The following is a 57,013-nucleotide window of genomic DNA, read 5'->3' as shown; positions in this document are numbered from 1 at the left end:
TCCGATCGCCATCCACCGTGCGGATTCCCTGGATTTCGATGCCCGGTGAATCCAGTGGCACCAGAAACATTGTCAGGCTCTTGTGCTTTGGCGAGTCCGGGGCGGTGTTGGTGATCAGGAAGACGTACTGACAGTTGTGGGCACCGGTCGTGAACATCTTGGAGCCGTTGATGACCCAGCTCGATCCATCCGACTCGCGCACGGCGCGGGTCTTACAGGTGGCGATATCGGAGCCGCCCTCGGGCTCGGTGTAGCCGAGGCACAACCGGACCTCGCCGCTGAAGACTTTCGGTAACACCTCGTCGCGCAGTTGTGGCGACCCGAATTTGTTCACCGAACGGGCCACCATGGCGGTCGTCCCCCAGGTCACCCAGGGCACGTGTGCACGCCGCTTCTCCAGGTCCCAGGTGCGCCGCCGCACCCGGGTGAAACCTCCTTCGGATTCCGGTTTCCACTCGGCTTCCAGATAGCCTGCCGCGCCGAACTTCAGGTGCAGACCCTCGTCGAAATTGTCGCCCGTTTCGCGGTCCCGGCGCCTGATTTCCTCGGTCATATGCGTATCCAGGAAATTGCGCGCTTCGTCGCGGAATGCCTTGTCCTCGTCCGACAGCTCGACGCGGGAGAAATCCATGATGTCGCCCCTTCCTAGGCCGGCTGCGCCGCGCCCTCGCGGGCGGTCACGATCTCGGCGACCCGTTGCGCCGTGACGCCCGGATCACCACCGGCCAGTGGCCATCCCCGGGCGCGCACCAGATACGCCGTCGCGGCGGCTTCGGACGAAACCCCGAGTCCGCCCTGGATGTGAACCGCCATGGTCGCCGCCTTGGCGGCCTCCTCGGCCATGAAGACGAAAGCGGAGGGCGCCAATTCGGGCCGCTCGTCGGGTTCGTTGTCCAAGAACCAGGCGGCGCGTCGAGCCAGGTTCCGTCCACCCTGGACGGTGATAGCCATGTTCGCGAGGGGGTGCGAGATCGCTTGCAGCGTGGAGATGGGCACGCCCAGCGTGTAGCGGGTCTTGGCGAACTCGGCCGCGATCGTCATGGTCTCCTCCACCAGCCCGACGAGCGCCGCCGCGGTGAGCAGCCGCCATTCGTCCAGCGCCAGCCGATACGTCGCCAGCGCATCGGGTCCTTCGGCGACGACCGTACGGGTGTCGGCCGCGGCCGGGTCCACCCATGCCATCGGCAGCCGGCCGATGTTGTCGACCTTCGCGGGGCGGGTGGCGAAGGTCAGCCGCACGACTTCGTCGCCGTCGCGGACGATGATGTGGTCGGCGATCGAGCCAGAGGGAATCAAGCGCGGACCGCGTCCGGCGTCGAGGCGCGGGTCGAGCGCGGCCAGCTGTTCGCCATCGGCCACGCCGGCGGCGCCGGCACCTAGCGCGCCGAGCCGCCCCAGCAGCCGAGCGGTGCACACGTGGTCGATCCACGGAACCGGTGCCAGGGACCGGCCGAGCTCTTCGGCCACCAAGGTGAGATCGACCAAGGTGGCGCCGTCGCCGCCGCACGACTCCGGCAATGCCATCGTGGTCGCGCCCATCCCGCACAACCTCTCCCAGAGGTTCTTGTCGAAGCCGGACGGCTCTGCGGCCCGGACGGTTTCGATCGAGCAGTGGGTCTTGAAGAACTGCTTGTAGGCTTCCCGCAGGGCCACATGATCGTCGGACAGGCTGTAGTCCAGCCGGCGGAGTTCGAAGCGGTCCATCGTTACTCGTCCTTCCCGAAGAAGAAGTCTCGCGCGTTGTTGTAAAGGTAGTTGTCCAGCACCTCGGCGGGCAGGTCAAGGGCACGGGCCTCGGGTATGACCCGGCGCATGGGCAACACCGGCCAGTCCGATGCGTAGATCACCTTGTTGGGCCCGCGCGTGCGCATGTAGTGCAGCAGGCTCTCGGGCAGCCGCTTGGGCGACCACGCCGAGGTCATGATGCGCAGGTTGGCGTACTTCAACAGCAACCGGATCGCGACATCCCACCACGGGTCGGCGCCGTGAATCATGCACAGCCGCAGCTCGGGAAATCGCACGCACACCCGGTCCAGATGCATCGGGTGCTGAACCTCCCCGGGGATCGGTGGTCCCGGGATACCGGTGTTGATGCAGAGCGGAAGGTCCAGTTCCGCGCACTTGGCGTAGAGCGGGTAGTACACGGCGTCGCTGGGCGGATACTGACCGTCGCCCCAAAAGCTCGGCCCGACTACGGCATACGCGACGGGCAACTCGCCTGAGATGGCGGTCAGTTCGCGCAGCGACCGCACCGGCCGCAGCAAGTTGACCCCGCCCATCGCCAGCGCGAACCGGTCCGGCCTGGCTTCGACGAATTTACGCGCGGTCGTGGACGGGTTGGCAAGCGAGTCCATCAGGATCGCCTTCTGCACGCCCTGTTCGTCCATCTCGGCGAGCAATTCGGAGAGGTCGACCGGGGCGAACATCGACTTGGGGCCCTTGAAGTAATCGTCCCTGACCTTGAGCATCCACGTCGGCTGAGATTCGGCTTCCCCGAAGTGGACGTTCACCAGGCAGTCAATCGCTTTGGTGTTCATGACTTCCTTCGGGGTCGGACGGGACCAGCGCGATCACCGGAACGTGTTGAGTGGCTTGCTCTCTGGCCCAGCGGTAATTGGGCTTGCCGTTCCCGAGGCGTTCGATCTGCTCAACGAAGATGAAGGCCTTGGGCGCCTTGAAATGCGCCAGCTGCGCGGTGCACGCGCCGTAGAGCGCGTCCTGGGTGAGGTGGGCATCGGCGTGCGTCGCGACGAGCGCGACGACCTCCTGTCCCCACCGCTCGCTCGGACGCCCTACGACAAGGGCATCGACGACGCCCGGCTGGGCTCGCAGCACCTCCTCGACTTCTTCGACGAATACCTTTTCGCCACCGGTGTTCACGACCAGCGAATCGCGGCCCAGCAGGCGAATGGTGCCGTCGGGTTCGAGGGATGCCCGGTCGCCGGGGATCACCACCCGCTGTCCCGCGATCTCTGGAAAGGTTCGTTGGGTGGCCTCGGCGTCGCCGAAGTAGCCGAGCGGAATCCGGCCCGTCCGGGCGGCCCAGCCGACCTCCTGCTCACCGGGCCGCAGGAACCGGCTCCGGTCGGCCGACACCACGGTCGCCCCCTCCCTGGGCTGGAAGGTTTCGCTGGCGTTCCCTTCCCGGCTGTGCCCGAACGCCATGTTGCCGCTCTCGGACGATCCGTAGCCCTCGATGATGGTGATGTGCGGCAGGCATTCCATCAGTGCGCGTTTGTGTTTCGCGTTCGTCGCGGCGCCTCCAGTACCGATCGCGTTCAGCGAAGACAGGTCGTAGGAGCGCGCGCGCAGCTCGGCGATCAGCGGCCCGGCGTAGGCGTCGCCCACCATGGTCATCATGCCCACCTTCTCGCGCTCGGCGGTTTCCCACACCGACCGTACGTCCAGCTTGTTGCGGTCGTCGTAGAGGACCACGGGCAGGCCGGCGCAGAGCGCGGCGAAGGCGGTCCACATGCCGGCGGCGTGCATGAGCGGAGAAACGGCGAACCACGGCTGCCCTCCCCCGGCGACCTTGGCGTGGATCTCGGTGACGCTGGCGTGGTCGGCGCCCACCATTGACGACACGTACATGTCGCTCTGCCGCCACAGCACACCCTTCGGTCGTCCCGTCGTCCCGCCGGTGCACATCATGATGAGGTCATCCGGTGACCCCGCGTCTTCGCGCTCGGCGCCGGCGACGGCCAGGGCATCGTCGAGCGAGATGGCTTTCGGTAGTTGGGGAACCGTGCTGCCGTCGTCGATGGAGATCAGCAACTCGGTGCCGGTCGGGGGCAGCACGTCGGCGAACCGGGCGCCGAGTGAGCGATGGTAGATGATGGCCCGCGGGCGGATGTAGTCGAGCAGGTCGCGGATTTCCCGGGGCGAGTAGTGGTGGTTCACGTTGACCGGGACGGTGCGCGCCTTGAGGCATCCGATCACCATGTCGGGGTACAGGTCGTTGTACATGATCAGTGCGATGCGGTCCTGGCCGCACTCCCAGCGCTGCAGTTCGTCACGCGCCGCGTAGACGCCGAAACCCTTGCCCTCGAGGTAGTTTGCCAATCGGTTGGTGCGGCGCGCGGATTCGGCGAACGTGCTCTTGCGGTCCCCGCACACCGTCATCAGGCGGTCGGGCACCACGTCGGCGATGGCGTCGAGAACCGCGCCCAAAGTCCATTCAGTCATTGTGCGAGTGGCTAGACGGCCGCGGCGACCGGAACGCCGAGCAGATCGAGGGCGTTGTCGCGCATCACTTTTCGGATGTCGGATTCGCTGAAGCCGTTAAGCTCCTCGGCGAACGACAACGGCGATTCGAGGCCTTCGCCGTGCGGCCAGTCGGAACCGAACAGGATCTTGTCGATGCCGATGACGTCGGCCAGTTCGGGCAGATCGTCCTCGTAGTACGGAGCGATCCACACGTTGTTGCGCAATTGCTCCACCGGATCCTCGGGGAAGTCGCGGGGCTGGGTGTTGGCCGCCTTCTTCAACCGCTTGATCAGCCGATGGACGAAGTACGAGCCGTTCTCGATGCTGACCGCCTTGAGCTTCGGATGACGGGTGAACACGCCGTGCACGATCATCGAGGCCATCGTGTCGTGGATGGCGCGGTCGTCGAGGAGCACATTGTCCAGCGGATCCTTCGCGCCGAACCCCTCGAACGTCGCCTTGCCGCCCCACGCCGCCGCGATGTGCAGATAACCGCTATCGCTGAGGTGGAATCCGACCGGAACTCCCGCCTCGGCCAGCCGGGCCCACACCGGGTCATGGCTGGGATCACCCAACGAGCGCGGCTTGACCAGGCCGGGCACCGGCGCCGGGCGCACCAGCACCAGCTTGGCGCCGCGTCCCAACACGAACTCCACCTCGTCGAGCGCCTTGGCCGGATCAGCCAGCGAGATGATCGGCGCGGCTACGATCCGGCGATCGGGCCGGTCGAAGCCCCAGTCCTCGTCGAGCCACAGGTTGAATGCGTGCAGCGACGCCATGGTCGCTTCGATGTCGTGCTTGAGCGCCTCCTCGACCCCGCATGCGAAAGTCGGCAGCATGAAGGCCGTTTCGATTTTCTGGGTGTCCATCACCGCGACACGGGCTTCGCGGTTCTGGTACTCCTGGTGCTCGGCGAGCCGCTCGACCTTCATCAGCGACGCCGGATCGACGCCTTCGGGAATCTCACCGCGAAACAACAGATCCAGGCAGCCCGGCACGATGATCGGGTCGAAGGTGGGGTTGGGAACGAAATGGTTGACCCGGCCCCCGATCACGGCCAAAGTGCGCTTACCCTGAGTGACCATCTGGACGCCGCGGCTCTTGAACGCCTTGTCGAGGTGGCGGGTGAAGGCGTCCAGAGGCTCGTAGTAGTGGTTATCGACGTCAATCGCCTTGTAATCCAAGTTGGCCATGATCTTCCTTTCGGCATTACCGGCGAGCGCTAAGCGTCGGTCGAGTTGAGCGAGGGGAACTGCGGCGGCCGCTTCTCGAGGAAGCTGGTGATGCCTTCGACGACGTCCGGCCGCGGCATCGCCTCGTACAGCAACACCTCGGCGCGCGACGTGGCGTCGACGACGTCGCGAGTGGCGTCGCCGTACACCTGCCGTTTGATCACTTCCATGGAAGCCGGCGAGCAGTTACGGGCGATGTCCTCCGCGTAGTCCAGCGCACGCTTCATCAAATTTTCGGGCGGGACCACTTCCTTGACCAGGCCGAGTTCGGCCGCCTCTTCGGCGAGGAAGGTGCGGCCACTCAGCAGCAGATCCAATGCGACGCCCCACGTGGTGAGGCGCGGGAGTATCCAGGAGATGCCGAACTCGGCGATCAGTCCGCGCCGCGCGAAGACCGCGGCGAACTTGGCACCGGCGGCCGCGAACCGGACGTCGCACATCAGCGCCTGGGTCAGGCCGATGCCGACGCAGGCACCGTTGATCGCCGCGATGACGGGCTTGCGCAGCGTGGTCACGAAATGCGGTGGCCGTTCGCCAACCAAGTCGGCGAGGTTGGTCTGGCTCGCCTTCTCCATCGTGTCGCCGTAGGTGGGCGCGGAACTCGGCGCGCCCAGATACGCGCCGGCGCAGAAACCCTTGCCCCGCCCCGTCACCACAATCACCCGGATGGCCGGGTCCTGTTCGGCGCGGTCGATCGCGGAGTAGAACCCGGCGGCGATATCCGGTCCCCATGCGTTGAGACGGTCAGGACGGTTGAAGGTCAGAATGGCGACGCCGCTGTCGGTGGCCTCGTAGAGCACTGCGTCCTCGGAAGCGCCGTCGCTGCGGGACATCTACCCCCATACCTCCTCACGATCGGCTACGAATTCCGCGACATTTGTACGCATACTGTATACCTATCGGTACCGTTTTCCACAACAGCCCCCACCCCCCCGGGAACCCCGGCCGAACAGCGTGTTTCTGCTTACTGGACCGAGCCGTCGACCGCGGGATACGGATCCGCGGATCGCGGCCGTATCCGGCAGTGTGGCGAGCACCACGTCCCCATCACGTTTTCTTCGACCGCCAATTCGGGAAAGCGAACAAAGATACCCACTAACAGGGAGGGGAAACGCCATGGTGGACATCAAGAGCGGCCCGATCGAGGCGGTCCAGGGCATCGTCGAGGCGATCTTCGGCAAGGCCAAGGAGATCATCGGCACGATCATCGGCCGCAACGATCTGGTCAACGAGGGCCAGGCCCAGCAGGACAAGGCCGACGCTCAGCGCAGCGCGGCGAAGAAGGAAGCCGCGGCCGAGAAGGCCCGGGGCAAGGCCAAGACCGCAGAGGCGCGGCAGAAGGCCGAACAGTAATCGGGTGATAGACGGCCCGGTCACCTTCGCGGTGGCCGGGCCGTCGCCTACGAGTTATCTTGCGGTGCAGGCATTTCGTGGAGGCTACGTTCCGATCAGCCCGAGCCGGCGGTAGGCCTCTTCGATCTGCGCCTTGGCCTCGGGAGGCAGCTCCGCTTGCGGTGGCCGCGAATGCGGATACTCGCCTATCGGCAAGCCCAGTAGCGAGGCGGCGTACTTGAACGCGCCACTCCAATGAGTGAAGTAATCCGGCCGCCCCGGATAACAGGTCCACCAGGATCCGACGTCGAGGTCGAACTGGTCCAGTCCCGACTCACGACCGAAATCCATCGCTTCGATCAGCTTGTCGCTTTGCACCAAATCCCAGTAATGGGAGAACAATCGCCGCTGCGGTGTCTCGAACAGGTAGCCCGCGGTGCCCAGTTGCGCCGGACAGACGATCCCGTCGCGCAGCCATCCCGCGCGATAGACCGTTTTGTCGCATTCCCACAGGACCAGGCCGGGCGCCATTTGGTGCAGCATCCGGCTGTTCGCCGGCCGGAAGGCGCCCTCCTTCGTGGCGCACACCGCGGGCACCTCGTCGTAGATCCGTGCGCTCTCGGCTGCGGTCAGCACGTAACCGGACGACGGTGAGTTGAACATGCCCAGAGCGATGTCGGTGCGGGCAGCCACGTATTTGAAGAATCGCAGCACACCCTCGCCCCCGTGCGCCTCCATCATCGGCGTTTGGATGTAGGCGATGTCGGCGCCGGCCTCTTGGGCGTGCAGCGTCAAGTCCAGACAGTCCTTCGCCGCCATGGCCGCCGTGCAAGCTTGCACTACGACATCGGGGTTGACGGCGCGGGCTTCTTCGATCGCCACCTCCAGCAAGCGTTTTCGCTCGTCGAGAGTCAGGGACCAGAATTCGGCGAGGCCACTGGTGCACCACAACATCGGGTGTCCGAGATCGCCGACGCAATACCGCACCAGCGTCCGGTATGCCTCCCAGTCGATGTCGTCACCGTCCGGGCCGCAGAACGGGGTATACAGAGAGTCGCCGATTCCCCGCAACGCCCCGCGCGCCCAGGCGCGCGCCTCACTTGCCGTCGCCACAATCGACTCCTTCTCGTCGGCCGAACTTTTCCCTCCGGGCGGTTAGGTGAAGTCCGAACCACCGTCGACGTTGATGTTCGCCCCGGTCATGTACGAGTTGCGCCGCGACGCAAGGAAGGCGACCACCGGCCCGATCTCCTCCGGCAGTCCCGCCCGGGGCATGTGCGCCGGATGGCCAAAGTGCTTGGCAATGGCGTCCATTAGCGCGTAGGGGTCCTCCCCGTCGACGCCCACTGACTGCGCCCAACCAACCAGCGACTCGGACGCGATGGTGCCGGGCGACACCACGTTGACCAAGATTTCGTCCTTGGCCAACAGCAACGACAAATTCTTGGAGACACTTGTCAGCATCGACTTGGCCGCCGTGTAGGCGGGCAGCATGATGCTCTGCCGCTGGGTCGAGTGCGCCGAGAAGTTGACTATCCGCGCCCATTGCGCCTTGCGTAGCAGCGGAAGTGCCGCGCGGACGCAGCGCACCATTCCCATCACGCCGTCTTCGACGGCTTGGCGCCAGTGCTCGTCGGTCAAATCGTCGAAAGTGCCCGCCGCGCCCGGCCCGACCGTGTTGACAAGCACATTGAGTTCGCCGTCCCATCGCCGCGCGAGGTCGGCGAATGCTTCGTCGACCTGCCCCCCGTCGCCGATGTCCGCGACGAGCCCAAGGGCATCCGCGCTTCCACGTGCGGTCAGATCTGCGACCGCGGAGTCGAGTGCGTCACGGCTGCGGCCGACCACTGCCACCCGGGCGCCCTCGTCAGCGAGGCATCGGGCCGCCGCCAAACCCATCCCGCGGCTACCGCCGACCACCACCGTTGCGGCATGCGCCAGACCTAAATCCATGGCAATTCCCGTGGCTCAGCGGGGGACTCGATCAATGGCCTGTGCCCGGTCATCTTCGCCCGTCCAGCCTTCGTTACCAAAAAGCCTACGATAGGTATTACAGTAGCAGATGGAAAAGCGCAGAAAAGCCGGGTCGACGGTCATCGCCGAGCGGCGAAACGCCAGCGTATGCGCAGGTGAGCTCGCACAGCTCTCCGACCGTATGCACAGGATACATCGTGATGGAGGTGCCCGTAGTGGCAAAGCAGGCTACCGCCGATAAGCGTCAACGACGCGAACGCGGATCCATCAATCCCGATGACATCATCAGTGGCGCATTCGAACTCGCCGAGCAAGTATCGATCGACAACTTGAGCATGCCGCTGCTCGGCAAACATCTCGGCGTCGGGGTGACCAGCATCTACTGGTACTTCCGCAAGAAGGACGACTTGCTCAACGCGATGACAGATCGCGCGTTGAGCAAGTATGTGTTCGCCACCCCCTACGTCGAGGCCAGCGACTGGCGCGAGACGCTGCGCAACCACGCCCGCCTGATGCGTAAGACGTTCATGGGCAACCCAATTCTGTGCGACCTGATTCTGATTCGGGCCGCGCTCAGCCCGAAGGCGGCGCGGTTGGGCGCCGAGGAGATGGAGAAGGCGATCGCCAATCTGGTTGAGGCCGGCCTGACGCCGGAGGATGCCTTCGATACGTACTCGGCGGTTTCGGTGCACGTCCGCGGATCGGTGGTGCTGCAGCGGCTGTACGAAAAGAACCAATCCTCCGACGAGGGTGCGCGCGCCATCGAGGACGCCGTCGCCATCGATCCCGAGAAAACCCCCCTCCTCGCGCAAGTAAGCCGGATCGGTCACCGCATCGGCGCACCCGACGAAACCAATTTCGAATATGGCCTCGGTTGCATCCTCGATCACGCCAGCCGGTTGATCGAGGAGGGCAAGGGATCGAAAGCCGGCAAGCCGGCGCCGTCACGGCAACGCAAGGCGGCCAAGTCGCCTGGGCCGCGGGCACGTACCAAAGCCCCGGCAGCGCGCTAGCCAACCACGAATCGGGTTATTACACTTCGGGTTTCGGCACCTCGAAGTATTCATCGCGGAGCCGGAACGCTTCCTTTGTTCCGTACTGTGCGCGGGTCTTGACGAAGTTGAACTCGTCCGGCCCGAATTGCAGGTTGGTGCCGAAGGCGTGGAAGAGATAGCTGGCGACTTCCTCACCCTGGTACGCCTGGCTCTGTTCGACGAGACGGAACGCTTCCTTGGCGATCACCACTCCGTCGGCGGGCATCTTCGCCGCCTTCTCGGCCCAGTACCGCGCACGCGCCGGGACGGCGGCTGAATCGCATGTGTCGGTGAAAATTCCGAGATGCTCGAGCTCGCCGGCCTCGATGACGTCGCCGGTGAGCAGTAGGCGCCGGGCCAGCACCGGCCCCAGCCGGTGGAAGAACATGTGCAAGCTGCCGAGCGCCGGGCCGAGGAAGCGGGTCGCCGGCATGCCGATCTTGGTGTCACGCGCTATCACGGAGATGTCGGTCATCAGTGCCATCTCGAACCCGCCGCCGAGCGCATACCCGGCGATCTCACCCACCGTGACCTTGGGAAAGCCCATGAAGTTGTGGTAGAAGCCAAAAGACTTGCGGTCCACGGCGAGTCGCCGGCGCTGGCTGGGTCGGCGCTTGCCCGACGCGTCGTCGCCCGCCTGGCTCTGCTTGCCGTACCAGCCGTACGCGTTGTTCATGTCGGCCCCGGTGGAGAAGACGCCACCGGCTCCACGCAACAGCACCACCGAGAGGTCGTCGTCCTCGGCCACCCGATCCAAACAGCGGGCGACGGCCTCGCGCATGGCGGCGTCGTAGGAGTTGTGTTGCGCGGGATTGTTCAGCGTGATCGTCGCGATGCGGCGGTCGCGGTCAACCTCGAACAGCACACGATCGTCCTGGGCACCCGGGGCAGTCATGTGTCGGACTCCTTTCGCCGCCTGCCGAATTGAAACCCGGCCAGCTTTTCCGGTCGTGACGCCAACGTGCTCACCTCGCCGGTGCACAGCACTTCGCCGCCGAGCAGCAGCCGCGCCGTCGATGCGACACCGCGCTCGTTCTGCGAGCGAGCGATGTCGAACCGCAGCTCGGTCAACGCGGGCGTCGGACGGCGGAACGTCACCACCAATGACCGCGTCTTGCCCGAAAGGCCTGCGACGCAATTGTGGTGTTGGATGACGCAGTCGAAGAAGACGCCCAGAAAGCCGCCGTGCACCAATCCCGGCGGGCCCTCGTAGACCAGCGGGAAGTTGACCCGCCCGGTCGCCTGCTCGGAATCGAGGTGATCGAACAGATACTCCGGAAAGCACGGGTTGTAGGCGCCAATGTCTGTCGCGTGGTTGAGATAGACGCGCCGGGGGTCGTCGGGGAGGTCGCCGATCCGGGGTGCGTTGTCCACCGGAGCTGCGGCCGCGAGCTCGCGCTCCCACTGCGCGAACTTCTCCACCATGGTGTCGACCGTCGGGTGCGGATGTTCGAGTGACAGCAGCAGCGAACTCAGGCGCCGCATGGCACCGGCGGCGGCCACGGTCTGGGCGAGGGGCCGCTCGCCGAATTTGGCGTCGCCGGTTCCCGGCGACTCTGGTGCGGCCCGCCCCTCAGCTCGCCCCTCCTGCACGGCCATGCTTGTCTCTTTTCGCTCGGGTTCCGGCCCGGCTATTTCCGGCGGCAGCGTACCCTGCTAACTTATACAGCGTATCAATCGTATTGCCTACTGTATGGGTAACCGTATCGCCAGAAAGGCCGGATTCGACGGTGAGTCAGGAGGCCGACACGGCCGGTGCCGACGGTGCGGTGACAGTGCGCCGGGACGGCGCCGCGTTGCGGCTGACGCTGGATCGCCCATCCCGGCGTAACTCGTTGAGCAGGGCAATGATTGGGTCAATGGTCGAGGCATTGACCGATGCCGCCGCCGACGATTCGTTGCGCGCGGTTCACATCCGGGGCGGCGATGACTTCTGCGCCGGGGTGGACTGGGTCGCGGCCAACGACCGGGAGCGCCCCCGCGCCGGCGATCTCGTGCGGCGGATCCCCCATGCCGCTCATCGCGTGATCGAGCTGGTGGCGAGCATCCAGCTGCCGGTGCTCTGTAGCGTGCGAGGATGGGCCGCGGGGTTCGGCTGCAATCTCGCGCTGGCAGCCGACTTCACCGTCGCCGCCACCGATGCGGTGTTCTGGGAGCCCTTCGTGGACCGGGGCTTCAGCCCCGACTCGGGCGCCACTTGGCTGCTGCCCCGCCTGGTCGGCCTGGCGCGGGCCAGGCGAATGCTGCTGCTCGGCGAGAAGGTCAGCGCGAAGGATGCGGCCGACTGGGGATTGATCCACCAAGCGGTAGACCCCGCCGAGCTCGATGGTGCCGCCGAGGAATTGCTCGAGCGGCTGGTTCGCGGTCCGACCGCGGCGATCGGGCTGACCAAGCAGGCCCTGAGCTTCGGCCAGCAGGCCACGCTGAGCCAAGCCATGACCCAGGAGCTGTTCAATCTCGAACTATCCTGCCGGACAGCAGATTTCAAGGAAGGGCTGGAAGCCTTCCGGCAGCGACGGGCGCCGAAATTTCAGGGCCGATGAGGGAGCAGGATGCCTACTGACTCGTTCGACACCATCAACTACGACGTCGACCGGCATACCGCCACTATCACGCTGAACCGTCCGGACGCCCTCAACGCCCTCAGCCCGCACATGATCACCGAGCTGCGGGCCGCCTACGACGAGGCCGAGAACGACGACAAGGTCTGGTTGACCATCGTGACCGGCACCGGCCGCGCGTTCTGCACGGGCGCCGACGTCAAGGCCATTCCCGAAGACGGCAAGGTGATCTACGAGCGCCCGTACCTGGCGAGCTACGACCAATGGGAGGCACCGCAGGAGGGCACTCCCCCATTTCGCACGGCCGCCAAGCCGGTGCTCGCCGCGGTCAACGGGTTGTGCTGCGGCGCCGGCATGGACTGGGTCACCACATCGGACATCGTGATCGCCTCGGAGCAAGCAACTTTCTTCGATCCGCACGTGAGCATCGGGTTGGTGGCCGGACGCGAGATGGTGCGGGTATCGCGCGTGCTGCCCCGCTCCATTGCCTTGCGAATGGCGTTGATGGGCAAGCACGAGCGGATGAGCGCACAACGCGCCTACGAACTCGGTCTGATCAGCGAAATCGTCGAGCACGACCGGCTTCTGGAGCGGGCGCATGAGATCGCCGGCATCGTCAACTCCAATGCGCCGCTGGCGGTTCGGGGAACTCGTCTGGCCATCCTCAAGGGTCTCAATGTGCCGCTGCACGAAGCCGAGATCATGGCCGAAACGTTCCGAGAGCGCGTGTTGCGCACCGAGGACGCGGCCGAAGGGCCCAAGGCCTTCGTCGAGAAACGCAAGCCCGATTGGCAGTGTCGATGACGTTCGAGACCATCCTGCTCGAGGTCGACGAGACCGACCGCGTCGCGACCATCACGCTGAACCGGCCCGCGCAGCTGAACGCGTTCAACCGCACCATGTGTGAGGAGATGGCCCGCGCCTGGCAACTGGTCAAACTCGACGACTCGGTCAACGCGGTGGTGCTGCGGGCCGCCGGTGATCGGGCGTTCAGCGCAGGGCTGGACATCAAAACCCCCTACGGGCAGCCCGAAAACATCTGGAACCACGAGGATCCCGGCGAGGCCCTCAGCCCCAAGTGGCAGAAGATGTGGAAGCCGGTCGTGTGCGCAGTTCAGGGCATGTGCACCGGGGGCGCGTTCTACTTCATCAACGAATCCGACGTGGTCATCTGCTCGCAGGACGCCACGTTTTTCGACTCGCACGTTTCCGCCGGCCTGGTCTGCGCGCTGGAGCCGATCGGTCTGATGAGGCGCATCGGCCTCGGCGAGACGCTACGCATCGCGCTGATGGGCAACGACGAGCGGATCAGCGCCGGCACCGCGCTACGGATCGGACTTGTGTCGGAAGTCGTCCCCGCCGAGCAGCTCTGGGGCCGCGCGCACGAGATTGCCGCGACGATCGCCGCGAAGCCGCCGACCGCGACTCAGGGCACGGTGAAGGCGATTTGGGAGTCGCTCGACAAGCCGTATCGCGCGGCCATGGAGCAGGGGCTGATCTATACCCGATTGGGCAACCCGCTCGGGGCGGCGGAACTTGCCGCCCAGCGGAATTCCGGCGACGAAGGCGCCGTCCGCACCCCGAAAATCCGCTGATGCCTCCGCACCCGCTCAGTCAGCGCATCGCCGACGTCCTCGACCTGGAGCCGGACGCGCACGCGATCGAGTTTGACGGCCAATGGATTTCATGGGCCGAGGTTCGCGCCATTGCACAGCGCATCGCCGCCCTCACCGTCGGTGGCGAAGTCGGTATGCTGCTGCGCAACCGCCCGGGTCAGGTGGCGGCCTTTCTCGGGGTGCTGCTCGGCGGCGGCACCGTCGTCGTCATCAACCCGTCCCGCGGGGACGAGCGCACACGGGCCGACATCGCCGGGCTGCGGCTGCCGCTGATCATCGGGGAACACGACGACCTGACGACACTGGTGCCCCCGACGACCGATGCGAGCACCGTGGCGATCTCGGGCCGATTAGACGATCCCCAGGCCGCCCGCGTAAAGGTTCCGCCGGCGAACGAGAGCGACCCGCACCCCGGCATCGCGGTGCGCATGTTGACCAGCGGTACGACGGGTCCGCCCAAACGAATCGACCTCGGCTACGACACGCTGGCCCGCAGCGTGATGGGCGCTGAGGCCGGCCGCGCCCCGGCACCCACCGAGCTGCGGCGCAGCGTCGCGATCGTCAACTCGCCGCTGGTGCACATCGGCGGTGTTTTCCGCGTGCTGCAATGCATCGCCGAGGGGAGACCATTCGCGCTGCTCGAGCGATTCGAGCTGACTGCGTGGGCAGAGGCCGTGCGCAGGCACCGGCCGCGCACCGTATCGCTGGTACCCGCGGCCCTGCGGACGGTGTTGCACTCCGACGTGCCGAGGGCCGACCTGGAGAGCATCCGCGCCGTCACCTGCGGCACGGCCCCGCTGACGGCCGACGACGCCGATGCCTTCACCGACAAGTACGGCATCCCGGTGTTGACCTCTTACGCCGCAACCGAGTTCGGCGGCGGCGTGGCCGGCTGGACGCTGCCCGATTACCAGCGATATTGGCCCACCAAACGGGGTAGCGTCGGCCGCGCCAACCCCGGCGCGCAGCTCCGGGTGGTCGCCGACGACGGCACGCCGCTCGACCCTGACCAGGTCGGCCTGCTCGAAGTCAAGCCGGGACAACTGGGGCCGTCCGCTCAGTGGATGCGGACCACGGACATGGCGCGCATCGACGCGGACGGCTTCGTCTGGATCGTCGGCCGGGCCGACCAGGCAATCATCCGCGGCGGGTTCAAGGTGATGCCCGACGACGTGCGCACCGCCCTGGAGAGCCACCCCGCGGTGGCCGCAGCGGCGGTCGTCGGGCGGCCCGACCAGCGCCTCGGCGCGACGCCGGCCGCGATGGTGGAACTGCGCGAGCCCGCCTGCGTCGAATGCGACGCACTGGTGGACTATCTGCGAACGCGGCTGGCGCGGTACGAGATTCCCACCGAGATCGCGATCGTCGACGCCATTCCGCGGACACCGTCGGGCAAAGCCGATCTGGGTGAGGTCCAGCGATTTTTCGGCGCACCCGCCCACAGCGACCATGCGCGGTGACACCACGACGGTCGCCGAGGTCCTGACCCACCAGTCCCGCTCGCGTGCTGACCATCCGCTACTCGTCTGCGACGGTGAGCGCATCGGTTACCGGGAAGCCGAGGTTCGCTCGGCAAAGCTCGCCCGCGGGCTGCTCGCCATCGGGGCCGGCAAGGGCTCGCATGTGGGCCTGCTCTACCCCAACGGGCCCGAGTTCGTCGTCGCAATGCTGGCGGCGGCGCGGATCGGTGCCGTGGTGGTGCCCTTCTCCACGTTCGTCACCGTTCGCGAGATGCGCGAGCAGCTCCTGGATAGCGACGTCGAAATCCTCCTGATTGCAGCGGCTTTCCGTACCCACGACTATGTCCAACGGCTCGAACAGGTGCTGTCGGACCCTGAGTTCGAATCCGACCGTCGCTTGTTCTCCCCAACCGCGCCCCAACTGCGGCAGGTCGGCATCGGCTACCGCCCGGGCGCGGCGCGCCGCGTCCGCGACATCGAACGGTTCTACCGGCTGGCCGGCACCGTGGCCCCCGAGCTGCTCGCGGCGACGCAAGACGATGTCCACGGTTGCGATCCCCTTGCCATCGTCTACACGTCGGGCTCCACCAGTGCCCCCAAGGGGGTCGTGCACACGCACGCGGCGCTGCTCGGACACCAGCGGAATCTCAACAGGATCCGCGGTTTGACGTCCGAGGACAAGCTGTTCTGCAATTCGCCCTTCTTCTGGATCGGCGGTTTCGCGTTCGGGCTACTCGCCGCCCTGGTCGCCGGGTCGACGCTGGTGTGCTCCAATGCCACCGATCCCGCTGAGACGCTCGACTTGCTCGAAGCCGAAAGACCCAGCATGACCAATGGTTTCAGCGCCGGCATCGCACACCTGGCCGATCATCCGAGCTTCCCGCGACGGGAATTGTCATCGCTGCGGCGAGGCAACCTGTACCCCATCATGGCGCCCGACGTCCGACCGGCCGACCCGGAACTACGGCACAACATGCTGGGCATGACCGAAGCCGGCAGCGTCGTGCTGATCAGCGACGACGAAACCGATCAACCCGAGAACCGGCGCGGATCGTTCGGCAAGCCGGCACCCGGCTTCGACACCAGAATCATCGACACCGAAACCGGCCTTCAGGTCGGCGTCGGCGAGGCCGGAGAACTGTGCATCCGCGGACCGTACGTGATGCAGGGCTACTACCGACGCAGTCGCGAGGAGTGCTTCGACGCCGACGGCTGGTTCCATACCGGCGATTTGGTGCGCGCCGACGCCGACGGATTCTTCTACTATCTCGGCCGGCTCAGCACGATGATTAAAACGGCGGGCGCCAACGTCTCCGCGGACGAGGTGGAGCGGGCCATCGGCAGGGTCACCGGCGGATTGACGGCCCACGTCGTGGGTGTCCCCGATGCCCAACGCGGACAGCTGGTCGCGGCGGCCGTGGTGGTCCCGGACGGCGCCGCGTTGGACGAGGCGGCGCTGCGCGATGGGCTGAAGGCGGAATTGTCGGCGTACAAGATCCCGCGGCGACTTCTCGCCGTGTCGCGCTCCCAACTGCCGTTGCTCTCCAGCGGCAAGGTCGACACACGGGGACTGCGAGAGCTCTTCGATGCCTGACACCATCGACGGACTGGTACGGTTCCGCTCCCACCACGACGGCGACACACCGATGGTCGTCGACCCTACGTCGCGGATCAGCTATCGCGAACTCGACCTCACCACAGGCGAATTGGCCGCGGTGTTCGTCGAAGCCGGTGTGGGCAAAGGCACTCGGGTGGGCCTGATCATGCCCAATAGCACTCGCTGGGTGCAGGTCGCTGTCGCGCTGACCCGCATCGGCGCCGTGCTGGTACCGCTGAGCACGCTGCTGCAGGCAGTAGAGCTCGCCGCGCAGTTGCGTGTCGCGGCCGTGCAGTTCCTGGTCAGCGTCGACGAATTTCGCGGTCATCGCTATCTCGATGAGCTTCAGGACCTGCAGCCCGAACTTCCTGCCTTGCATCAGGTCTGGACGACCGACCGGCTCGCCGACGCCACCGCCAGCGAGCCGGTCCGCCGAATCGTCGATGCCATGGCTGAGACGGTCACGGCCGCCGACCCGTTGGTCATCATGTTCACCTCCGGCAGCAGTGGGGCCCCCAAGGGGGTCCTGCATTCTCACGGCAGTGCGCTGGGGGCCGTACGGTCGGGCCTGGCCGCGCGCTGCATCACCGCCGACACCCGGCTGTATCTACCCATGCCGTTCTTCTGGGTGGGCGGCTTCGGCAGCGGAATCCTGTCCACGCTGTTGGCCGGCGCCACCCTGGTGACGGAGGAGATCCCGCGGCCGGAGACCACGCTGCGCCTGCTGGAAGCCGAGCGGGTGACGCTGTTTCGCGGCTGGCCAGACCAAGCGGAGACGTTGGCCAGGCACGCCGCCACGGTCGGCGCCGATCTGGCGGCCCTGCGGCCGGGGAGCCTGCAGGCCATCCTCCCGCCCGAACAGCGGGCCCAACCCGGCGCTCGGGCCACGTTGTTCGGCATGACCGAGGCGTTCGGTCCGTACTGCGGCTATTCCGCCGACACCGACATGCCCGAGACGGCGTGGGGCAGTTGCGGAAAGCCGTTCCCGGGCATGGAGGTTCGCGTCGTGGATCCCGACAGCTGCGAGCCCGTGCCGACCGGCGGCGTGGGCATGATCCAGATTCGGGGACCGCACACGCTGCGCGGCATCTGCGGTCGCAGCCGAGAAGAACTGTTCACCGCCGACGGCTTCTACCCCACCGGCGACCTGGGCCACCTCGATGAAGAGGGATTCCTGTTCTACCGCGGACGTTCCGACGACATGTTCAAGGTCAGCGGCGCCACCGTCTACCCCAGCGAGGTCGAACGCGCGCTGCGCACCATCGGCGGGGTCCATGGCGTCTTTGTCACCAGCGTGCCCGGAACGGCGGGCGACCGGGTGGGCGCGGTCGTGGTCTGCGGCGGCGAGGCAACCGCCGATCGACTTGCCCGGGCCGCGCGAAAGCTGCTGAGCGCTTTCAAGGTACCGACGGTCTGGCTACTGCTGGAATCCGCGGACGACGTCCCGCGCGGCGGCACCGGCAAAGTCGATACCGGCCGGCTGCGTGAGATGTTGATCGACGCGAATCCGCCTTAGGAAACCCGTGTCCAGGGTTGGCAATTCTGCGACTCGAAGGCCTTGACCGACGTGTTGATATTCGCGTACATCGGACCGATCGAGGTATTCGTCTGGAGTACGTGGTCCTTGTTCGCATCGGGTGTGCTGTAGGTGAACCATGAGCACATGGAGTCCTGGGTCGGCACGTTGTTTATCCACACTCCGAAGGCGGACCCCGAGCCGCCCGTGTGGTAAAGGCCGGGTGCGATGTCAGGCCCTACGACGAAAACGCCGTTGCCGGGGATCGGATCGAGCGGGTCGGCGTTCGCCGGCGCCGCCAGGGCGATAACCGTCACCGTTGCAACGAAGACGGCGGATGCGCGAAGCGTTTGGGACATATTTCCTCGCTTTGCCTAATCGCCCCCCGCAAACGCAGCGTAGGCCGGGGCCTATCCGCGCGACAAGAGCCAGGCGAGTTCAGTGAGACGCGGGACGATCAGCGTCCATGACCACCCCGCGGGCGGTGAGGTGATCGATCAGCGGAACCGCGCCGGCGGCGAGATGTTGCGACATCGCCGCGCGGGCGAGCTGGTCGTCACGTTTTTTCAAGGCGGACAGAATGCGCCGATGGTCCCGCATTGACTGCTCGGGCCAACCTTGGATGGCGGGGAACACCGATTCCGGTGCATAGCGGGTGATCTGCGACATCAGCTGGGCGAGCTTCGGCGAGTCCGCGGCAACGTTGATGGCGCGGTGGAATTGGTGGTTGAGACCCACCGTCCGCTCGTCATCATCGCCGGCGTACGCGTCTTCGAGTTCCGCCTGGATCTGTTTGAGTTCGCGCAGTTGGTCATCGGTGATGTTGATCGCGGCCCGCGCCGCGAGTTCGCCACCGACGTGAGCCTGCAGGTTCGCGACGTCGGTGACGTCTCGGCCCGTCACCGGCAGCACCATGAAGCCCCGTCGGGGCTGTTGCGCGATCAGGCCTTCCGCGCGCAGGGCGAAGAGCGCCTCCCGCACCGGTGTGACGCTGATTCCCAATTCGGCGGCCAATTGGTCCAGGCGGACGTAGGACCCCGCAACGTAGGTGCCATCGAAGATTCTCCGACGGATGAAGCGCGCGACATCGTCCGAAAGTTGCGGTCGCGCGGCGAAATCCGGGATCGTCATCGCTACACCTGATATTCGGCGAGTAGTCGCTTGCTGATGATGTTCTTCTGGATTTCGCTGGTTCCCTCGCCGATCAGCAGGAACGGAGCGTCACGCATCAGCCGCTCGATCTCGTATTCCTTGGAATAGCCGTAACCGCCGTGGATCCGGAAACTCTGCTGGGTGACCTCGGTGCAATACTCGCTGCACAGATATTTGGCCATCCCGGCGGCGACGTCGTTGCGCTCACCCGAGTCTTTCAGCCGGGCCGCGTTGACCATCATCAGGTGTGCCGCTTCGATCTTGGTGGCCATCTCGGCGAGCTGGAATGCGATGGACTGGTGCTCGGCGATGGGCTTGCCGAAGGTGTGGCGCTGCTGGGCGTATCGGACCGCGAGCTCGAAGGCTCGGATGCCGACACCGCACGCCCGGGCCGACACGTTGACCCTGCCGACTTCGATGCCGTCCATCATCTGGAAGAAGCCCTGGCCGGGGCTACCGCCGAGAATGTCGTCGGCGCTTGCCTGGTAGCCGTCGAAGATGAGTTCGGTGGTGTCGATTCCCTTGTATCCCAGCTTGTCGATCTTGCCGGGTATGACCAGGCCGGGCACGACTTCGCCGAAACCCGTTGGCTTCTCGACCAAGAAGGTGGTCAGGTTCCGGTGCGGCTTGTCGGCCCCTTCGTCGGTGCGAACGAGCACCGCGATCAGCGTCGAGCTCCCGCCGTTGGTCAGCCACATCTTTTGGCCGTTGATGGTGTAGTCGCCGTCCGGATTGCGCACCGCCCGAGTCCGGATGGCGGCGACGTCGGAGCCCAGTTCCGGCTCTGACATCGAGAAGGACCCCCGCGTCTCGCCGGTCGCCATGCGCGGCAGGAACCGTTGCTTCTGCGCATCAGTGCCGTGCTGGCGCAGCATGTAGGCCACGATGAAGTGCGTGTTGAGTACTCCGGACACGCTCATCCAACCGCGCGCCAGCTCTTCGACGCACAGCGCGTACGTCAGCAGCGACTCTCCCAAACCCCCGTACTCCTCCGGAATCATCAGCCCGAATAGGCCCATGTCGCGCATCCGGTCGACGATGTCCTGTGGGTAGGTGTCCCCGCGGTCGAGTTCCGCGGCGTTGGGGATGACTTCCTTGTCGACGAATTGCCTTACGGTGGCGATTATTTCGTTCTGGAATTCGGTCAACCCGAGGGTCTGGGCGAGTTTGGTCATGCGTTGTCTTTCCGTATCGGCTTGCTCAGCAAGCGATTGTCTTGGCGTCTGTCAGGCGTTCGATGTCGGCCCTCGTCAATCCCAAGCGCCGCTCGAGGACGTCGGCGGTGTCTTGCCCCAAGGCCGGGGCGCACGTGCCGGCGGGGTGGGCGCCGTCGAACGCGACCGGCAGGCCGGGGGCGAAATAGTCGCCCAGGCCCTCCTGGTGCAAGAGGGAAAACACTGGGTTGGCAGTCACTTTCGGGCTCGCCGCGACCTCCGCGAAGGTGCGGTACCGCTCGTAGAGCACCGTGGTGCCCGACAGCGTGTCGGTGATCTCCTCGGCGGTGTGGTCGGCGAACCAGATGCCGAAGAGGCCGGACAGCACGTCGCGGTATCGGTAACGGTCACCCTCGGAGCCGAAGTCGACACCCAGCGCCTCAGCGAGCGCCGCTATCGCGGTACCGGTGCCCGTCACGTCGACCAGGTCGCGAAAGTGCCGGCGGGTCAGGGTGACAATCATGAACCGGGCGCCGTCGCGGCTGGTGAAGTCCTGTCCGTACTGTCCGTAGATGGCGTTGCCCAGGCGCTGCCGTTGCGTGCCGGTTACTTGCGGCTCGGTCAGCAGTCCCAGGTTTCCGGCGGTGGCCAGCGCGACGTCCTCGAGCGCCACGCTGATCCGCGCGCCCGCACCGGTTTCGTCCCGGCGGCGGACGGCGGTGACGACGGCCAGCGCAGCGTACAGGCCGCAGCACACGTCCCACGCCGGCAGCACGTGGTTGATCGGGCCGGCGTGATCGGCGGGGCCGGTGACAAGCGGGAATCCGATGCCGGCGTTGACCGTGTAATCCACTCCGGTGGAACCATCGCCGCGTCCGAGCAGCTGCACGTGGATGACGTCGGGCCGCTTGTTCGTCAATACGTCGTGGCTGAGCCAGGACAGGCCGGCGGCGTTGGTCACCACCAGGCCGTCCCCCTCGACGATGAGCCGCTGGACCAGCTCTTGCCCGTCGGGAGACCGCAAGTCGATGGTGGCCGAGCGCTTTCCCTTGTTCAGCCCGGTCCAGTAGATCGATGTGCCGTCCGCCGCCAGCGGCCACCGGTGGACGTCGGACGCGCCACCGATCGGATCGATGCGGATCACCTCAGCGCCAAGCTGATTGAGCGTCATGCCGCACAGCGGGGCGGCGACGAAGCTGGACACCTCCACGACGGTGAGGCCGCTCAAGGGCCCGGTCACGTCGGGGCGACCCGCTCGAACACCGCGGCCAGTCCCTGGCCGCCACCGATGCACATGGTCTCCAGCCCGTAGCGCGCCTCACGGCGGTTGAGCTCGCGCGCCAGGCTGGCCAGCATCCGCCCACCCGTCGCACCGACCGGGTGGCCCAGGGAGATGCCGGAGCCATGCACATTGGTGCGCTCGTGGTCGGCGGCCCCGAAATCCCATTCCCGCATGACTGCGAGCGCTTGCGCGGCGAAGGCTTCGTTGAGTTCGATGAGGTCGATGTCGGACAGCCGCAGGCCGGCCTTTTCCAGCGCCACCTCCGTCGCCGGTACCGGCCCGATCCCCATGATGTTGGGCGCGACCCCCGCCACCGCCCACGACACCAGGCGCACCAACGGCTTCAGACCGTGCTCGGCGGCCTTCTCGGGCGTGGTCACCACGCACATCGACGCCGCGTCGTTCTGCCCGCTGGCGTTGCCGGCGGTGACGGTGGCCTCCGAATCCTCGTTCAGCAGGACGGGTTTCAGCTTGCTCAACGACTCGACCGATGTGTCGGCGCGCGGATGTTCGTCGATGTCGATCAGTTCCTCGCCGTGGCGGCCAGGCACCGCAACGGGAATGATCTCCTCGGACAGGATGCCGTCCTTCTGCGCGGCCACCGCGCGCTGGTGCGACCGCACCGCCAGCTCGTCCTGCTCCTGGCGTGAGATGTCGTACTGGCGGCGCAGATTCTCGGCGGTTTCCAGCATGCCGCCCGGCACCGGGTAGTGCCGGCCACCGGCGGTGGTGCGCCCACGGGCCAGGCCGTCATGCACCCGGACGCCGCTACGGGCGCCGCCCCAGCGCATGTCGGTGGAGTAGAAGGCGACGTTGCTCATGCTTTCGCAGCCGCCGGCGATGACGAGATCGTTATTGCCGCTACCCACTTGCAGACACGCCTGAATGACCGCCTGCAGGCCCGAGCCGCAACGCCGGTCGACCTGCATGCCGGGAACCGTCACCGGCAGGCCCGAATCCAGCGCCACGACACGCCCGATCGCCGGCGCCTCACTACTGGGATAACAGTGACCCAGGACGACGTCTTGCACCGCCTCGGGCGCCAGCTCGGTCCGCTCCAATAACCCCTTCAGCGCGGCGACGCCGAGGTCGACCGCGTTCAGCGCCTTGAACATTCCGCCGTAGCGCCCGATCGGCGTCCTGACGGGTTCACAGACAACGGATTCACGGACCGCACTCATAGGTGTCGGCCGCCGGTGATTTCCATGACGGTGCCAGTCATGTACGACGACAGGTCGGACGCCAGGAACAGCGCCACGCTGGCGACTTCGCTGGGCTCACCGGCCCGGCCCATCGGCACCTCGGCAACCTTTGAATCCCAAATACGCTGCGGCATAGCCTCCGTCATGGCGGAGCGGATCAAACCGGGGGCGATCGCGTTCACCCGGACGCCCAGGTAGGCCAGCTCTTTGGCCGCGGCTTTGGTCATGCCGACGATGCCCGCCTTGGCCGCCGAGTAGTTGGTCTGCCCGACCATGCCGACCTTGCCCGACACCGAGGACATGTTGATGATCGCGCCACGCTTGTTTTCGCGCATGACCGCCGCCGCGAGCCGAGTGCCGTTCCAGGTCCCCTTCAAATGCACGGCGATGACCTGATCGAACTGCTCCTCGGTCATCTTGCGCATGGTCGCATCGCGCGTGATGCCGGCGTTGTTGACCATGATGTCCAGGGTGCCGAAGCGCTCAACCGCAGTTTGGATCAGGGTTTCGACGTCGGACGCCTGCGTGACATCGCAGCGGACCGCGACCGCTACGTCGTCACCGCCCAATTCCTTGGCCACGACCTGGGTTTCCTCGAGATTGACGTCGCCGAGCACAACCCGGGCGCCCTCGGCGACAAAGCGCTCCGCGATGGCAAGCCCCAGTCCTTGCGCTCCGCCCGTGATTACCGCGGCCTGACCTGCCAACAACGACACCTGGTCACATCCTTCACTGTCGTCTCCACCATCGGACACCCTCAAGGCAAATATCATATTTGATATAGGATCCTGCTCTGAACCGGGGTGACCCGGGCCAGGAGAGGAGCGTGGAGCCGATGGCCACCGCCGAAGTCGCCGAAGTCTCGGACGATGATTTCCGAGAGATCCTCGCTCAGACAAGGCAATTCGTTCGTAGCGCCGTCGTACCCCGCGAGCAGGAGATCCTCGAGCAGGACCGCGTTCCGGACGACCTCCGCGACGAGGCCAAGAAGATGGGCCTGTTCGGCTACGCGATTCCGCAGGAGTGGGGCGGCCTGGGCCTCAACCTCGTGCAAGACGTCGAGCTTGCGATGGAGTTGGGCTACACGTCCCTGGCACTGCGTTCGATGTTCGGCACCAACAACGGCATCGCCGGGCAAGTCCTGGTGGGCTTCGGTACCGATGAGCAGAAATCCCGCTGGCTGGAATCGATTGCGACCGGCGACGTCGTCGCCTCCTTCGCGCTGACCGAACCGGGCGCCGGATCCAACCCGGCCGGTCTGCGCACCAAAGCCGTTCGCGACGAAGGCGATTGGGTGATCTCCGGGCAGAAGCGTTTCATCACGAACGCGCCCGTCGCCAATCTGTTCGTCGTGTTCGCACGCACCCGGCCGGCCGACGACCAGGGCCCGGGAATCGCCGTCTTCCTGGTGCCCGCGGACGCCGCGGGCGTCGAGGTGGGGGCCAAGGACGCCAAGATGGGGCAGGAAGGTGCCTGGACGGCCGACGTCAGCTTCGACGACGTCCGCGTCGGATCCGACGCGCTGATCGGCGGCAGCGAAGACATCGGATATCGAGCGGCGATGACCTCGCTGGCCCGGGGACGGGTACACATCGCCGCCCTGGCGGTGGGCGCCGCTCAACGCGCGCTCGACGAATCGGTCTCCTACGCCGCCACCGCAACCCAGGGCGGAACGCCGATCGGAAACTTCCAGTTGGTGCAAGCGATGCTCGCCGATCAGCAGACCGCGGTGATGGCCGGCCGGGCGCTGGTGCGCGATGCCGCCCGGCAGTGGGTCGCAGGCGAGGATCGCAGAATCGCCCCGTCGGCGGCCAAAGTCTTCTGCACCGAAATGGCCGGCAATGTCGCGGATCTCGCGGTTCAAATCCACGGCGGCAGCGGTTATATGCGTGGCGTCGCCGTCGAGCGCATCTACCGCGACGTACGCCTGCTGCGACTGTACGAGGGCACCAGCGAGATTCAGCGTTTGATCATCGGATCGAACCTCGTCAAGGCGGCTCAGCGATAAGAGCGGCCGTACCAGTAGGGGAGCAAACTATGAGCGGGAAGCTTGCAGGCAGAGTGGCATTCATCACCGGAGCCGCGCGCGGGCAGGGCCGTGCGCACGCCGTTCGTCTGGCGCGGGAGGGCGCCGACATCATCGCCGTCGACATCGCCGGCAAGCTGCCGTCCTGCGTCCCCTACGACCCGGCGACTCCCGACGATCTGAGCGAGACCGTTCGCCTGGTTGAGGAAACGAACCGCCGGATCATCGCCTCGGTGGTGGACACCCGCGACTTCGAGGGGCTGCGCAAGGCGGTCGACGACGGTGTCGCGGCCCTCGGGCGGCTGGACATCATCGTCGCCAACGCCGGGGTCGCGGCCCCGCAGGCCTGGAACGACATCACGCCGGAAAACTTCCGCGACGTCATGGACATCAACGTGACCGGTACCTGGAACACCGTGATGGCCGGCGCGGACAAGATCATCGAGGGTGGTCGCGGCGGCTCCATCATTCTGATCAGTTCCGCGGCCGGCATGAAGATGCAGCCGTTCATGATTCACTACACGGCAAGCAAGCACGCCGTCACCGGAATGGCGCGGGCTTTCGCCGCCGAGCTGGGCAAGCATTCGATCCGCGTGAACAGCGTTCATCCCGGGCCGGTGAACACTCCGATGGGAACGGGCGACATGGTCGCGGCGGTGGGCAAGGCCATGGAGACCAACCCCCAGCTGTCCAATGTCCTCACCCCGTTCCTGCCCGACTGGGTTGCCGAGCCGGAGGAGATCGCCGATACGGTGTGCTGGCTGGCCAGCGACGAGTCCCGCAAGGTCACCGCCGCCCGCATCCCGGTCGATCAGGGCTCGACGCAGTACTGACCGGTCGCCCGATCCGGGGAATATATTCGCCGGGGTCGGCGCTTGCAGGGCACATGAAAGCCTTCACCGAGAGCGAACGTCAGGAGTTTTTGGCCGCCAAGCACGTGGCCGTGCTGTCCGTCGACGCCGCCGACGGCCGCCCGCCCGCCAGCGTCCCGATCTGGTACGACTACACCCCAGGCGGCGACATCCGGATCATGACCGGGGCGTCCAGCCGCAAGGCGCGGCTCATCGAGCGGGCCGGCAAGGTGACGCTGGTGGTCCAGCGCGAAGAGCCCCCCTACCAATACGTGGTGGTCGAGGGCACGATCGTCGAGACCACCAACCCCGCCCCGGCCGACGTGCAGGAGGCCGTCGCCATCCGCTACCTCGGCGAGGAAGGCGGCCGCGCGTTCATCCGCAGCATGGAGGGGGTGGAAGAGGTGTTGTTCACCATCCGCCCCGACCGCTGGCTCAGCGCGGATTTCACCGGCGACCTCTGAGGCATCAGCCGATTAGTTCCAGCGTCCCGAGCTCACGGATCGCCTGGCAGCCGCGGGCGAGCATGGCCAACACCATGTCGTCGCCACGTTCGGTGGCGGCCGCGAACGCGAATCCGAGCGCCGAGATCAGCGGCGCCTGCAGCACACCGAGCCGGTAATCGCGCCAGCAGGTTTCGCGGTCATAGCCGGTGACCCCGCGCTCCACCAAGGCGCGGTGATAGTCGGCGACGAGCCGTTCTTCGATGCTCGCGCGCAGGTGCGAATTGAGGCTCGTCGCGGTGAAGTAGGCGAGATCCCTGGCCGGCAAACCGACGCCGAGCGTCTGCCAGTCGACCACGCTGACCCGGGTCCGGTCCGGATCGAAGAGCAGGTTATCCAGGCGATAGTCGCCGTGCAGGAGCGCGAACCGGTCATACTCGGATAGCAGCCACGGCGTAACCAAACCCATTGCCGCGCTGAAGGTCTCGCGGTCCGCGGCGCTCATCCGGTCGCCAAGCTTGTCCAGGGTGATATCGGCGCTCATCTTCGCCACTTCGCCCATGCCGCCGGCGCCGGCCTCGTCCGGCCTGGCGAACGCGATGCCCGGGAAGTCGAGCCAGACGGGATCACACCAGCTGGGCGCGTGCAGCCCGGCCAGAGCGGTAACCGCGAGGCGCGCTTCGGTCTCCCCGCACCCGGCCAGCTGATCGCCCTGCACCGCCGGCGCCTGGTCGGCGAGGAGCAACGCAAAATCCATTGCATCCTCGGTGATCTCGGAGTAGAAACACTGCGGCGTCGGCACCTGCACCCGGTCCGCCACCGATGAGTAGAACGCGCATTCGCTGCGATATCCGATGACGACCCGGTCGCGCACGCTGTCGTCCAGGGCCGGCAGTTTGATGACGAAGGTCTGCGGCAGGTCACCGGGGTCCGTCGCGTACCGGGCGCACACCCGGTAGGTGGCACCGGTCTGCCCGGTGCCGATCGCGACCACGTCGACGTCGGCAACCTCGACAGGGGCGCCACGCCCGCTGAGCGCGGCCGACAGCCATTGCGGGGTCACGTCGCCGGGATACCGCGGAATCGACACCACAGCACTCATGAACAGCACGCCTCCTGTACCCGGACAGCTCCGTCCGACTGACAAACTGTAAGGCATACCGCAAGTGCTGCGGTCAACTACGGTGACCTAGTCGGCGAGAATCCGCCAGTCGGCGGCCGCATGCTGCTGGCGCCAGAACTCGTCGAAACGCCCACCCGCCGCGAGCAATTCGTCGACCGTTCCGTCCTCGACCACTCGGCCGTCGTCCAGGAACAGGACGCGGTCGGCGTGGCTGATGCTGGCCAACCGGTGCGCGACGATCACCTGGGTGCGTGAGCGCGGGTCGAGGGTGAGCGCGCCGACCACCGCGGCCTCGTTCTCGGTGTCCAGGGCGCTGGTCGCCTCGTCGACCAGCAGGATCGGCGCCGGCTTGAGCAGTGCCCGCGCGATGCTGACCCGTTGGCGTTCACCACCGGACAGCGCGGAACCGGCCTCGCCGACGACCGTGTCGGCGCCATCGGGCAGCCGACCGATGAGTTCGTCTACGCGGGCGAGGGCGACGGCCCGTTTGAACTGGTCATCGCCGGCGCCGGGATCCCCGGCGAACACGTTGTCGCGGATCGACCCGTGGAACAGGTAGGGATGTTGGAAAACCACGCTGCTCGCCGCCCGTCGGGCTTCGGCGTCAAGCGTCGCCGCGTCGACCCCGTTGATCAGGACCCGGCCGCGGGTGGGTTCGTGCAGCCCCGCGATCAGCGCCAGGATGGTGCTCTTGCCCGATCCGGACGGTCCGACGATCGCAGTGGTGCTCCCCGGCGCCAATGAGAAGCTCACCCCGTCGAGCACCGGCGCCGCCGCCCCGTCATACCGGAAAGTGACGTCGTCGAACTCGATGCGCGGCGCCGCGGCGGCGTCGGGCAACGTGGCCGCCCCGGCGTTCATCAGCGGCGCGGTGAGGACCGAGCGAATGCGATCGAGCGTGGCGCGGGTGCTTTCCAATGCCGGTGCCAGCTCGCTGATCGTGGTGAACGGCTCCAGATAGCGGACAATCACGACGATCAGGGCGATGGCTTCCGGGATCGTGACCGTTTTGTTTACCGTCAGCGCGGCTGTCGCCCCCGCCAGCAGGATCAGGGAAAGCTGGCTGGCAAGGCTGAACAGCAGCTGGCCCGGGATCTGCATGGACAGCAACCGCATGGTCGCGCCGTGCTGCGCGGCCAGCGCATCCCCGACCAGGCTGCGCGCGGGCTCGACCCGCCGCGCGGCCCGCAATGCCTGCTGGGTGCGGGCGAATTCGATGATCCGTTCGGTGAGGGCGCCATTGGCTTCGTCGGCCGCGGCGTCGGCTCGCCGCGTCAACCGCGCCGACGCCCACAGCGCCCCCAGCAGCAGGGGCACGCCGCCCAGCGCGGCCGCGCCGAGCTGCCATGAGATCGGGAGTAACGCCAGCCCGATGGCCGCGGGCAGCAGGATGGCGGAAATCAGCGGGGTCAGCAGGTTGACGACGAGGCCGACCAGTTCGGGTCCCGTTGCGGCAATCGCCTGCCGTGCGGTCGCGGTGTGCTCGGCGGTGAACCAGTCCAGCCGGACGCCGGGCAATCGGTCCGCTACGTCGTGCTGACTGTGGTCGAGCACCGCAAAGCCGAGGCCGAAGCCGATGCGCGCGGTCGCGGTGTCGATCGCCCATCCGATGACGGTGGCGGCGGAGAGCCAGCCCAGCCACACCAGCGCGCGGTGCGGATCGTCGCTGAACAGGGCGCCCACCAGGGGCACCAGCAGGACGGTGGCCACCGCCCGCACCACCACGGAGAGCACCGCGAGCGCGGCGTAGGCGATCACCTTGGCGCGGCGATCCGCGGGCACCAGGCCCAACCACGTGCGGATCATCGCGCCCCCTGCTGAACCGTGTTGGCCGCGACCGGGTCTCGACGGCCACGCTCCCACAGCCGTCGATACCGACCGTCGGCGGCAAAAAGCTCCTCGTGGGTGCCGCGTTCGGCGATCCGGCCGTGGTCGAGCACGACGATCTGGTCGGCCCCGGCGATCGTGTGCAATCTATGGGCGATCACCAAAACGGTGCGATCCTGGGCCAACCGGTTAAGCGCCTGCTGCACAAGGTATTCCGATTCCGGATCGGCGAACGCGGTGGCCTCGTCCAGGATCAGCACCGGGGTATCCGCCAGGATCGCCCGGGCGATGGTCAGCCGCTGCCGTTCGCCGCCCGAAAGGCCGCCTCCCGCGCCCAGCACGGTGTCGTAGCCGTCGGGCAATCGCATGATCCGGTCGTGGATCTGGGCCTGACGCGCCGCCTCCTGGATCTGCGCCGCGGTGGCATCGGGGACGGCCAGCGCGACGTTCTCCGCGACGGTGCCGTGCACCAGCTGGGTCTCCTGCAGGACGAACCCGACCTTTGCGTAGAGTTCGTCGGCGGTCATCGCCCGGATGTCCTGTGCCCCAACACCTATCACGCCCTGGTCGACATCGTGAAAGCGGGCCAGCAAGGCGGCCAACGTCGACTTGCCAGACCCGGACGGGCCCACGAGGGCGGTGACCGTGCCGGGTCGCAGCGTCAGCGAGACGCCCTGGATCACCGGAACACCCGGGCGGTAGCCGAAACTGACGTCGTCGAAAACCACCGTCGCCGACGAATCTCCGGACCGGTCCTGCTCTCGCACGTCGAGCTCGGGCTCGTCAAGGGCGCTCTGCAGACGCCGGGCGGCAAGCATGCCGGCGCTGATACCGCCTACCCCGTAGGCGATCCCGAGCAGTCGCGCGCCGAAGGTGGTGCCCAGCAGCAGGAACGGCAAGAGGTTCACCGGATCCATCCGCCCGGTGACGGTAAGCAGGGTGCCCGTGAGCGCGATCAGCCACAGGAACGTCGATGGCCGGGTAACCAGGTCCATGAACGTCTTCTTGCCGGCCAGCGGGCGCTGCCAGGAGACCAGAAATTCGACGTACTCGTCCAGGCGGCGACGGAAGCTCGATGCGGCCGCGCCGCCGAAGACGCGGATCACCGGCTGGCCTTCCAGGTAGGCGCCGGCCTCGCCGCTCATCTTCTCGGCCCAGCGCTGTGATTGCGGGATGCGCGGGCCCGACTGAATGGTGAGCGACGACGTCAACACCAGGTACACCAGGACGGGCACGAATAGCACGAGCGCTACGCGCCAGTCGACGACGAATAGGTAGACCAGCACCGCCACCGGCGCGACGATCGCCGCGACCGCGTCGGGGATGGCGTGGGTGACCAGATAGTGCAGCGACAGCGTGTCGTCCTGCAGCAGCTGCTTGATCGAGCCCGATCCGCGCGCGGTAAACCAGCCCAGCGGTAACCGAGATAGCTTGCGCAACAACCGCGAACGCAGGTCGGCGGCGAACTGCGCGTCGACGACGTGCAGCCACAGCGTGAGGGCCGCACCGAGCACGGTTCCCGTTCCGAGCAGCGCGACGGCGGTGATCCCGAGGTCCCAGAGTCGCGATGCGGGCGCCCCGGCTACCAGCAGCCGGGCCAGCTCGACCAACAGCACGAACGGCGCCAGCTGCACCACCGTGATGACGGCCTGCAACACGCCGGAGAGGATCAGCGCCGAGCGCAGCGGGGCGAGCAATCGGCCGGCGCCCTGGGCGCGCCAACTTCCGCGGGCCGCCGGGGCAGGTGTGTTGTCGGCTGACGCCGTAATCTGTTCGGGCGCACCGTTGTTCACGAACTCCGGCTCGTCGCCGCGGCGGGTGCCCATTGCGCGTCCGGCACTCCAGTACGCCTGGGCATGTATTACGGGCTTGGGAAAACCGAACTCGTCGCGCAGCCGAGTCCGCACATGTTTGAGCACCGTCGCCTCGGGCGTGGCCCAGGCGTACCAGTTGGACCAGTCGCGGTTATCAATCGCCGCGGCAAGGGATTTCTCGTCGCGCCGCGCGACCCAGTGCACATGCAGGCGAGGGTGCTGGGCGAGCGGGATCAGGACGTCGTTGTCGTCGTGCTGCTCGAGATACATCTCGATCGGGATGTCGTCGGGGATGACCCCGATGATCCCGTTCATCCCCGGGATCGATGCCGAGTCGCCGATCAGCAGATAGCCGGCCGGCTGTTCGTCGGGCACGTCGAATCGCGACGAGCCCATCAGCGCCATGACGGCGATCGTCGCGCCGGGCCGCACGGTGCGCGCCCACTTCGACGCCGGGCCGGCGGGCTCGTGCAGCACGATGTCGACGGCGAAGCGACCGCTGGGGACGTCGGCCTCGGAGATTGTGTAGGCGCGCTGGAACTCGGTGTTGGATCCGTCCGGGTCCGGAAACCAGAACCGTAGCCACGCGGCGGGCTCAGCGTCCACGTCTTCGAACAACGTCGGCGACGTCATGCGCACTCGCACGAAATGCGGCGCAATCTGGACGGTTTCGATCACCGTTGCGGCGTGGTCACGTGCGCCGAAGCTTCGCAACATCACACCGGAGAACCCGCGCGCCATCAGCGGTCCCTTCCTGCGGCGCTCAACTCCGCGACGACTTCACCGAACGGCCCGGCGGACCCTCTACTCGATAAGTTACCGCACAAACTAAGGGTTGCCTTACCAAAGGTCAATTCGCGGTCCGTGGGGCTGTTGGCCGGTAGCCTGGAGGCGTGCGCAGCGAAACGGTGCCGCCCGTATTGCTCTACGACGGAGTCTGCGGCGTCTGCAACGCGGCGGTGCGCACGATACTTCGGTTCGATCACCACGGCACCCTGCGCTTTGCGACCCTGGACAGCGACTTCGCCCAAGCGGTCTTTGCCCGGCATCCATCCATCAAAGACGTGGACTCCGTGGTGTTCGTCGACGAGCCCGACCAGCCGGGAGAGCGCGTCGCCGTGCGATCCGCAGCCGCGTTGCGGGTGGTGGATTACCTTGGCGGGCCGTGGAAGCTGCTCGAGGTTGCCCGCATCATCCCCACTCCCCTGCGCGACTGGCTCTACGACAGGGTCGCCGACGTCCGCTACCGCATCTTCGGCAAGTACGACACGTGTCCGCTGCCGCCGCCGGAGGTTCGCGCGCGCTTCCTGGACGCCTAGTCGATAGCTAGGTCGGCCTCGGACTCCTTGCGCTTCAGCTCGGCGAGCTTGCGGTCTTCTGCGGCGAACTGGCGATGGTGAGCGGCGGAGTCGCGGTGTTCACGCACATGGGATACGCCTTGTTCGACCGCCCGGTCTTGCACCCGCGCAACTTGTTCGTGTTTGCGGGCCGATTCTTCGAAGCTGCGCGCGGCCGAGAGCCCGGCGTGCGCGGCTCGTTCGCGAGCCTCGGCGGCTCCCCGTTCGGCGAGTTCCGCATCTTTCGCGCTCAGAGCTTCCTCGCGTGGCTGATTTCCGGTGGCCATGGCGTCTCCTCATCCCCCGTGGAGTCACGTACCCAGCACAGAGGGTTTGACGCTCCGCGATCGCGAAATAACGGTGCGGGCGGAGGGACTCGAACCCTCACGCTCTTTCGAGCACCGGCACCTAAAGCCGGCGCGTATGCCATTTCGCCACGCCCGCAGCGTGCCGATCGTACCGCTCAGGTCGCGGACGTACCCGTCGGCGGCGCCTCGACGAATTCGTCGGACCCAAATCGTGAGCGGTACCTTCAAGGGGTGTCCACTACTCACCGTCGCAGGCCCGCGCTGATCGCCTTGGTGATCGTTGCGGCCTGCGGTTGCCTGGCGCTGGGCTGGTGGCAGTGGACCAGGTTCCAGTCGGTCTCGGGCACGTTCCAGAACCTTGGCTATGCGCTGCAGTGGCCGCTGTTCGCCTGGTTCTGTGTGTACGCGTACCGCAAATACGTGCGCTATGAAGAGATGCCGCCGGAGCCTCGGCAGGACGCCGCCCTCACCGAGATACCCGTCGGCTTGCTGCCCGAGCGCCCCAAGCCGACGCAACAGCCGTCCGATGACCCCGCGCTGGCGGAGTACAACGCCTACCTTGCCGAGCTTGCCAAACAAGACACCGAAAAACAGAACAGGACCACCGCATGACCACACCGGAGAGATCAGCGTCGGCATTCCCCGTCGAGAAGATCCGTACCGCGTTGCTCGGCTACCGGATCATGGCGTGGACGACGGGTCTCTGGCTGATCGCGCTGTGCTACGAGATCGTCTCGCATCTCGCGCTCCACCACGAGATCCGCTGGATCGAGGTGGTCCACGGCTGGGTTTACTTCATTTATGTCCTGACCGCGTTCAATCTGGCGGTCAAGGTGCGGTGGCCGATTCCCAAGACGATCGGTGTGCTCCTTGCCGGGACCATCCCGCTGGTCGGCATCATCGTCGAGCAGGTTCAGACCAGGGACGTGAAGGCCCGCTTCGGCCTGTAGGGCTCAAGTGCGCGGCTAGGCCAGCTTTCGAAGCGCCGGAACTAGCAACGCGAGAGCCCGCCCGCGATGGGAGACCGCGTCCTTCTCCTCGGGACTCAGCTCGGCCGCGGTGCGGTCGGACCCCTCTGGAATGAAGACCGGGTCATACCCGAAGCCGCCGTCTCCCCGCGGTTGCCGGGCGATGCAGCCGGGCCACTCGCCGCGGACAACGGCCTCGCCGGACGGCCCGGCCAGGGCGCAGGCCGACACGAACGCCGCGCCGCGCCGTTCGTCGGGCAGGTCACGCAATTGCGCCAACAGCAACGCGGTGTTGGCTGCGTCGTCGCCGTGATCGCCCGACCAGCGCGCCGACAGCACCCCGGGCATGCCGTTCAAAGCGACCACCGCCAGGCCCGAGTCATCGGCCACCGAAGCCAGGCCCGTTGCGGCGAACGCATCCCGCGCCTTGGCCAACGCGTTGTCCTCAAACGTCGCGCCCGTCTCGGGCGCTTCGTCGAAGGGCGGCACGTCACGTAAAGAAACCAGCGTCAGCCGCGTCAAGCCAGCGGCGTCGAGCACCCGGCGCAATTCGGCGAGCTTCTTGGGGTTGCGGCTGGCGACCAGCAGGCGGGTCATCATCTATTCCTAAACACGCATCTGGGCCGTTGCCGATACACCCCGGCCACCTTACGGACTGCGAGATATGGGTCGGCGACGCGAATCGCATAGCAGTGCCGGCACGGCATACAACGCAATAGGCTCCGCATGGAATACACAGGGCGACGAATTAGCTTCGTCCAGAGTGAGTCAGAAACCCGATAACGAGACGCTCAAGGCGCTCAATAACAACATCACCGACGAGTTTCGCGCCAACGCAGGCGAGGTCGGCGGACGATTCGAGGGCAACGAGCTGTTGCTACTCACTACGAAGGGCGCGAAGTCCGGCGAGCCGCGCGTCGCGCCGCTGGTGGTCTTCCGTATCGACGGCAAGCTGCTGATCGTCGCGGGTTACGGTGGCGCCGACGTCAACCCGGGGTGGGTGCACAACCTGCGGGCCAACCCGCGGGCGCGCGTTGAAGTCGCCACCGACTCGTTCGACGTCGTCGCGCACGAGCTGGACTCGTCCGAACGTCAGGCGATCATCCCCAAGATCAACGCGACCGTACCCGCGTTCGCGTTCGCGAACTACCAGTCAAAAACAACGCGCACCATCCCAATATTCGAGCTGCAGAAGGACGAATCATGACCGACCGGAAGTTGTCTCGTCTTGGCCGCGGTGTCGGCGGTGGTAAACCGCGGGACAGTTAGGCCAAGGTCAGGCTGGCGACCAGCAGCCGGATCATCAATTACTCCAAAACATCTCGTGGCGGCAAGGTGGGCTCAGCATGGGCTCGGGACGGTGGCGAACATCGCTATGCGATGCGTGGGTGGGCGTCGGGTCTCCGTCGTCCGGCCGTATCCGTGCTAGCGGGGTAGCCAGCACCGGAAAACCCCTGTACATGCCGGATGGAACGGCGGAAAATGTGAGGTCTATGAAGCGACTGACCGCGGGGTGCGCGGCGACGATGTTAGTGTTCGGCGCCTTCGGGCTGGCTGGTCTGGGACCGGCCGCCGGCACCGCTCAGGCCAACCCCCCGGGCTGCAGTCAGTATTCGGCATGTTGGTGCCCAGGGCAACGCCTGCCGGCCGGCGGCAATGTAGTAGGCGCTTGGGACATGAACGCCTGCCACGACTATCACTTTTCCGATGAGAATTACCCACCCGGGCCGCACATGCAGGCAGAAACGGGCCCGGCGCCACGTGACCCCAGTTGCCCTCCCTGGGCCACGATCTTCAGCGGCCCGGCGCAGTGCGGGGGCCTCTGAGTAGGCCTTGACGGGTTCGCCCCACGGGGCTGGCGACCAGCAGGCGGGTCAGCTGCCGAATGCCTTCGGCCCCGGGCCCCCCTCGGGCAGCTCACCCGGATACGGCAGGGCCAGCGCCTCGCGCTGGGCGGCGAACAACTTGTCGCAGGCGGCCAGCGCCACGTCGAGTAATTTGTCCAGCGTCGAACGCGGGAACGTCGCGCCCTCGCCGGTGCCCTGCACCTCCACGAGTGTCCCGGTGTCGGTGGCGACGACGTTCATGTCAACCTCTGCCCGCGCGTCTTCCTCGTAGGGCAGGTCCACCCGGATCCTGCCGTCGACCACCCCGACGCTGATCGCCGCGATGGCACACGACAACGGTCGCGGATCGGACAGCTTGCCCGCCGCCGCCAGGTAGGTCACGGCGTCGGCAAGGGCCACGAAGGCGCCCGTGATGGCGGCGGTGCGGGTGCCCCCGTCGGCCTGCAGCACGTCGCAGTCGACGGCAATGGTGTTCTCCCCCAACGCCGCCAGGTCGATGCAGGCCCGCAGCGACCGGCCGATCAGTCGGCTGATCTCCTGGGTGCGCCCGGAGGGCCGTCCCTTCACGGATTCGCGATCGGAGCGCGTATGGGTTGCCGACGGCAACATCGCGTACTCGGCGGTCAGCCATCCCAGCCCCGACCCCTTGCGCCAGCGCGGCACCCCATCGGTGACGCTGGCGGTGCACATCACCTTGGTGTGGCCGAATTCGATGAGTACCGACCCCGCCGGGTGGTCGGTGAATCCGCGGGTGATGACTACGGGGCGAAGCTCGTCGTCAAGGCGGCCGTCTTCTCGTCTGGTCACGACGCCAACCCTAACGCGGGCTTGCTCAGACCCTTTCAGAGCGGCGGATATCGAAAGATTCGCCGCACACCACCGCATGCACGGGGCCGTCGAACTCCGCCTTGGCCTCGCTGATCACGTCCTCGCGCGAGGTCCACGGCGGGATGTGGGTCAACAACAGCTCGCGGACGCCGGCCTGCGCCGCGGTCCGGCCGGCCTCGGTGCCCGACAAATGCAGGGCGGGCGGGCGGTCCGGCGAGTGCGTCCAGGAGGCTTCGCAGAGGAAGACGTCGGCGTCGCGCGCCAGCTCGACGAGCTGGTCACAGACGCCCGTGTCACCGCTGTAGACGAACGAGGCGCCGCTCGAATCGGTGATCCGCAGGCCGTACGACTCGGTCGGGTGAGCGACCACCCGCGGCGTCACCGTGAGCGAGCCGAGCGTGATCGGTTCGCCGTCGACCCAGTGCCGAACATCGAAAATGTCTGAGCAGTCGTCGATTTCACCGCCGTACGGTGACGACGCCGCCCCCAGCCGGGACCAGGTGTCGCCGGGGCCGTACAACAACGCCTTGCCGTCGGGCCGCGACGGGTGGTAGCGCCGCCACACGAACAGGCCGGGCAAATCGAGGCAGTGGTCGGCGTGCAGATGGGATAGGAGCACGTGCACGGAGGCGGGATCGGCAAAGCGCTGGAGCGCACCCAGCACGCCGCCGCCGAAGTCGATGACCAACGGCGGTGTGTCCGGTGCCCGGAGCAGATATCCCGACGCGGGCGAATCCGGCCCTACCACGCTGCCCGAGCAGCCGAGCACGGTTATTCGCACGGACACTACTGTGCCATGCCCGATAGGACCGTGACGAAAACATCGCCGCATTGGTGTGATGAGAATCTCGTCGGCACGCTAGTCGATCCGCACGTGGTGAACGGGCTGCACGCCGGTGACCGCGGGACCCAGGAATCGCGCGGCCAACGTGGTGAATGCCTCGGGGTCGCCGGTGGCTTCGAACACCCGGGTCGCGGGAGGCGAGTCATGCGGACGCAGCAGGTCGCGTTCGGTGAGCACGCGGAGTAGCTCCTTGCCCGTTTCCTCGGCGCTCGACACCAGCGTCACCTGCTCGCCCATCGCCAGCTGGATCAGCCCGGACAACAGTGGGTAATGCGTGCACCCGAGAACCAGGGTGTCGACCTGGGCGCGTTGCAGCGGCTCGAGGTAGCCCTCGGCCAGCCCGAGCACCTGACGGCCACTGGTCACGCCGCGCTCCACGAAGTCGACGAAGCGCGGGCAGGCCACGGCGGTGATCTCGGTGTCGCGCGCGGCGGCGAACGCGTCCTGGTAGGCGTGCGAGTTGATGGTCGCCTGGGTGCCGATGACACCGATGCGCCCATTGCGCGTCGTGGCGACGGCACGACGCACCGCCGGCAGGATCACCTCGACGACCGGTACGTCATACCGCTCGCGGGCGTCCCGCAGGCAAGCCGCGGACGCGGTGTTGCACGCGATCACCAACGCCTTCACCCCGCGCCCGACAAGGTCGTCCCCGATGGCCAATGCGTGCGCGCGGACCTCGGGAATGGTGAGCGGACCGTATGGCCCGTGGCCCGTGTCGCCCACATAGACGATGTCCTCGTCGGGCAATTGGTCGATGATGGCCCGCGCGACGGTCAGTCCCCCGACGCCGGAGTCGAAGATCCCGACGGGCGCCAACGGCGAGGTCATGTCTTGGGGCGCGGCGTGGCGGCGCCGGCTTTTCTCTTCGCGCGGGCTTTGCGTTCCGGCGCGGACAACCAATACGCAGCGACGACGCCGGCGATCGCACCGCACAGGTGACCCTGCCACGACACGCCACCGCATCTGCCGAGCACCGGCATGGCACCCAGCAGCACTCCGCCGTAGGCGAGCAACACCACCAGCCCGATCGCGATGTCCGCGAACCTGCGCACGAAGATCCCGAACACGAGCAGGAAGGCCAGCCACCCGAAGATCAGGCCTGAGGCCCCGATGTGATCGGTCGGCCCGCAGGAGCTGCCCACGTCCCCGATGAGCCAAGTGCCGAAGCCGCCAAGGATCCACACGATCGCGGTGGCCCAGACGAACCGGCTCAGGCCGGCGAGCGTCATGAGGAATCCCAGCACCAACAGCGGGACCGTGTTGGCCATCAGATGCTGCCAACTGGCGTGCAATACCGGGGAAAAGACGATCCCCCACAACCCGTCGGCCTCAAGCGGTCTGATGCCGTTCTCGTCCAGGGAGTGCCGGGTCAGCTGGTCGATGAGCTCAATCAGGTAGAGCAGCGCGACGAAGGTGAGGATCGTGGCCGCGCCGACCACCCACGCGGGACGCTTTGCAGACGTCGCCGGTGTGCCGGAGCGCCCCGTGGTCTTACCCATAGCTGCAGGTTACCGGCGCGGACTGCGGGGAAGTTCTCATCGGGCAAACGCCCCGGGCAACACATCGCGGTAGGCCGGTATGCCGGCCACCGAATCCGCGGCGAACACGCCCACCAGCACCGCGCGCGCCAGGCAGTCGGCCGCGGCGGCACCGACCTCCGCGGCCAGCCGCATCTCCGGCGAAAACGAGGCGGGCGCGTCGGGCGGGGGCGGCACCTCTACCGCCCCGGTGGCCAGGGCGAACACGGTGTCGCCGTCGTACGGGGTGTGCGCCGGCCGGACGGTACGGGCCAGGCCGTCCTGCGCGGCCACGGCGACGCGCCGGCACGCGGCCGGGCTCAGCGCCGCGTCGGTCGCCACCACCCCGATGACGGTGTTGAGCGGGTTGTCCAGCGCGCTCGACGCGGTCGGCAACTGCGCGAACGCGTCGATCTCCTCCGTTGGCGGTGGCCGCAGCGCGAACTCCTGAATGAGGTCCGCCATCCACGGCAGGCCGGTGACCCGGTCGGCGACGTCGCCGGCCGAGTTCACCACGACCACCGCGCCAACGGTCACCCCGCACGGCAGCGTCGTGGAAGCCGTCCCGACACCGCCCTTGAACACCCCGGCACGCGCCCCGACGCCGGCACCAACGTTGCCGACGGCCGGCGCACCCTCGCCACTCGCGGCGGCTTCACAGGCCAGGTAGCCGAACTCCGCCGTCGGGCGGCGATCCCAGCCGCCGACCGGCAGATCGAAGATCACGGCGCCGGGCACGATGGGCACCACGCCGCCATCCATCGCCACCCCGCGTTCGCGTTCTTCCAGCCAGCCCATCACGCCGTCGGCGGCGGCCAGACCGTAGGCGCTGCCGCCGGCGAGCAACACGGCGTCGACGTAACGCACGGTGTTGGCCGGGTCCAGCAGGTCGGTCTCCCGGGTACCGGGCGCGCCGCCGCGGCAGTCGACGGCCCCGACGGTCCCCGGCGGGGTCAGCACGACGGTGACGCCGCGGGCCCATCCGGCGCCCATGGAGGCGTCGGGGTCGAGGCGATGATGGTGACCGACGCGGATACCCCCGACGTCGGTGATGGCGTCTATCCGGCCGCCATCGGGGCTCATCGGGACCCCATGAGCACCAGGACGAGGTATTCCTGCAAGACGGTCAACCACTGGTACACGTCGAAGTGCACCGCCAGCGGGTGGTCGGCGGGCAGCCGCTCCGGCCCCTCCGGCCCGACCTCGAGCATCACTCCCAGCGTCAACCGGATGTCGTTGACCGCCGCCACCCAGGCGTTCGCGTCCTCCTCGGTCAGGTCGAACCGGCCGCCTTCTGCGGGAACGGTGTCCAGCATCCGCTGCGCCGCAAGGCGTTTGGCGTCGATGATCTCGGGCTCATGCAGGCTGCGCAGCGCGGCGTTGAGGCTCTCGGCGGCGTCGGAAGCCGATGGGTCATCGTCGTCGGGATGGAAGAAGTCAGGCAGCAGCCGGCGCAGGGTCGGGTCCTTCGGCGGATCGCTGTTTCCGGTTTTTATGCCGGTGATCTGCTCGAGTTCGTCTGCGGGCGAGGACGATTCACGCTCATCGAGCAACCCGACCATGGCGGTTGCCAGGTTCTTCAGCAGGGCGGCCTCGTGCGACGCCAGGGCGGACCGAAAATGGGGACCGTCCGCGGTCTCGACGCGCTTCCACTTGCGCACTGGTAATCGCCGCAGCCTCGAGTATCAGCGGTCCTGCTGCAGCGTGGCCCACAACCCGGCCGCATGCAGCTTGGACACGTCGACTTCCATGGATTCCCGGCTGCCGGCCGACACCACCGCCCTGCCTTCGTTGTGCACCTGCAGCATCAGCTTGGTGGCGTGCGGCTCGCTGTAGCCGAACAACTTCTGGAACACATACGTCACGTAGGTCATCAGGTTGACCGGGTCATCCCACACGATCGTGACCCACGGACTCGCCGTGACGTCTGCCGGAGCGGACTCGCGTTGTCCTGTAGTGCCCGGCTTAGTGGGCGCTGACATAACAACCATGACCTCCACGATACCGAGCGACCGGCGAGGTTTCCGAGCCCCCGACGGCAGCCGATACCGTTATGGAATGAACGACCCGGTCGTAACTGGGCTGCTTACCGACAAGTACGAGTTGACGATGCTGGCGGCGGCGCTGCGAGACGGTACCGCCGATCGCCCGACGACCTTCGAATTGTTCGCGCGCCGACTCCCCGAGGGGCGCCGCTACGGCGTGGTCTGTGGGACCGGCCGCCTGCTCGAAGCGTTGCCGCAGTTCGGCTTCGACGACGAGGCGTGTCAGCTGCTGGCGCAATTCCTCGATCCAGATGCGTTGCGCTACTTGCGCGATTTCCGGTTCCGCGGCGATATCGACGGCTACGCCGAAGGCGAGCTGTACTTCCCCGGCTCGCCCGTCTTGTCGGTGACCGGCACGTTCGCCGAATGTGTCGTGCTCGAGACGCTGGCGTTGTCGATCTTCAACCACGACACGGCGGTCGCGTCCGCAGCGGCGCGAATGGTGAGCGCGGCCAGGGACCGTCCGCTGATCGAGATGGGGTCACGACGCACCCACGAGCATGCCGCGGTCGCCGCGGCGCGTGCGGCCTATATCGCCGGCTTCGCCGCGTCCTCCAACCTCGAGGCCCAGCGCCGATACGGAATCCCCGCGCAGGGCACGTCGGCGCACGCGTTCACCATGCTGCACGCGAGCGGAGAGCCCGCCGAAGTGACGGAACTGGCCGCTTTCCGCGCGCAGGTCGACGCGCTGGGCGTCGACACCACGCTGCTGGTGGACACCTACGACGTGACGACCGGCGTGGCCAACGCCGTGGCCGCCGCCGGGGAGTCGCTCGGCGCGGTCCGCATCGACTCCGGGGAGTTGGGCGTGCTGGCCCGCCAGGTCCGCGAGCAGCTCGACGGTCTGGGAGCCACCGGAACCCGCATCGTGGTCTCCGGCGACCTCGACGAGTTCTCGATTGCCGCCCTGGGTGCCGAACCGGTGGACAGTTACGGCGTCGGCACGTCGCTCGTGACGGGTTCGGGCGCGCCGACGGCGAACATGGTCTACAAACTGGTCGAGGTCGACGGAATGCCGGTGCAAAAGCGGAGCAGCCACAAGGAATCCCGGGGCGGCCGCAAAGAGGCGCTGCGCCTGACGCGCACGTCCGGCACCGTCACCGAGGAGCTGGTGTACCCGGCGGGCCGGCGGCCCCCGGTCACCGAGCCGTCCCGGGTGTTGACCGTCCCACTGGTCCGCGGTGGCGACGTGGTGTCCAAACCGAATGTGGCCGCGGCGCGCGAGCTGGTAGCTTCCGGGCTGCGCAGTCTGCCGTGGGAAGGGCTGAACCTCTCCCACGGCGAACCCGCGATCCCGACGACGCTGATCCCCGCCGGCCGCCGGTAGCACCGCAGAGCAAAAGAGGCTGACCACGTCCGAAGTGTCCGTGCCCGAGTTGCTGGCCATCGCCGTGGCCGCGCTCGGCGGCAGTGAGCGCAGCGGCCAGCTCGAGATGGCCGGCGCCGTCGCGCGGGCGTTTTCCACCGGCGAGCATCTCGTCGTGCAGGCCGGTACCGGCACCGGAAAGTCGCTGGCATATCTGGTGCCCGCGATCGTCCGCGCCATCGATGACGACTCGCCAGTCGTCGTGTCCACGGCCACCATCGCGCTGCAGCGGCAGCTCGTCGATCGGGATCTGCCCAGGCTGATCGATTCGATCGCCGACGCCCTTCCCCGCCGCCCGCAGTTCGCGCTGCTCAAGGGCCGCCGAAACTATCTGTGCCTGAACAAGATTCACAACGGCGGCACCGAGGCCGAGGAAGACGCCGGTGACCGGCCGCAGGAGGAGCTCTTCGATCCCATGGCGGCCACCGCCCTTGGGCGTGACGTCCAACGGCTCACCACGTGGGCGACGACGACCGAGTCCGGTGACCGCGACGACCTGAAACCCGGTGTGCCGGATCGATCCTGGTCCCAGGTCAGCGTTTCGGCACGGGAATGCGTGGGCGTGGCGCGCTGCCCGTTCGGCTCCGAATGCTTCTCCGAGCGGGCGCGCGGCCGGGCCGGCGGCGCCGACATCGTGGTCACCAACCATGCGCTGCTCGCCATCGACGCCGTCGCCGAGTCTGCGGTGCTGCCCGAACACGCGCTGCTGGTCGTCGACGAGGCCCACGAGTTGGTCGACCGGGTGACGTCGGTGGCCACCGCGGAGCTGACGCCGGCCGCCCTGGGCGTCGCGGCGCGGCGGATCGCCCGGTTGGTGAACCCCGAACTGACCCAGCGATTGGAGGCGGCGACGGCCAACTTCGCCGCGGCGATCCATGCCGGCACGCCGGGCCGCATCGACCGCCTCGACGAGGAGCTGGCGACGTACGTGACCGCCCTGCGCGACGCGGCGGGCGCGGCACGCTCGGCGATCGACACCACGAGCGACGCGAAAGCGGCTGCCGCACGCGCCGAAGCAATAGCGGCGCTGAGCGAGATTTCCGATACCGCCTCGCGGGTCCTGTCGTCGTTCACCCCTGCCATTCCGGATCGCACCGAGGTGGTGTGGCTGGATCACGAGGACAACAGGGGCGCGCTGCGCCCGGTGTTGCGGGTGGCGCCGCTGTCGGTCGCGGGCCTGCTGCGCGACCGGGTGTTCTCTCGTTCCACCACCGTGTTGACGTCGGCGACCCTGACCATAGGCGGGTCTTTCGACGCGATGGCCGCGGGGTGGGGTCTGACCGCCGCCGATACCGAAATGCCCTGGCGCGGTGTCGACGTCGGCTCGCCGTTCGAGCACGCCAAGGCCGGAATCCTCTATGTCGCCGCGCACCTACCGCCCCCTGGCCGGGACGGCACCGGGTCGGCCGAGCAGCTGACCGAGATCGCCGAGCTCATCACCGCGGCGGGCGGGCGGACGCTGGGATTGTTCTCATCGATGCGCGCCGCGCGGGCCGCCGCGGAAGCCATGCGCCAACGGCTCTCGACGCCGGTGCTGTGTCAGGGCGACGACAGCACCTCCGCGCTGGTGGAGCAGTTCAGCGCCGACGAGCAGACCTCGTTGTTCGGCACGCTGTCGCTCTGGCAGGGCGTCGACGTCCCGGGGCCGTCCCTGTCCCTGGTGCTCATCGATCGCATCCCGTTTCCGCGGCCGGACGATCCGCTGCTGGGCGCCCGCCAGCGAGCAGTGGCCGCGCGCGGCGGCAATGGCTTCATGGCGGTCGCCGCCAGCCACGCCGCGTTGCTGTTGGCGCAGGGTTCGGGTCGGCTGTTGCGCCGCATCACCGACCGCGGAGTGGTCGCGTTGCTGGACTCGCGGATGGTCACCGCCGGCTACGGCGGCTACCTGCGTGCCTCGCTGCCGCCGTTCTGGCAGACCACGAATCCGGCGCAGGTCCGCGCCGCGCTGGAGCGGCTGCGCACCGCGTCGGAGGGCCTTCCGGCGTGACGTCAGCGGGCCAGCGTGACCAGACCCAACTCGGTGCCGGCGGCAAGCATCGGGTGGTGGGGCAGCACGCGAACGGTGTACCCGACCGCCCCGGCCAGCGGTAACAACAGCGTCGTCGAGAACACCTGGTTGCCGCCCTCGGCGGTCCCGGTATACGACATCTCGACGGTGACCGGATCCAGCAGCGCGTCGCTGGCGTCGACCCTGCCCACCACCCCTTGGACCGTGACCTCGTCGGGCGCCAGCCCGGCCAGCGCCACGGTGGCGGTCAGGGTGAGCTTGGAGCCGAGCACCGGCGTGTCGGGCAGCCCGGTGCTGTCCACATCGGTGATGGTGATCTTCGGCCAGGCCTCCTCGGCGCGCCGACGGTAGGCGGCCACCTCGCGGGCCGCCCCGAACTCGGCGCCGTCCGCACCGTCCTCGGCGGGCCCGACGGTCCTGCGCAGCGACTGCGCCGCGTGCGTGTAGTACTGCTCCACGTAGTCGCGCACCATGCGCGACGCCAGTACCTTCGGGCCGAGCGTCTGCAGCGTGTGCCGCACCATCTCGATCCACCGTGGCGGCGCCCCGTGTTCGTCACGTTCGTAGAACTTGGGCGCCACGGCCTGCTCCAGCAGGTCGTAGAGCGCGCTGGCCTCCAGGTCGTCGCGGCGAGCCTCGTCGGCCACGCCGTCGGCAGACGGTATCTCCCAACCGTTTTCGCCGTCGTACCACTCGTCCCACCAACCATCGCGGATAGACAGGTTCAGCCCACCGTTGAGCGCGCTCTTCATCCCGGAGGTGCCGCAGGCCTCCAGCGGCCGCAGGGGGTTGTTCAGCCAGACGTCGCAACCCCAGTACAAGTGCCGTGCCATGGACATGTCGTAGTCGGGCAAAAACGCGATGCGGTGGCGCACCTCCGGCCGGTCGGCGAAGCGCACCACCTGCTGGATCAACGCCTTCCCCCCGTCGTCGGCCGGGTGCGACTTCCCGGCGACGATCAGCTGAATCGGCCTGTCCTCATCGAGCAGCAGGCGTTCGAGCCGCTCCGGGTCGCGCAGCATCAGCGTCAGCCGCTTGTACGTGGGCACCCGCCGGGCGAAGCCGATGGTGAGCACATTCGGATCGAATGCCGTTGCTATCCAGCCTAATTCGGCGTCCGATGCGCCGCGTTCCAGCCAGGATTTGCGTAGCCGCCGCCGGACGTCCTCGACCAGCAGCGACCGCAATTGCGAGCGGATCCACCAGAGATGGCCCGCGTCAACCTGGTTCAGTCGAAGCCAGACGCCCGGATCGCCGAACGAATCCGACCCGGCCAGCTCACGCCCCAACTGCAACCATTGCGGCGCCGCCCAGGTGCGCGCGTGAACTCCGTTGGTGATCGACCCGATCGGCACCTCGTCCGCGTCGAACCCGGACCACAGCTCGCTGAACATGGCCCGACTCACCTCACCGTGCAGCAACGAGACTCCGTTGGCCCGCTGTGCCAGCCGCAGACCCATGTGCGCCATGTTGAATTTCGTCGGATCGTCCTCGGAGCCAAGCGCGAGAATCCGGGCCGTCGGTACGCCCGGCAACAACGCGGGCGCACTCTTGGAACCGGCTTTCTTCTTACCGGGATCGTCCTCGACGTGGCCGTCGAAGTAGAGCCGCACCATGTCGATCGGGAACCGGTCGATACCGGCGGGGACCGGAGTGTGAGTGGTGAACACGGTGCTGGATCGCACGACGGCCAGCGCGGTGTCGAAGTCCAACCCCGCATCGGTCATCAACTCGCGGATGCGTTCCGCTCCGAGGAACCCCGCGTGTCCCTCGTTCATGTGGAACACCTCGGGCGCGGGCAGGCCCTCGATGGCAGTGAACGCGCGGATCGCCCGCACCCCGCCGATGCCGGCCAGCAGCTCCTGCCTCATCCGGTGTTCCTGGTCACCGCCGTACAGCCGGTCGGTGATGCCGCGCAGCTCATGCTCGTTCTCGGGGACATCGGAATCGAGCAGGAGCAGCGGTACCCGGCCCACCTGAGCAACCCAGATCCGCGCGTGCAGCTGGGCGGAGTCGGGAAGCGTCAGCTCGACCAGGACGGGATCGCCAGCGGCATCGGTGAGTAGCCGCAGCGGCAGCCCCTGCGGGTCCAGCGACGGGTAGGTCTCGTTCTGCCAGCCGTCCGCGGTCAGCGACTGGCGGAAATAGCCGGACCGGTAGTAGAGGCCCACCGCCACCAGGGGCACGCCCAGATCGGAGGCCGACTTCAGGTGGTCGCCGGCGAGGATTCCCAAGCCACCCGAGTAGTTGGGCAGCACCTCGGCGACTCCGAACTCCATCGAGAAGTAGGCGATGGCCGTCGGCGTCGCCACGCCTTCGGCTTGCTGCTGCTGGTACCACAGCGGACGGCTCAGGTATTCGTTCAGGTCGGCGGCCAACTGGTCGAGTCGGCCGAGGAACGTTTCGTCGAGCGCCAGCTCATCGAGTCGTGCCGGATTCACCGCGCCCAGCAACGCCACCGGATCAGAGCCGCACCGCTCCCACAGGCCGGCGTCGATGGTCGCGAACAAGTCCTGGGTCGGCTTGTCCCATGACCATCGCAAGTTGGTCGACAGCTGATCCAGCGCGGCCAGCCGTTCGGGAAGGTGAGCGCGGACGGTAAAGCGGCGGAGGGCTTTCACGCGTCCTTACCTTACTGAGGATTTCGCCCCACGCACGGCGGCGGTAGGGACGGCTTTTCCCGCCGAGGGTGTGACCGGACACTAGGCTGGGTATCGGTTAGTTATTGGGGCCGCAACGGTGCTTCCCCACAGAGGAAGTTTCCCCACGACAGGAAGTTTCGCCAGACGAGAGGCATTCCGCGACGGAGCACACCGCGGTTTGGCCGCACACAATCGGAACCAGTCGACGACGATGCACTGCCGGCCACGATGCGGTCCGCGAAGCGGGCCGAAGAGGAGCTGGCAAATCGGAACGGAGTGTTGTGCCTGGTCGTGTCGAGATCGATAACGTACAACCCGTCGTCTCCTGCGGCGCGTATCCCGCCAAGGCGGTGGTCGGTGAGACCATCCCGGTCAGCGCGGCGGTATGGCGGGAGGGCCACGAGGCTGTCGCGGCGACGCTAGTCGTGCGGTACCTCGGACCGCGTTATCCGCAAGTAAGCGAAACCCGCCGGATCAAAGCGGTCCAGGCCCCGGTGAAGGCCGCGGCGGAAGTCGACGGGGCGGTGGATCAGCAACGGATCAAGCCACTGCTGCTGCCGATGACGTTGGGCCTCGAGCCCTATGTCTTCCACGGGCAATTCACGCCCGACCGGGTGGGCCTGTGGACCTTCAGGGTCGACGGCTGGGGCGACCCCATCCACTCCTGGAAGCATGGCCTGGTTGCCAAGCTCGAGGCCGGGCAGGGCGAGACGGAACTGTCCAACGACCTCTTGCTCGGGGCCGCGCTGTTCGAGCGCGCCGCCACGGGGGTGCCGCGCGCCCGGCGCGAACCACTGATGGCGGCCGCCACGGCGTTGCGAAGCCCGGGGGACCCGATCACCCGCACCTCGTTGGCCCTGGGGCCGGAAATCGACGAGATCCTGGCCGAGTATCCGTTGCGCGATCTGGTCACCCGCGGCGACCAGTACGGGGTCTGGGTGGACCGGCCGCTGGCCCGCTTCGGCTCCTGGTACGAGATGTTCCCCCGCTCGACCGGCGGGTGGGACGCCGAGGGCAAGCCCGTGCACGGCACGTTCGCCACGGCGGCCGCCGAGCTTCCGCGCATCGCGGCAATGGGATTCGACGTGGTGTACCTGCCGCCGATCCACCCGATCGGCAAGGTGCACCGCAAGGGCCGCAACAACTCTCCCACCGCCGCTCCCGGAGATGTTGGTTCCCCGTGGGCAATCGGCAGCGACGAGGGCGGCCACGATGCCGTCCACCCGGACCTGGGCACCATCGAAGACTTCGACGCATTCGTCGCCGCGGCGCGTGAGCTGGGCATGGAGGTGTCGCTGGACTTTGCGTTGCAGTGCGCCCCGGACCATCCGTGGGCGCGCGACCACCGTGAGTGGTTCACCGAGCTGCCCGACGGCACCATCGCCTACGCGGAGAACCCGCCCAAGAAATACCAAGACATCTATCCGCTCAACTTCGACAACGACCCGGCGGGCCTCTACGACGAGGTGCTGCGCGTCGTCCGGCACTGGATGGACCACGGCGTCAAGTTCTTTCGGGTCGACAACCCGCACACCAAGCCGCCGAACTTCTGGGCATGGCTGATCGCCCAGGCGAAGAGCATCGACCCCGATGTGCTGTTCCTCTCGGAGGCCTTCACGCCCCCGGCCCGTCAGTACGGACTGGCCAAGCTCGGGTTCACGCAGTCCTACAGCTACTTCACCTGGCGCACGGCCAAGCAGGAACTCACCGAGTTCGGCGACGCCATCGCCGCCGCCGCGGACTTTCGGCGCCCGAACCTGTTCGTGAACACCCCCGACATCCTGCACGCCATCCTGCAGCACAACGGCCCTGGCATGTTCGCGATCCGGGCGGTTCTGGCGGCGACCATGGCCCCGGCCTGGGGCGTGTATTCGGGTTACGAGCTCTTCGAGCACCGCGCTGTGCGGGAAGGCAGCGAGGAGTACCTGAACTCCGAGAAGTACGAACTGCGGCCTCGTGATTTCGCGGGCGCCCTGGCCGAAGGGCGGTCGCTCGAACCGTTCATCACGCGGCTCAACTCCATACGCCGGCTACATCCAGCGCTGCAGCAGTTGCGTACCATCCATTTCCACTCCGCGGACAACGATGCGCTGCTTGCCTACAGCAAATTCGACCCGGCGACCGGCGACTGTGTGTTGGTGGTCGTGACGCTCAACGCGTTCGGGGCCGAGGAAGCCACGCTGTTTTTGGATATGGCGGCTTTGGGTATGGAGCCTTATGAGCGTTTCTGGGTGCGCGACGAAATCACCGGCCAGGAATTCCAATGGGGGCAAGCCAACTACGTTCGCATCGACCCTGCGCGAGCGGTCGCGCATGTCATCAACATGCCACTCATCCCGCAGGAGTCCCGAATGACGCTGCTCCGCAGGCCACCAAAAGGACCGGAGGGATTGTGACATGAGCCAAGCCGACCAACTCGCCAGGACGCACCTGGCGCCCGACCCCGCCGACCTGTCGCGCCTGCTGGCCGGCACGCATCACAACCCGCACGGCATCTTGGGCGCCCACGAGTACACCGACCACACCGTCATCCGGGCCTTCCGCCCGCACGCGGTTGAGGTCGTTGCGCTCGTCGGAGACGACCGTTTTCCGTTGGAGCACATCGAGTCCGGCCTGTTCGCCGTGGCGCTCCCCTTCGTCAACCTGATCGACTACCGACTGCAGGTGAAGTACGAGGGTTCCGACCCGTACACCGTCGCCGACGCCTACCGCTTCCTGCCCACTTTGGGCGAGATCGACCTCTTCTTGTTCGGGGAGGGCCGTCACGAGCGACTCTGGGAAGTCCTTGGCGCGCACCCCCGTTCGTTCACCACGGCCGACGGCGTCGTCAACGGCGTGTCGTTCGCGGTGTGGGCGCCCAACGCCAAGGGCGTCAGCCTGATCGGCGAGTTCAACGGCTGGACGGGCAGCGATGCCCCGATGCGGTCGCTGGGCTCCTCGGGCGTGTGGGAGCTGTTCTGGCCCGACTTCCCCGCCAACGGCCTGTACAAGTTTCGCGTGCACGGCGCTGACGGCGTCGTGACCGACCGGGCCGACCCCATGGCGTTCGCCACCGAAGTGCCGCCGCACACCGCGTCCCGCGTGACGCGCAGCGAATACACGTGGCAGGACGCCGAATGGATGGAACGGCGCACCCAGCGCAATCCGGTGTTCGAGCCGATGAGCACCTACGAAGTCCACCTCGGCTCGTGGCGCCCCGGACTCGGTTACCGGCAACTGGCCGAGGAGCTGACCAATTATGTGGTCGAGCACGGGTTCACCCACGTCGAGTTGCTTCCGGTCGCCGAGCACCCGTTCGCCGGGTCGTGGGGCTACCAGGTGACGTCGTACTACGCGCCGACATCGCGATTCGGCACGCCCGACGAATTCCGGGCGTTGGTCGATGCGCTGCACCACGCCGGCATCGGCGTCATCGTTGACTGGGTGCCGGCGCACTTCCCGAAGGATGCGTGGGCGCTGGGACGGTTTGACGGCACCCCGCTCTACGAACACGCCGATCCCAAGCGCGGTGAGCAACTCGACTGGGGCACTTACGTTTTCGACTTCGGGCGCGCCGAGGTACGTAACTTCCTGGTGGCCAACGCGCTGTATTGGCTCGAGGAGTACCACGTCGACGGGCTACGGGTCGACGCCGTTGCCTCCATGCTGTATCTGGACTACTCGCGCCCCGACGGCGGCTGGACGACGAACATCTACGGCGGCCGGGAAAACCTGGAGGCCGTGCAATTTCTGCAGGAGATGAACGCCACGGTGCACAAGTCGGCCCCGGGCATCGTCACCATCGCCGAGGAGTCGACGTCGTGGCCCGGCGTCACTCGCCCGACAAACCTTGGCGGCCTGGGCTTTTCGATGAAGTGGAACATGGGCTGGATGCACGACACGCTCGACTACATCAGCCGCGACCCGATCTACCGCAATTACCACCACCACGAGATGACGTTCTCGATGCTCTACGCATTCAGCGAGAACTACGTGCTGCCGATCAGCCACGACGAGGTGGTGCACGGCAAAGGCACGCTGTGGGGGCGCATGCCCGGCAACAACCACGTCAAGGCCGCCGGGCTGCGCAGCCTGCTCGCCTACCAGTGGGCGCATCCCGGCAAGCAATTGCTGTTCATGGGACAGGAATTCGGCCAGCGCGCCGAGTGGTCCGAGGAGCGCGGCCTGGATTGGTGGCAGCTCGACGAGCAAGGCTTCTCGAACGGCGTCCTGCGTCTGGTGCGCGACATCAATGCCATCTACCGCAACCACCCCGCGCTGTGGAGCCAGGACACCGTCCCCGACGGTTACTCCTGGATCGACGCCAACGACTCGGCCAACAACGTGTTGAGCTTCCTGCGCTATGGCAGCGATGGCTCGGTCATGGCCTGCGTGTTCAACTTCGCCGGCAACGAGCACAGCGGATACCGGCTCGGCCTGCCGTCGGCCGGCCGTTGGCGCGAGGTGCTCAACACCGACGCCACCGCCTACAACGGCACCGGCGCCGGCAACATGGGCGGTGTCGATGCCTCCGAGGACCCGTGGCACGGGCGACCCGCATCGGCGGTGTTGGTGCTGCCGCCCAGTTCGGCCTTATGGCTGGAGCCCGAGTAGGCCGTCAGTAGAGCGCGTTGGCGAGGTTGCGCCGTCCGGCGACGACCTCGGGGTCGGCAGGATCGAAAAGTTCGAAAAGCTCGATCAATCGGGTGCGTACCCGGGTGCGCTCGTCCCCGGACGTGCTGCGCACCAAGGCAATCAGGCGGTCAAAGGCCGCGCTCACATCCTGGTTGAGGATTTGCACGTCGGCGGCGGCGAAGGCCGCATCGACGTCGCTCGGTGCCGCGTCGGCAGCCGCGAGGGCATCCGGGGAGTGGGTGGTTGCGCGCTTGAGGAAGTCGATCTGCCGGATCGCGCCCTTGGCTTCGACGCTGCCCGGATTGGCGTCCAGGATCGCTTGATACGAGGCTCTGGCCGCCTCGAAATCACCCGTCTCGAGCTGTTCGCGGGCCGCCGCCAGCTCGGGGTCGACCTCGTCGGCGTCCGCGGAACCGCTTGGGCCCTTGAGCTTTCCGGCCGTCGCCGAGAGAAGCGAGTCCACCCAGCCCCGCAACTGGTCGGGCGGCTGCATCCCCTGGAAGCTGGACAGCGGCTGTCCGCCGGCCAGAGCCACGACGGTCGGCACCGCATCTACGCCGAATATCTGGGCCACCCTTGGCGCCACGTCGACGTTGACCGTCGCCAGGGACCACTTGCCGTTGTCCTCGGCGGCCAGGCCGGACATGATGTCGACGAGCTCGACACACGCATCGCTGCGCGGCGACCAGAGCAGCACCACGACCGGCACTTCCTCGGACCGGAGCAGGACTTCGGTTTCGAAGTTGGCCTCGGTGATCGAGGTAACTCCAGGACCGGCCTCAGCGGCCGGCGTTGCGCCGGCGCCCGGCGCGCCGGTCGGCGGTTGTTGCTGGGCCCGTTGCTTGAGGCCGGACAAGTCGACCGCACCAGCCATCGCCGGGCCTATCGAGGGTCGCGGACGCGTCACGTCGTCAAGTTTGTCATGCGCATTGGTGACCTATCCACCCGGTGGCGACCACGTCCCGGCGCCGCCGTGCAGGCCCGGAGCCGCGCGAAACGGCCCTCGACCGGGGCATATGACGAAGATCACAAAAATTTCCGGACGTGTTGAGCCAGCAACGTCGGCGAGGGCGCCCGCGGGCCCGGTCGAGTTACTTCGCCCGCAGAATCAGCGCGTCGCCCTGGCCACCCGCGCCGCACAGTGCCGCGACGGCGTAGCCGGACCCGCGGCGGGCCAGTTCCAGGGCCGCATGCAGCGTGATCCGTGCGCCCGACATGCCGATGGGATGCCCGACGGCGATCGCACCGCCGTTGACGTTGACGATCTCGGGATCCAGGCCGAGTTCGCGGGTCGAGGCCAGCGCGACCGCCGAGAACGCCTCGTTGATTTCCACGACGTCGAGCTGGTCGACGGAGATGCCCTCGCGGCTGAGCGCTTTCTTGATCGCGTTGGCGGGCTGCGACTGCAGGGTGGAGTCCGGCCCGGCCACCACACCGTGAGCGCCGATTTCGACCAGCCAGGTCAAGCCCAGCTCCTGCGCCTTGGCCTTGTTCATCACCACCACGGCCGCCGCCCCGTCGGAGATCTGAGACGCCGAACCGGCGGTGATGGTGCCATCGCGACGGAAGGCCGGTTTGAGGCCGGCCAGGGACTCGGCGGTGGTGTTGGCGCGAATCCCCTCGTCCTCGGTGAACGGCAGCGAATCACCCTTGCGCTGGGGGATGTTGACCGGCACGACTTCGTCGGCGAAGACGCCGTCCTTCCATGCCGCGGCCGCCTTCTGATGCGACCGCGCAGCGAACTCGTCCTGCTCCTGGCGGGTGAATTCGTCCACGTCGTTGCGCTGCTCGGTGAGCGCGCCCATCGGCTGGTCGGTGAACACGTCGTACAGACCGTCGTAGGCCATGTGGTCGAGGACCGTGACATCGCCGTACTTGTAGCCCGCCCGGCTGTCCATCAGCAAATGAGGCGCCTTGGTCATGGACTCCTGCCCCCCGGCCACCACCACGTCGAACTCCCCGGCTCGAATGAGCTGGTCAGCGAGCGCGATGGCGTCGATGCCGGACAGGCACATCTTGTTGATGGTCAGCGCCGGAACGTCCCAGCCGATGCCGGCCGCAACGGCCGCCTGGCGCGCGGGCATCTGGCCGGCCCCGGCCGTCAGCACCTGCCCCATGATCACGTACTCGACCGCCGAGGCGGGTACGTTGGCCTTCTCCAGCGCGCCGGCGATCGCGATGCCACCCAGGTCGCTGGCCGAAAAATCCTTCAGCGAACCCATCAACTTGCCGATCGGCGTGCGCGCTCCAGCAACTATCACCGACGTCGTTATGAAAACCTCCTAGGGGTCCGTGGACGGCCGGTTCGGCCTCCCGGAGAAGCGCAATCTTTGCCGCCAGGTTACCTTTATGTGATGACGACCGATCAAGTTGACGCCCGTCAGATCCTGGCCACCGGCCTGGTGACGGCGATCGATCACGTCGGCATCGCAGTCGCCGACCTGGACGCGGCAATCGCCTGGTATCACGACCACCTCGGCATGAACCTGGTGCACGAGGAAGTCAACGAGGAGCAGGGAATCCGCGAGGCCATGCTGGCCGTGCGCGACGCCCCGGCTGGTACCGCGCAGATCCAGCTGATGGCCCCGTTCGACGACTCCTCGACCATCGCGAAGTTCCTCGACAAGCGCGGGCCCGGCATCCAGCAGATGGCGGTTCGCGTGAGCGACCTCGACGGCGTGATCGAGCATCTGCGCTCCCAGGGCATCCGGCTCATCTACGACGCGCCGCGTCGCGGCACGGCAAACTCGCGGATCAACTTCATCCACCCCAAGGACGCCGGTGGCGTTCTCATCGAACTGGTCGAACCGGCCGCCTGAGTCCCTCCGATCAGGACCACTTCCGGGTCGGGCCCCGCGTGGCGCGGTGGCTCCAGCACGGGGAATGCCAATGCCGCCGATCTTCGACCAGTCCTGGGCCTCCCCCGAGCGTCGAGTCGGTCGGCCACACCACCAGATGTGCGGTGCCGGCGCGTATTTCGTGGTCACAACCGGGACAGCGGTACGTCTTGACCGCACGGTCCGCCGCGACGGGACGGACTTCGTACTCGTGGCCGTCGGGCCCGATCTCCACCCGGCGCGGCGCCAGGGGCGGCAGTGACGGCCGCTGCCGACGTGGCGGTGTGCGGCGCCTAGCCATTCCACCAGCCTAGCGGGGTTCAGAACAGCCGGTACTCGTCGCTGTCCATCCCTCGCATCTTGTCGTAATCCAGTGTGATGCAACGGATCCCGCGGTCAGTGGCTAGCGTGCGCGCTTGCGGCTTGATCTGCTGGGCGGCGAACACCCCCCTCACCGGCGCGAGCACGCTGTCGCGATTGAGCAACTCGAGGTAGCGGGTGAGCTGCTCGACGCCGTCGATCTCGCCGCGCCGTTTGATTTCCACCGCGACGGAACCGCCCCGCTCGTCACGACAGAGCAGGTCGACGGGCCCGATGGCGGTCATGTATTCGCGACGCACCAGCGTGTAGCCGTCGCCGAGCAGTTGCACGTGCTCGGCGAGCAACGCCTGCAAGTGGGCTTCGACGCCGTCCTTGACCAGCCCGGGGTCAACGCCCAGATCGTGGCTGGAGTCGTGCTCGACCACCTCGACGGTGATGCGCAGCTGTTCCCCGGCCTTGTTCTGGACGACCCACACGGGCACCTGATCATCGGGCTCCTCGGTGAGCCAGCAAGGTGGACTCATCCAGTTCAGCGGCTTATAGGCGCGGTCGTCGGCGTGCACGCTGACCGATCCGTCGGCCTTGAACAGCAACAACCTGCGGGCCGACGGAAGATGCGCGGTGAGCCGGCCGACATAGTCCACAGTGCACTGGGCGATCACTAGACGCACCCGACTCACCTTAGAGCGTGGCCGACAAATTAGGCTGACGCCACCATGTCGGCCAACCAGAGCTTGGCAAAACGCATCGGCCGGGTGCTCGAGACGGTCACCCGGCAGAGCGGCCGGCTACCAGAGACCCCGGCGTACGGCTCGCTGCTGCTGGGACGGGTCTCCGAAAGCCAGCGACGTCGCCGCATTCGCATCCAGGTCATCCTGACGGTGCTGGTCTTGGGCGTCAACCTGATCGGCATCGCCGTCGCCCTGCTCCTGGTGACCGTCGCCATTCCGCAGCCGAGCGTGTTCGACGCGCCGTGGTGGATCACCTTCGCGGCATCACCGGCCTATATCGCGCTGGCGCTGGCGGTGGGCACCTATTGGATCACCCGCAGGACCGTCGTGTCGCTGCGCTGGGCGATCGAGGAGCGCACGCCGGACCGGGATGACGAACGAAACACCTTCCTGGCCCCATGGCGGATCGCCCGCTTCGATCTCATTCTGTGGGGTGTCGGGGCGACGGTGCTGACGACGCTCTACGGCCTGGTCAACACGCTGTTCATCCCGCGCTTCCTCATCGCGGTGGGCATCTGCGGCATCTTGGTGGCCACCGGCAGTTATCTGCTCGCCGAGTTCGCGCTGCGTCCGGCGGCGGCTCAGGCACTGGAAGCGGGGCCACCACCGCGGCGATTCGCCTCGGGGATCATGGGCCGGACGATGGTGGTCTGGTTCCTCGGCTCGGGCCTGCCCGTTCTCGGTATCGCCTTCCTGGCGGGCTTTCAGGCCGTGATGCGCAATCTGACCGAAACCCAGTTCGCCGTCGGCGTGCTGATCGTGTCGATCGCGACGCTCATCTTCGGTTGCCTCTTGATGTGGATCCTGGCCTGGCTCACCGCAACTCCGGTGCGCGTGGTCCGCGCGGCGCTCAGGCGTGTCGAGCGCGGTGATCTTCGGGGCGACCTCGTGGTTTTCGACGGGACCGAACTCGGTGAGTTACAACGCGGATTCAACGCGATGGTCGACGGGCTGCGCGAGCGCGAACGCGTTCGCGACCTGTTCGGTCGGCACGTCGGGCGCGAGGTCGCCCTGGCCGCCGAACGTGAGCGACCGAAGCTGGGTGGCGAAGAACGCCATGTGGCGGTCGTATTCATCGACATCGTCGGGTCGACCAAGCTGGTGACGAGCCGGCCTGCGGCGGAGATCGTCCAGTTGCTCAACCGGTTCTTCGGGATAATCGTCGAGGAAGTGGACCGACACTGCGGGCTGGTCAACAAGTTTGAGGGCGATGCGACGCTGGCCGTGTTCGGGGCGCCTAATCATCTGGACCGCCCCGAAGAGCAAGCGCTGGCCGCCGCGCGCACCATCGCCGAGCGGCTGAACAACGAAATCTCCGAGTGCCGGGCCGGTATCGGCGTGGCGGCGGGACAAGTTGTGGCCGGGAACGTCGGCGCCAGGGAACGCTTCGAATAC

The 57,013-nt window shown here is 67.1% G+C and carries 54 protein-coding genes and 1 tRNA gene (1 of these 55 cut by a window edge); 21 read left to right on the top strand and 34 right to left on the bottom strand.

What is annotated here, in order from left to right; all coding sequences use genetic code 11:
* The 6 genes in view from A5781_RS09325 to A5781_RS09300 are tightly spaced (at most 29 nt apart) and all read right to left on the bottom strand, a layout consistent with a single transcriptional unit that may run on beyond the window.
* Positions 1-631, bottom strand: partial view of an acyl-CoA dehydrogenase family protein gene (locus tag A5781_RS09325; protein WP_067203983.1) — the 5' portion only. 569 nt of this gene lie to the left of the window's left edge; only the first 631 of its 1,200 coding nucleotides appear in the window; it begins with the start codon at positions 629-631; its stop codon lies beyond the left edge, outside the window.
* A gap of 14 nt (positions 632-645) precedes the next feature.
* Positions 646-1,704 carry an acyl-CoA dehydrogenase family protein gene (locus tag A5781_RS09320; RefSeq protein ID WP_067203982.1) on the bottom strand — a complete coding sequence of 353 codons (1,059 nt, stop codon included), beginning with the start codon at positions 1,702-1,704 and terminating at the stop codon, positions 646-648.
* A 2-nt stretch (positions 1,705-1,706) separates the two neighbouring features.
* Entirely contained in the window at positions 1,707-2,537 is an 831-nt protein-coding gene (locus A5781_RS09315; RefSeq protein WP_067203979.1) for an amidohydrolase family protein, read from the bottom strand.
* Entirely contained in the window at positions 2,518-4,185 is a 1,668-nt protein-coding gene (locus A5781_RS09310) for an acyl-CoA synthetase (protein WP_067203976.1), read from the bottom strand. Before A5781_RS09310 ends, A5781_RS09315 begins: the two co-directional genes overlap by 20 nt.
* An 11-nt stretch (positions 4,186-4,196) precedes the next feature.
* Complete coding sequence (locus A5781_RS09305; protein WP_067203970.1) at positions 4,197-5,399, bottom strand: amidohydrolase family protein; 1,203 nt, start codon at positions 5,397-5,399, stop codon at positions 4,197-4,199.
* 29 nt (positions 5,400-5,428) lie between these two features.
* Positions 5,429-6,271: an enoyl-CoA hydratase gene (locus tag A5781_RS09300; protein ID WP_067203968.1), complete on the bottom strand. Its 843-nt coding sequence runs from the start codon at positions 6,269-6,271 to the stop codon at positions 5,429-5,431.
* 283 nt (positions 6,272-6,554) lie between these two features.
* Here A5781_RS09300 and A5781_RS09295 point away from each other — a divergent pair, with 283 nt between their 5' ends.
* Positions 6,555-6,791, top strand: a complete 237-nt coding sequence (locus A5781_RS09295; RefSeq protein WP_067203966.1) for a general stress protein CsbD — start codon at positions 6,555-6,557, stop codon at positions 6,789-6,791.
* 84 nt (positions 6,792-6,875) lie between these two features.
* On the opposite strand, the gene A5781_RS09290 is transcribed toward A5781_RS09295, so the two are convergent.
* Positions 6,876-7,883, bottom strand: coding sequence for a dihydrodipicolinate synthase family protein (locus A5781_RS09290; protein WP_067203959.1), 1,008 nt, complete (start codon positions 7,881-7,883; stop codon positions 6,876-6,878).
* 42 nt (positions 7,884-7,925) lie between these two features.
* Positions 7,926-8,723 carry an SDR family NAD(P)-dependent oxidoreductase gene (locus A5781_RS09285; RefSeq protein ID WP_067203958.1) on the bottom strand — a complete coding sequence of 266 codons (798 nt, stop codon included), beginning with the start codon at positions 8,721-8,723 and terminating at the stop codon, positions 7,926-7,928.
* A gap of 221 nt (positions 8,724-8,944) precedes the next feature.
* Here A5781_RS09285 and A5781_RS09280 point away from each other — a divergent pair, with 221 nt between their 5' ends.
* Positions 8,945-9,757 carry a TetR/AcrR family transcriptional regulator gene (locus A5781_RS09280; RefSeq protein ID WP_067203957.1) on the top strand — a complete coding sequence of 271 codons (813 nt, stop codon included), beginning with the start codon at positions 8,945-8,947 and terminating at the stop codon, positions 9,755-9,757.
* A gap of 19 nt (positions 9,758-9,776) precedes the next feature.
* Here A5781_RS09280 and A5781_RS09275 read toward each other — a convergent pair whose 3' ends face one another.
* A complete protein-coding gene (locus tag A5781_RS09275) occupies positions 9,777-10,673 on the bottom strand; it encodes an enoyl-CoA hydratase/isomerase family protein (RefSeq protein ID WP_067203955.1) in 897 nt (298 codons plus the stop codon).
* Positions 10,670-11,377, bottom strand: a complete 708-nt coding sequence (locus A5781_RS09270) for a hypothetical protein (protein WP_067203953.1) — start codon at positions 11,375-11,377, stop codon at positions 10,670-10,672. Before A5781_RS09270 ends, A5781_RS09275 begins: the two co-directional genes overlap by 4 nt.
* 131 nt (positions 11,378-11,508) lie before the next feature.
* On the opposite strand from A5781_RS09270, the gene A5781_RS09265 reads away from it, so the two are divergent.
* The 6 genes from A5781_RS09265 to A5781_RS09240 are packed head-to-tail and all read left to right on the top strand — an operon-like array spanning position 11,509 to position 18,528.
* Positions 11,509-12,321: an enoyl-CoA hydratase/isomerase family protein gene (locus A5781_RS09265; protein ID WP_067203952.1), complete on the top strand. Its 813-nt coding sequence runs from the start codon at positions 11,509-11,511 to the stop codon at positions 12,319-12,321.
* 9 nt (positions 12,322-12,330) lie between these two features.
* Entirely contained in the window at positions 12,331-13,143 is an 813-nt protein-coding gene (locus A5781_RS09260) for an enoyl-CoA hydratase/isomerase family protein (protein WP_067203949.1), read from the top strand.
* Positions 13,140-13,934: an enoyl-CoA hydratase/isomerase family protein gene (locus A5781_RS09255; protein ID WP_067203946.1), complete on the top strand. Its 795-nt coding sequence runs from the start codon at positions 13,140-13,142 to the stop codon at positions 13,932-13,934. Before A5781_RS09260 ends, A5781_RS09255 begins: the two co-directional genes overlap by 4 nt.
* Positions 13,934-15,415: a class I adenylate-forming enzyme family protein gene (locus A5781_RS09250; RefSeq protein WP_067203943.1), complete on the top strand. Its 1,482-nt coding sequence runs from the start codon at positions 13,934-13,936 to the stop codon at positions 15,413-15,415. The genes A5781_RS09255 and A5781_RS09250 overlap by 1 nt, the downstream gene beginning before the upstream one ends.
* A complete protein-coding gene (locus A5781_RS09245) occupies positions 15,405-17,009 on the top strand; it encodes a class I adenylate-forming enzyme family protein (RefSeq protein WP_067203941.1) in 1,605 nt (534 codons plus the stop codon). Before A5781_RS09250 ends, A5781_RS09245 begins: the two co-directional genes overlap by 11 nt.
* Positions 17,002-18,528 (top strand): class I adenylate-forming enzyme family protein, encoded by a 1,527-nt coding sequence (locus A5781_RS09240; protein WP_067203940.1) that lies wholly within the window; start codon positions 17,002-17,004, stop codon positions 18,526-18,528. Before A5781_RS09245 ends, A5781_RS09240 begins: the two co-directional genes overlap by 8 nt.
* On the opposite strand, the gene A5781_RS09235 is transcribed toward A5781_RS09240, so the two are convergent.
* The 6 genes from A5781_RS09235 to fabG all read right to left on the bottom strand — a co-directional run bounded on the left by A5781_RS09235 (position 18,525) and on the right by fabG (position 24,091).
* Entirely contained in the window at positions 18,525-18,887 is a 363-nt protein-coding gene (locus A5781_RS09235; RefSeq protein ID WP_067203939.1) for a hypothetical protein, read from the bottom strand. The two genes, A5781_RS09240 and A5781_RS09235, sit on opposite strands and share 4 nt — an antisense overlap.
* A gap of 79 nt (positions 18,888-18,966) precedes the next feature.
* The gene (locus A5781_RS09230; RefSeq protein ID WP_067203936.1) at positions 18,967-19,659 is read right to left on the bottom strand and encodes a GntR family transcriptional regulator; all 693 of its coding nucleotides are present in this window, start codon (positions 19,657-19,659) and stop codon (positions 18,967-18,969) included.
* Positions 19,660-19,661: 2 nt separating this feature from the next.
* Positions 19,662-20,855: an acyl-CoA dehydrogenase family protein gene (locus A5781_RS09225; protein WP_067203934.1), complete on the bottom strand. Its 1,194-nt coding sequence runs from the start codon at positions 20,853-20,855 to the stop codon at positions 19,662-19,664.
* Between the two features lie 25 nt (positions 20,856-20,880).
* The gene (locus tag A5781_RS09220) at positions 20,881-22,005 is read right to left on the bottom strand and encodes a CoA transferase (protein ID WP_231990678.1); all 1,125 of its coding nucleotides are present in this window, start codon (positions 22,003-22,005) and stop codon (positions 20,881-20,883) included.
* A gap of 65 nt (positions 22,006-22,070) precedes the next feature.
* Positions 22,071-23,297, bottom strand: a complete 1,227-nt coding sequence (locus A5781_RS09215; RefSeq protein ID WP_067203932.1) for an acetyl-CoA C-acetyltransferase — start codon at positions 23,295-23,297, stop codon at positions 22,071-22,073.
* A complete protein-coding gene (gene fabG, locus A5781_RS09210; RefSeq protein WP_067203931.1) occupies positions 23,294-24,091 on the bottom strand; it encodes a 3-oxoacyl-ACP reductase FabG in 798 nt (265 codons plus the stop codon). Before fabG ends, A5781_RS09215 begins: the two co-directional genes overlap by 4 nt.
* Positions 24,092-24,153: 62 nt before the next feature.
* Here fabG and A5781_RS09205 point away from each other — a divergent pair, with 62 nt between their 5' ends.
* The 3 genes from A5781_RS09205 to A5781_RS09195 are packed head-to-tail and all read left to right on the top strand — an operon-like array spanning position 24,154 to position 26,659.
* The gene (locus A5781_RS09205) at positions 24,154-25,326 is read left to right on the top strand and encodes an acyl-CoA dehydrogenase family protein (RefSeq protein WP_067204019.1); all 1,173 of its coding nucleotides are present in this window, start codon (positions 24,154-24,156) and stop codon (positions 25,324-25,326) included.
* A 29-nt stretch (positions 25,327-25,355) separates the two neighbouring features.
* Positions 25,356-26,177 carry a mycofactocin-coupled SDR family oxidoreductase gene (locus tag A5781_RS09200; protein ID WP_067203930.1) on the top strand — a complete coding sequence of 274 codons (822 nt, stop codon included), beginning with the start codon at positions 25,356-25,358 and terminating at the stop codon, positions 26,175-26,177.
* A 53-nt stretch (positions 26,178-26,230) separates the two neighbouring features.
* Positions 26,231-26,659, top strand: a complete 429-nt coding sequence (locus A5781_RS09195; protein ID WP_067203929.1) for a pyridoxamine 5'-phosphate oxidase family protein — start codon at positions 26,231-26,233, stop codon at positions 26,657-26,659.
* Between the two features lie 4 nt (positions 26,660-26,663).
* Here the strand turns inward: A5781_RS09195 and A5781_RS09190 are convergent, their stop codons facing one another.
* The 3 genes from A5781_RS09190 to A5781_RS09180 form a co-directional block, all read right to left on the bottom strand.
* Entirely contained in the window at positions 26,664-27,740 is a 1,077-nt protein-coding gene (locus tag A5781_RS09190; RefSeq protein ID WP_067204017.1) for a phosphotransferase family protein, read from the bottom strand.
* 87 nt (positions 27,741-27,827) lie between these two features.
* On the bottom strand, positions 27,828-29,567 hold the full coding sequence (locus A5781_RS09185) for an ABC transporter ATP-binding protein (protein WP_067203928.1): 1,740 nt from the start codon (positions 29,565-29,567) through the stop codon (positions 27,828-27,830).
* Complete coding sequence (locus A5781_RS09180; protein ID WP_067203927.1) at positions 29,564-32,143, bottom strand: ABC transporter ATP-binding protein/permease; 2,580 nt, start codon at positions 32,141-32,143, stop codon at positions 29,564-29,566. The genes A5781_RS09185 and A5781_RS09180 overlap by 4 nt, the downstream gene beginning before the upstream one ends.
* Before the next feature lie 152 nt (positions 32,144-32,295).
* On the opposite strand from A5781_RS09180, the gene A5781_RS09175 reads away from it, so the two are divergent.
* Complete coding sequence (locus A5781_RS09175; protein WP_067203926.1) at positions 32,296-32,721, top strand: thiol-disulfide oxidoreductase DCC family protein; 426 nt, start codon at positions 32,296-32,298, stop codon at positions 32,719-32,721.
* On the opposite strand, the gene A5781_RS09170 is transcribed toward A5781_RS09175, so the two are convergent.
* Both A5781_RS09170 and A5781_RS09165 read right to left on the bottom strand, forming a co-directional pair.
* Positions 32,718-33,026, bottom strand: coding sequence for a hypothetical protein (locus A5781_RS09170; RefSeq protein ID WP_067203925.1), 309 nt, complete (start codon positions 33,024-33,026; stop codon positions 32,718-32,720). The two genes, A5781_RS09175 and A5781_RS09170, sit on opposite strands and share 4 nt — an antisense overlap.
* Positions 33,027-33,100: 74 nt before the next feature.
* A tRNA-Leu gene (locus A5781_RS09165) sits at positions 33,101-33,183 on the bottom strand.
* Between the two features lie 95 nt (positions 33,184-33,278).
* Between A5781_RS09165 and A5781_RS09160 the strand changes: the two genes are divergently transcribed.
* The gene (locus tag A5781_RS09160) at positions 33,279-33,659 is read left to right on the top strand and encodes a hypothetical protein (protein ID WP_067203924.1); all 381 of its coding nucleotides are present in this window, start codon (positions 33,279-33,281) and stop codon (positions 33,657-33,659) included.
* Positions 33,656-33,997, top strand: coding sequence for a DUF3817 domain-containing protein (locus tag A5781_RS09155; protein ID WP_067203923.1), 342 nt, complete (start codon positions 33,656-33,658; stop codon positions 33,995-33,997). Before A5781_RS09160 ends, A5781_RS09155 begins: the two co-directional genes overlap by 4 nt.
* 15 nt (positions 33,998-34,012) lie before the next feature.
* Here A5781_RS09155 and rdgB read toward each other — a convergent pair whose 3' ends face one another.
* The gene (gene rdgB / locus A5781_RS09150) at positions 34,013-34,615 is read right to left on the bottom strand and encodes an RdgB/HAM1 family non-canonical purine NTP pyrophosphatase (protein WP_231987253.1); all 603 of its coding nucleotides are present in this window, start codon (positions 34,613-34,615) and stop codon (positions 34,013-34,015) included.
* A 163-nt stretch (positions 34,616-34,778) separates the two neighbouring features.
* Between rdgB and A5781_RS09145 the strand changes: the two genes are divergently transcribed.
* Positions 34,779-35,222: a nitroreductase family deazaflavin-dependent oxidoreductase gene (locus A5781_RS09145; RefSeq protein WP_067203922.1), complete on the top strand. Its 444-nt coding sequence runs from the start codon at positions 34,779-34,781 to the stop codon at positions 35,220-35,222.
* Positions 35,223-35,889: 667 nt separating this feature from the next.
* Here the strand turns inward: A5781_RS09145 and rph are convergent.
* The 7 genes from rph to clpS all read right to left on the bottom strand — a co-directional run bounded on the left by rph (position 35,890) and on the right by clpS (position 41,045).
* The gene (rph, locus tag A5781_RS09140; RefSeq protein WP_067203921.1) at positions 35,890-36,669 is read right to left on the bottom strand and encodes a ribonuclease PH; all 780 of its coding nucleotides are present in this window, start codon (positions 36,667-36,669) and stop codon (positions 35,890-35,892) included.
* Positions 36,670-36,694: 25 nt separating this feature from the next.
* Positions 36,695-37,477: a cyclic nucleotide-degrading phosphodiesterase gene (locus tag A5781_RS09135; RefSeq protein WP_067203920.1), complete on the bottom strand. Its 783-nt coding sequence runs from the start codon at positions 37,475-37,477 to the stop codon at positions 36,695-36,697.
* 72 nt (positions 37,478-37,549) lie between these two features.
* Positions 37,550-38,365, bottom strand: coding sequence for a glutamate racemase (murI, locus tag A5781_RS09130; protein ID WP_067203919.1), 816 nt, complete (start codon positions 38,363-38,365; stop codon positions 37,550-37,552).
* Positions 38,362-39,036, bottom strand: coding sequence for a rhomboid family intramembrane serine protease (locus A5781_RS09125; RefSeq protein ID WP_067203918.1), 675 nt, complete (start codon positions 39,034-39,036; stop codon positions 38,362-38,364). The genes murI and A5781_RS09125 overlap by 4 nt, the downstream gene beginning before the upstream one ends.
* A 36-nt stretch (positions 39,037-39,072) precedes the next feature.
* A complete protein-coding gene (locus A5781_RS09120; RefSeq protein WP_067204014.1) occupies positions 39,073-40,116 on the bottom strand; it encodes a P1 family peptidase in 1,044 nt (347 codons plus the stop codon).
* 17 nt (positions 40,117-40,133) lie between these two features.
* On the bottom strand, positions 40,134-40,715 hold the full coding sequence (locus A5781_RS09115; RefSeq protein WP_067203917.1) for a DUF2017 domain-containing protein: 582 nt from the start codon (positions 40,713-40,715) through the stop codon (positions 40,134-40,136).
* Between the two features lie 24 nt (positions 40,716-40,739).
* Entirely contained in the window at positions 40,740-41,045 is a 306-nt protein-coding gene (gene clpS, locus A5781_RS09110) for an ATP-dependent Clp protease adapter ClpS (RefSeq protein ID WP_067204013.1), read from the bottom strand.
* A gap of 67 nt (positions 41,046-41,112) precedes the next feature.
* Between clpS and A5781_RS09105 the strand changes: the two genes are divergently transcribed.
* On the top strand, positions 41,113-42,426 hold the full coding sequence (locus A5781_RS09105; RefSeq protein WP_067203916.1) for a nicotinate phosphoribosyltransferase: 1,314 nt from the start codon (positions 41,113-41,115) through the stop codon (positions 42,424-42,426).
* Positions 42,427-42,445: 19 nt separating this feature from the next.
* Positions 42,446-44,452 (top strand): ATP-dependent DNA helicase, encoded by a 2,007-nt coding sequence (locus tag A5781_RS09100; protein ID WP_067203915.1) that lies wholly within the window; start codon positions 42,446-42,448, stop codon positions 44,450-44,452.
* 2 nt (positions 44,453-44,454) lie between these two features.
* Here A5781_RS09100 and glgP read toward each other — a convergent pair whose 3' ends face one another.
* Positions 44,455-47,094 carry an alpha-glucan family phosphorylase gene (glgP, locus tag A5781_RS09095; RefSeq protein WP_067203914.1) on the bottom strand — a complete coding sequence of 880 codons (2,640 nt, stop codon included), beginning with the start codon at positions 47,092-47,094 and terminating at the stop codon, positions 44,455-44,457.
* Positions 47,095-47,396: 302 nt separating this feature from the next.
* On the opposite strand from glgP, the gene A5781_RS09090 reads away from it, so the two are divergent.
* Together A5781_RS09090 and glgB are read left to right on the top strand one after the other, a co-directional pair.
* Positions 47,397-49,511 carry an alpha-1,4-glucan--maltose-1-phosphate maltosyltransferase gene (locus A5781_RS09090; protein ID WP_067203913.1) on the top strand — a complete coding sequence of 705 codons (2,115 nt, stop codon included), beginning with the start codon at positions 47,397-47,399 and terminating at the stop codon, positions 49,509-49,511.
* 1 nt (position 49,512) lies between these two features.
* Positions 49,513-51,708 (top strand): 1,4-alpha-glucan branching protein GlgB, encoded by a 2,196-nt coding sequence (gene glgB / locus A5781_RS09085; RefSeq protein WP_067203912.1) that lies wholly within the window; start codon positions 49,513-49,515, stop codon positions 51,706-51,708.
* A 4-nt stretch (positions 51,709-51,712) separates the two neighbouring features.
* Here glgB and A5781_RS09080 read toward each other — a convergent pair whose 3' ends face one another.
* Entirely contained in the window at positions 51,713-52,636 is a 924-nt protein-coding gene (locus A5781_RS09080; protein ID WP_067203911.1) for a tetratricopeptide repeat protein, read from the bottom strand.
* A gap of 184 nt (positions 52,637-52,820) precedes the next feature.
* Positions 52,821-54,002: an acetyl-CoA C-acetyltransferase gene (locus A5781_RS09075; protein ID WP_067203910.1), complete on the bottom strand. Its 1,182-nt coding sequence runs from the start codon at positions 54,000-54,002 to the stop codon at positions 52,821-52,823.
* Positions 54,003-54,080: 78 nt separating this feature from the next.
* Between A5781_RS09075 and mce the strand changes: the two genes are divergently transcribed.
* Positions 54,081-54,548 (top strand): methylmalonyl-CoA epimerase, encoded by a 468-nt coding sequence (mce, locus tag A5781_RS09070; RefSeq protein ID WP_082939289.1) that lies wholly within the window; start codon positions 54,081-54,083, stop codon positions 54,546-54,548.
* A 10-nt stretch (positions 54,549-54,558) separates the two neighbouring features.
* On the opposite strand, the gene A5781_RS24925 is transcribed toward mce, so the two are convergent.
* Both A5781_RS24925 and nucS read right to left on the bottom strand, forming a co-directional pair.
* Positions 54,559-54,867 carry a hypothetical protein gene (locus A5781_RS24925; protein WP_082939288.1) on the bottom strand — a complete coding sequence of 103 codons (309 nt, stop codon included), beginning with the start codon at positions 54,865-54,867 and terminating at the stop codon, positions 54,559-54,561.
* A 19-nt stretch (positions 54,868-54,886) separates the two neighbouring features.
* A complete protein-coding gene (nucS, locus tag A5781_RS09065) occupies positions 54,887-55,558 on the bottom strand; it encodes an endonuclease NucS (protein ID WP_067203908.1) in 672 nt (223 codons plus the stop codon).
* Positions 55,559-55,603: 45 nt separating this feature from the next.
* Here nucS and A5781_RS09060 point away from each other — a divergent pair.
* Positions 55,604-57,013: adenylate/guanylate cyclase domain-containing protein (locus tag A5781_RS09060; RefSeq protein ID WP_067203907.1), on the top strand; the 1,410-nt coding region annotated here is incomplete at its 3' end.

The organism is Mycobacterium sp. 852002-30065_SCH5024008, from assembly GCF_001665645.1.
Taxonomy (GTDB): Bacteria; Actinomycetota; Actinomycetes; order Mycobacteriales; family Mycobacteriaceae; genus Mycobacterium; species Mycobacterium paraffinicum.
Note: the sequence above shows the minus strand (reverse complement) of the source record. Positions and strands in the feature narration are given on the sequence as shown.

Bases quoted from the DNA above. Each gene is read 5' to 3' on its own strand.
- murI (WP_067203919.1), bottom strand. From the start codon at position 38,365: ATGACCTCGCCGTTGGCGCCCGTCGGGATCTTCGACTCCGGCGTCGGG.
- clpS (WP_067204013.1), bottom strand. From the start codon at position 41,045: ATGGTTGTTATGTCAGCGCCCACTAAGCCGGGCACTACAGGACAACGC.
- A5781_RS09230 (WP_067203936.1), bottom strand. From the start codon at position 19,659: ATGACGATCCCGGATTTCGCCGCGCGACCGCAACTTTCGGACGATGTC.
- A5781_RS09315 (WP_067203979.1), bottom strand. From the start codon at position 2,537: ATGAACACCAAAGCGATTGACTGCCTGGTGAACGTCCACTTCGGGGAA.
- A5781_RS09195 (WP_067203929.1), top strand. From the start codon at position 26,231: ATGAAAGCCTTCACCGAGAGCGAACGTCAGGAGTTTTTGGCCGCCAAG.
- A5781_RS09185 (WP_067203928.1), bottom strand. From the start codon at position 29,567: ATGATCCGCACGTGGTTGGGCCTGGTGCCCGCGGATCGCCGCGCCAAG.
- A5781_RS09255 (WP_067203946.1), top strand. From the start codon at position 13,140: ATGACGTTCGAGACCATCCTGCTCGAGGTCGACGAGACCGACCGCGTC.
- A5781_RS09320 (WP_067203982.1), bottom strand. From the start codon at position 1,704: ATGGACCGCTTCGAACTCCGCCGGCTGGACTACAGCCTGTCCGACGAT.
- A5781_RS09310 (WP_067203976.1), bottom strand. From the start codon at position 4,185: ATGACTGAATGGACTTTGGGCGCGGTTCTCGACGCCATCGCCGACGTG.
- A5781_RS09250 (WP_067203943.1), top strand. From the start codon at position 13,934: ATGCCTCCGCACCCGCTCAGTCAGCGCATCGCCGACGTCCTCGACCTG.
- A5781_RS09105 (WP_067203916.1), top strand. From the start codon at position 41,113: ATGAACGACCCGGTCGTAACTGGGCTGCTTACCGACAAGTACGAGTTG.
- A5781_RS09275 (WP_067203955.1), bottom strand. From the start codon at position 10,673: ATGACTGCCCCGGGTGCCCAGGACGATCGTGTGCTGTTCGAGGTTGAC.
- A5781_RS09225 (WP_067203934.1), bottom strand. From the start codon at position 20,855: ATGACCAAACTCGCCCAGACCCTCGGGTTGACCGAATTCCAGAACGAA.
- A5781_RS09285 (WP_067203958.1), bottom strand. From the start codon at position 8,723: ATGGATTTAGGTCTGGCGCATGCCGCAACGGTGGTGGTCGGCGGTAGC.
- A5781_RS09190 (WP_067204017.1), bottom strand. From the start codon at position 27,740: ATGAGTGCTGTGGTGTCGATTCCGCGGTATCCCGGCGACGTGACCCCG.
- A5781_RS09245 (WP_067203941.1), top strand. From the start codon at position 15,405: ATGCGCGGTGACACCACGACGGTCGCCGAGGTCCTGACCCACCAGTCC.
- A5781_RS09200 (WP_067203930.1), top strand. From the start codon at position 25,356: ATGAGCGGGAAGCTTGCAGGCAGAGTGGCATTCATCACCGGAGCCGCG.
- A5781_RS09300 (WP_067203968.1), bottom strand. From the start codon at position 6,271: ATGTCCCGCAGCGACGGCGCTTCCGAGGACGCAGTGCTCTACGAGGCC.
- A5781_RS09205 (WP_067204019.1), top strand. From the start codon at position 24,154: ATGGCCACCGCCGAAGTCGCCGAAGTCTCGGACGATGATTTCCGAGAG.
- A5781_RS09240 (WP_067203940.1), top strand. From the start codon at position 17,002: ATGCCTGACACCATCGACGGACTGGTACGGTTCCGCTCCCACCACGAC.
- A5781_RS09280 (WP_067203957.1), top strand. From the start codon at position 8,945: ATGGAGGTGCCCGTAGTGGCAAAGCAGGCTACCGCCGATAAGCGTCAA.
- A5781_RS09155 (WP_067203923.1), top strand. From the start codon at position 33,656: ATGACCACACCGGAGAGATCAGCGTCGGCATTCCCCGTCGAGAAGATC.
- A5781_RS09220 (WP_231990678.1), bottom strand. From the start codon at position 22,005: ATGACGCTCAATCAGCTTGGCGCTGAGGTGATCCGCATCGATCCGATC.
- A5781_RS09125 (WP_067203918.1), bottom strand. From the start codon at position 39,036: ATGGGTAAGACCACGGGGCGCTCCGGCACACCGGCGACGTCTGCAAAG.
- A5781_RS09305 (WP_067203970.1), bottom strand. From the start codon at position 5,399: ATGGCCAACTTGGATTACAAGGCGATTGACGTCGATAACCACTACTAC.
- fabG (WP_067203931.1), bottom strand. From the start codon at position 24,091: ATGATATTTGCCTTGAGGGTGTCCGATGGTGGAGACGACAGTGAAGGA.
- A5781_RS24925 (WP_082939288.1), bottom strand. From the start codon at position 54,867: ATGGCTAGGCGCCGCACACCGCCACGTCGGCAGCGGCCGTCACTGCCG.
- A5781_RS09215 (WP_067203932.1), bottom strand. From the start codon at position 23,297: ATGAGTGCGGTCCGTGAATCCGTTGTCTGTGAACCCGTCAGGACGCCG.
- rdgB (WP_231987253.1), bottom strand. From the start codon at position 34,615: ATGATGACCCGCCTGCTGGTCGCCAGCCGCAACCCCAAGAAGCTCGCC.
- A5781_RS09235 (WP_067203939.1), bottom strand. From the start codon at position 18,887: ATGTCCCAAACGCTTCGCGCATCCGCCGTCTTCGTTGCAACGGTGACG.
- A5781_RS09270 (WP_067203953.1), bottom strand. From the start codon at position 11,377: ATGGCCGTGCAGGAGGGGCGAGCTGAGGGGCGGGCCGCACCAGAGTCG.
- glgB (WP_067203912.1), top strand. From the start codon at position 49,513: ATGAGCCAAGCCGACCAACTCGCCAGGACGCACCTGGCGCCCGACCCC.
- A5781_RS09260 (WP_067203949.1), top strand. From the start codon at position 12,331: ATGCCTACTGACTCGTTCGACACCATCAACTACGACGTCGACCGGCAT.
- A5781_RS09295 (WP_067203966.1), top strand. From the start codon at position 6,555: ATGGTGGACATCAAGAGCGGCCCGATCGAGGCGGTCCAGGGCATCGTC.
- A5781_RS09170 (WP_067203925.1), bottom strand. From the start codon at position 33,026: ATGGCCACCGGAAATCAGCCACGCGAGGAAGCTCTGAGCGCGAAAGAT.
- A5781_RS09180 (WP_067203927.1), bottom strand. From the start codon at position 32,143: ATGGCGCGCGGGTTCTCCGGTGTGATGTTGCGAAGCTTCGGCGCACGT.